Below are 57,671 nucleotides of genomic sequence, written 5' to 3' on the forward strand. Positions count from 1 at the left end.
CATTCATCGCGCCCGGCTGCGAAAAATTCATCCTCTTTCTTCTCAGGCAGCGCCTTCGGCGACGACGGATGCGGAGGCCGATGAAGAGGGCGCGCAGCTTCCTGTTTTCGACGCGGCGCCGGCTCTGCGTGAAGATGCGCACGAGCAGGCGGAGGATCTGTCTGGTGCGCCTGATGACCGTATCCGGCGCTGGTGCAACCGGCTGCTGGATATGTCGAGCCGGAACCGGCTGCTCAATCTGCCGAAATCAGAGAAGCAGATTATTGAAATCGACTGTCCCGATGCGGAGGAACTGGAAAATATTCTTGCCGGAATGCGGGCGGGTGGCAAGGTAAAGCCTCTTCGTCTCTGTGCCTGGCCTGACATGATGAAGAACGGTGATCCGCGTAATGCGGCTCTGCACCACGAGCGTCATCATGATGAAGCGGCGCTGACTTATGCGAAAGGGTCTCTGCAACGCGGCGAACTTCTGATCGATCGTACTGAGCCGGTGGTTCAGACGGCGCTCACTGAAATCTATCGTCGTGCTCAGGCTGCTGAGCAGGAAGGGGGCTCCAACATTCTCTTTCTGACTGTTGGCGCTCTTGCCTGGACGAAGAAAGATGGTGACAGGCCGTGGCTGGCGCCGTTGATTCTTGTTCCGGTTGTACTGGAACGTCCGAGCGTGAAATCCGGGTTTACGCTCCGTGCTCATGGCGATGACAGTCGGGTCAACATCACCCTGCTGGAAATGCTTCGGACGGAGTATGCCCTGCGTATTCCCGAACTTGAGGGTGACAGTCTGCCGGAGGACGAATCCGGTCTCGATGTCGGGAAAATTATTGAAATCTTCCGGTTGCGTCTGAGAAAAGTTCCCGGGTGGGAGGTGCGGGATCATGTTACGCTGACCACGCTCTCTTTCGCTAAATTCCTGATGTGGAAGGATCTCACGGAGCGTCAGGACAGTCTGCGCTGCAATGATGTCGCGCGTCGGCTTCTGGACGGGGTGACTTCGGATGCCGGTGATCTGTCCGGCGGGACTTTCACGGAGACCGATGGCGGGCTTGACGACACGCTGGCAAAAGCCGGGCTGATCTGCCCCATGGAGGCTGATTCTTCCCAGCTTAAAGCGGTTGCCCGTGCGGCGGCCGGTGAAAACTTTGTTCTCATCGGGCCGCCCGGAACCGGGAAAAGTCAGACGATTACGAACATTATTGCCAATACGCTGGCGCAGGGTCGCACGGTTCTTTTTGTCGCTGAAAAACGGGCGGCTCTGGAAGTTGTCCGCAATCGTCTCAGGCAGATCGATCTGTCTGAATTCTGTCTTGATCTGTTTTCGCCCAAAGCCAGCAAAATGGAGGTTCTGGAACAGCTCGGCAGTGCCCGGGATGTTGCTGATCGTTTCGATGAGTCTTTCTGGACTTACAGCCACACCCAGATCGGCCAGCTTCGTGGTGAGCTTAATGCGTATGTCCATGAGCTTCACAAACGCTGGCGCAACGGGTGGACTCCTTATCGCGGCATTGGCGTCTCCCTGCGGGCTTCGGATGCCCGGCTTATGGATCTGTCTTTTTCATGGTCCGGGCCTGATGCTCATAGTGAAGATGATTACCGGCAGCTTGAGGCGGCTGCTGAAGACCTTGCCGATGTGCATAAACGCATCGGGGACGTGGCGGCTTCTCCCGCGCTTGCCGGTCTTGCCCGCACCGGGTGGGGGCCGCAATGGGAGCAGGATTTTCTGGGTGCCGTCCGGACTCTGCGGGCTGGTCTCGAACGTCTTGTGCCTGTGGCGCGGGATACGCGAAAACTTCTTGGCCTCGACACCGCCTGTTTCTCGCTGTCAGCGCTTCTTCGGACGAACGATCTCTGTAGCCAGATGCTGAATCATGAAGCATCGGCATGGGCTTTTTCGGAAAAAGCGCCTGAAATCCGCGATGTTATTCTGGCTGAGCAGCCTTACGTTACCCGTCATCGTAGTCTGACGGGCGAACTGGAGGCCGGCTGGAAGCCGGAAGTGACCACGCTGCCGCTGGAAGAGCTGCTGAAAACATGGCGCGACGCTAAGGAAAAATCCGTCTTTCAGTTTCTTGCCCGTTCGAAGGCTCAGAAATCCGTGCGGGGCCAGCTTGCTTCTCATGTCACGGGTGAGATTCCGGAAGAGTGCGAAGCCGAGCTGGAACGTCTTGTCGAACTTCAGGCGATTGAAAAACGTCTGGGGGACGCGCCTCATGCCGCGACGGTTGGCGCCGGGCTCTGGCGTGGTCTGGACACTGATTTTGACCGGATCGATGCCTGTCAGACATGGGGTAAAATCACGCGCGCGACACTGGCCGCCTGCGCTCCGGATGTCAGCGCGCTTCTCACTGCCCGCACGCAGCTGACAACGCTGTTGCGGGACGGGCAGGATCTTCTTCAGAGCGGCGGGGCGGCCTGCGCCACGTTTGGGAAATTCAGTTCTGAACTGCAAACGGTCACAGACGCGCTCGATGCGCTCAGCGGGCTGAGTGGCGCCGATGCGGTCGGGCTTGTCGATGCCGGGGCGTCTGACTGGCCTGCTCTTCTTATTGCCAGGCTGGACAGCTGGACCAGTGCGGCGCGTGATCTCCGCGACTGGTGCAACTGGAAACTGACCTGTCAGAAAGCGGTGCGTCTCGGTCTTGCTCCTCTTGTGGAGGCTATTGAGAAGGGGCTGCTTCCGCCGGAACGGACTGTTGAAATCTTCAGGGCGAATTATGCCCGCTGGTGGATTGCCGGGGCTGTTGAGCAGTCTCCTCTTCTGCGCGGCTTCATTGCGGCGACTCATGAGAAAAGTATCGAGCGGTTCAGGGAGCTTGACAGGCAGCTGATGGCGATGGCCTCGCGCATGACCCGTGCGCGGCTTGCCGGGCAGATCCCCGATGAACAGGCGCGCCAGGCTGACCCGGAATACAAGGTGCTGACCCGTGAACTTGCCAAGAAGGCACGGCATCTTCCTGTTCGTCAGCTGGCGGAAAAAATGCCTGGCGCTCTTCGCAGTCTGACCCCCTGTCTGATGATGAGCCCGCTCTCCGTCGCGCAATATCTGCCGCATGACGCGGCGCCTTTCGATCTGGTCATCTTCGACGAGGCCTCGCAGATTCCGACATGGGATGCCATTGGCGTCATCGGTCGGGGGAGGCAGGTCATTGTGGTTGGCGATCCGAAGCAGCTGCCGCCGACAAACTTTTTCGGCAACACGGCGGATGATGAAAGTGACGATCCGGAAAGCGTCGATCTGGAATCTATTCTCGATGAATGTCTTGGCGCCGGTATTCCGCCTGTCTGGCTGACCTGGCATTATCGCAGCCGTCACGAAAGCCTGATCGCTTTTTCGAATCATGCTTATTATCACGGGCAGCTTGTTACATTTCCGTCTCCGGCCACGAAAGACAACGCCGTTTCATTCCGCTTTGTGCCGGATGGCGTTTATATGCGCGGCAGCCAGCGCACCAACCCGGTTGAAGCCCATGCCGTTGTTGCCGAGGCGCTTCGTCTGCTCCGGGACGGCAGCAACCGCACGCTGGGGATTGTCACGTTCAACAGCCAGCAGCAGGCTCTTATCATGGACCTGCTGGAAAAGGCCCGGGGCGATCATCCGGATATCGAACGCTTTTTCGGTGAAGAGGCCGCCGAGCCTGTTCTGATCCGCAATCTTGAAAATGTGCAGGGGGAGGAACGCGATGTCATGCTGTTCTCTCTCACCTTCGGTCCGGATCAGGCGGGCCATATCACGCTCAATTTTGGTGCGCTCAACCGGGATGGCGGAGAACGTCGCCTGAATGTGGCCATTACCCGCGCCCGCGAAAAACTTGTCGTTTTTGGCTCTCTGCGCCCTGAGCAGATCGACCTCAACCGGACCAGTGCGCGTGGTGTGCATGATCTTCGCGGCTTTCTGACCTTCGCCGGACACGGGGCCTCTGCCCTGGTCGGTCTGCCCAAAGGGTCCGTCGGCGATTTCGACAGTATTTTTGAGGAAGAAGTCGCTGCTCTTCTGCGGCAGAAAGGCTGGCAGGTTGTCCCGCAGGTGGGCGTTTCTGCTTTCCGCATTGATCTTGGTGTTGTCGATCCTGAAAGTCCGGCCACTTTTCTGGCCGGTGTCGAATGTGATGGCGCGACGTATCATCGCAGCGCCACGGCCCGCGACCGGGATCGTCTGCGGCAGGGGGTGCTGGAAAAGCTCGGCTGGACCATTCTCCGCATCTGGTCAACGGACTGGTGGACCAACGCGCCGCGTGAATGCGATCGTATCGATATTGCTCTGCGCGCCACGCTGGAAATCAGACAGAAGCAGCGCGCGGAGCAGGCTGAAAAAGATCGTCTGGCGGCGGAGGCTGCTGTTGCTGCCGTGCCTGTGTCCGCCCGGCCGGAGGCTCCCCCGACCGGGGCGGATGTGTCGTTGCCGGAGGCCGGGGCGGTTCCGGAACCGCCGGTTCAAACGCCGCCGGAGCCGCTTTTCGCAAAGGCGCCGGTTCGGGACGATGTTGCGTCTTCTCCGGCTCTCCAGGCCGATCACGATCGCTTTTTCGATGAGGATTACGCGCCTGTGCTGGCGGACCTGATCGCCCGGCATATCGAACAGAACGGGCCGGTCCGGGAGGATCTTCTGGTCAGGTATGTCTCGCGGCTTCATGATTTCGGGCGGGCCGGTTCCGACATTCGTGAGCGCATTACAAACGCCATTCCGTCCGGGCTGCGCCGGACTGACGAGGAGCCGGGCATTTTTCTCTGGCCGGAGTCCGTGTCTCCGGAGAGCGGCATGGTTTTTCCCGCGCCGGCAAAAGGGGAGACGCTCGATCCCGCGACGGTGCCTCTTGCGGTTCTGGCGGCGCGTGCCCGGAGCCATCTGGAAGCCGGGCTTAATCCGGAAGCTGGTCTTCTTGCTCTGCGGGCCGATTGCGGTCTGTCACGCATGAGCGGCGGCACACGCACGCGTCTGGAACAGGCTGTCAGTCTGGCGGCGGAGAGCCGGTCCGACAGGGAGGACGTTCTCTGACCTTCTGGCGCAATGTGATGCGTCTTCCCTGTTGCGGCGTGATACGGCGGGCGGGCCACCGGAAAAACACACAGGGGACAAAAAGCGCGCGGCGAACCGCTCTCTGTCCTGTCACAACGCTGGTCCCGCCCCCCCTGGACAGGGTATAGTCTTTCCAACGGCGGTGTCTTCCGGGGCACTGGCCGCCCAACAACACACCGGTTGGTTCCGTGCTTCTCCTGTTCCTGGGCGTTGTCGCCCTTGTCCTTCTTATTGCCATCAGCATCCTGATTTCTCTCTCCGAAATCTCCTTCGCCGCTGCCAGGGACGTGCGTCTTCGCGCGCGCGCCGATACCGGTGACGAGAGGGCCACTGCTTTTCTTGCACTGCGCCGCAACAGCGGCCAGGTGATGACCGTTCTGCAGATTCTGCTGAATGCGGTTGGCATTCTTGGGGGCATGATCAGTTCGGAAATGCTGGCTCCGCCGATTGCGACGATTCTTGCCGGGTGGGGGCTCGATAAGGCCAGCGCGGAGAGTATTGCTTCCGCCACGGGCTTTATTTTCACCACGGGTGTTTTCGTTCTGTTTGCGGATCTTCTGCCCAAGCGCATTGCGATGAACGCGCCGGACCGCATCGCGCTGTCTGTCGGCTGGTTTCCGGCTGCGGCTTTGCGTGTGCTTTATCCCTTTGTCTGGGTCTTTTCTAAAATCTCCGATGCTCTGCTCAGGGTGCTGAAGATTCCCGCTGCGTCCGCGGTTGAGCCGGTTACGCCGGAAGATCTCCGGGCCATTCTTGCTGCCGGCACCGCTTCAGGCGTGTTGCTGGAGCAGGAACATCAGATGATCCAGAATGTTCTGGGTTTGCAGGATCGTTCGGTCACCTCGGCGATGACGCCGCGTGATGAAATCGTTTATCTCGACATTCAGGAGTCGCCGGAAATTCAGCGCGACAAGGTTCGTGTGCGTCCTTATTCGCGGTATCCGCTGTGCAACGGGGGGCTCGACCATGTGATCGGCTCCATTCGTGCGGAGGACGTTCTTGTTGTTGCCGTGGATTCTCCGACCACGCCGATTTCGAAACTGCGCCGCGACGTGCTCTCTGTTCCCGAGACCCTGAATCTCTGGGACACTCTGGCCCAGTTCGATACGCACGGGGCTGGTTTTGCGCTTGTGGTCAGCGAATACGGCATGATCGTGGGGCTCATCACGTTCAAGGATATTATGGGCGCACTGATGGACGGTCTTGCCAATCCGTTCGAGGAGCAGGCCATTGTCCGTCGTGACGAGAATTCCTGGCTGATCGACGGGGCGGCTCCGATTGGCGATGTGATTCGTGAGCTTGGCGTGGCTGATCTGCCTGACAGCGCGTCCTTTGACACTATCGGTGGGTTTGTCATGCATCGTCTTCGTCGCATGGCCCGCAAAGCCGACCGGATCGACGCTGCCGGGTTCCGTTTTGAAGTGGTTGATGTCGAAGGTTTCCGCATCAACCAGCTTCTTGTGACCCGGCTGGAGCGCAAGGATTAACCGGGGGTTTCACGCTTCTTCGCCGGTTTCCTCCAGGTAGGGCAGCAGGGCGGTCCGGACCCGTGCCAGTTCCTCTTCGACGGCCCTTATCCGGTCTGCCGGTCTGGCCGGACTGTCGGGCGCGCCCCAGCGGCGACAGAGCGCCATAAGCCGGTCGGCGCCGACATTCGCGGCGGCGCTTTTCAGGGCATGGGCTGCATCGGGCAGGCCGTCCATATCTTCTGCTTCGCAGGCGGCTTTCATCTGTCCGACTGTTATTCCGGCATCCTGAAGAAATTCGGCGACCACGTCGGCACGAAAGGCCGCGCCGCCCAGCGTGTCGAGATCCTGCATTGCTTTCCGGTTCACACCGGAGCCGGGGAGTGCGACCACGACGGCATCTCTGGCGGGCGGCGCATCCGGTGCGGGGTCTTTCGCGCTCATATCCGGCTCTGTTTTCGCCGATCCATAGAGGTCGAGCAGGTCGAGCAGTTGTCCGGCGTCAACGGGTTTGAGCAGGAAGGCGTCCATTCCGGCCTCGTGGCAACGCTCCCGGATCAGCGGCGAGGCATCCGCGGTCAGGGCGATGATCGGGGTGTGCTGTCCGTCGGCGGCCTCGCGCAGGCGCCACATTCTGGTCGTCTCGATGCCATTTCGTAACGGCATGTTGACATCCATCAGCACCAGGTCGAACGGTTCATGCTCAAGCGCGTCCAGAGCGGCGTCTCCGTTGCTGACGGAGACCCATTCATGACCGGCCTGCTCCAGAATTTTCGCGGCGACCATGAAGCTGACCAGATAATCTTCCGCGATGAGTACCTTGTATTTTCTACCGTCGTTTTTCATGACCGGCTGCCTGAGTTCTGAATGATCGGGCATAATATGGGTGAGCAGGGTTAATGCGGCGCGTATCCGGTCGGGATGGTCTGTCAGGGAGACTTCGCAGAGCGCCATATCACCTGTCTTGCCGGGATGCGTCTCCTCGTTCCGGACGGGCCCGACAAATGTCAGATGAGGCAGAAGAACCGGAACGGTCCTGAGTCTGTCTTTACAAATGTGTACGGCGAGGGCGGAGGAAGACGGGTCTGTCGCCAGAATGGCGCGTCCGTTCAGTTGCCGAAGCTGTGCGCCGGCTTCTTCGACGGTTTGCACGACTTCTACAAACAGGTTCATACCGCGTAGCTGCCGGAACAGCGTCTTCCGCTGCTCATGCGACCGGGTGAGAAAAATGATCGGAGGCCATTTTCTGTTTTCAGGGCCGGTTATTTTTTCGACATCATAGGTGAACTGGAATCTGCTTCCTTCTCCAGGAGTGCTTTCAGCGGTCAGGCGGCCGCCGTGCAGGTCGACCAGCTTGCGGCAAATCGCAAGTCCGAGCCCTGTTCCGCCAAAACGGGCCGGGACAGTGCCATCCGCCTGGGTAAACGAATCAAAGATATGCGCGATTGCAGAAGGGGGTATCCCGATTCCTGTATCCCGCACCGTGACATGTAGTTCCGTTGTTCCGTCTGGTTTTTCTTTTCCGTCGAGTGCGACGGTAACGGAGCCATGGATCGTGAACTTTACGGCGTTGGAAACTATATTTCGTAAAATATCTTCAAGATGATGTTTATCGCCGTTTGCCCAGGGGGGCACGGATGGCGAGACGGCGCATGTCAGAGTCAGTCCCTTGCGGCGTGCTTCCACATGGAGCATGCCGATGACATGTCTTACGGAGGCCATCACGGCAAAAGGCTGCGTCCGGACGGGCATGCGCCCGTCTTCAAGGCGGGAAAACTCCAGTAATCCGTTGATGGTATTCAGGAGAGACAGACCTGCTTCGTGAATGATGCTGACCATATCAAGCTGTTCGCTGTTCAGCGGTCCGGATTTTAAAATCGGGCCAAGCCCGAGAATGGCGTTTAAGGGTATGCGCAGTTCATGACTGACAGTGGCGACGAAAAATGTTTTGGCCCGACTGGATTCTTCCGCTTTTAGCCGCATTGTCGAGACGAAGCGGGTCAGGGACGCGGCATAAAACGGAATGATCAGCAGGCCGATGACAAGGCCGCCCAGGAGGTGATCTGTGCCGTTCCACATGGGAAGGGACTGACTGGCAAACAGAAAACCGGATGCGCTGAGGATCGAACCTGCCACCAGATATCCGGCGCCGAAGCGAAAACCGTATCCCAGGGTTGTCCAGAGGAAGATCGGATAAAGTGGCGTGGCGGGTGCCCCGCAGGTGCACACGACGAATGTCAGGAATCCCAGATCCCACAGGAACTGGGTCATGCGTCTCGGGATGGATGGGCTGGGGGCAAGCCACACCGCGCCGCCAAAAAGAAAAGAGACCGCCAGGGCAACGCCACAGAGTTTCGCCTGAAACAGTGCTTCCTGTGGCGAGGAATTTCCCAGCAGGTAAATCAGGAGAACATAACATGTGGACAGGAGCGTGATCGAAATCCGGTTCAGGACAACCTGATGCTCTCCGTCTTCGCTCCGGGTCAGCCGGGATAAAGAGGGAGTAGCTGCTGACAGCAAACCCGCGTCGATCATGGCGCCAGTTCAGGCCCCCCTTCGGATGCGCTTATATGGCACATCTGCATTTCATCCCTGTGCGCCGCCTTCATGGAGGTGTGAAACATCTCCGCTATTTTGTCCGCGGGCTGCGGGCGACTGAAATAGTAACCCTGTCCTTCATCGCAGCGCTGCCGCGCCAGCCAGCGCGCCTGTTCCGGGCGCTCGATCCCTTCCGTTGTCACTTTGATTTCGAGTTTGCGGCATAGGTCAATCATCGAACGCACAATGGCCTGATCGGAGGGCGAGTTTTCAATCCGGTCGATAAACGATTTGTCGATTTTGATCCGGTCGATCACGAGCCGGCTCAGATAGGTCAGTGATGCGTAACCGGTGCCGAAATCGTCCACCGCCACGGCGGCGCCGAGTTTGCGGAGATCGGCAAGCTGCTGGTTCGCGGTATCGGTGTTGCCGATCAGGACTGATTCTGTCAGCTCCAGTTCAAGATCGACCGGGTTAATACCGGTGCGTTCGATCACGTCCATGACAAGATTGTGAATGTCCGCCCGGCGGAACAGCACGCCGGACATGTTAACGGCCATCCTGACGGTTATGTCTTCCGCGGTCCAGGCGACCTGCTGACGGCAGGCTTCGTTGAGCACCCATTCGGTGATCGGCACAATCAGCCCGGTTTCTTCGGCGACCGGAAGGAAGGTTGCCGGCAGGAGAAGTGTTCCGTCCGGTCGTTGCCAGCGCAGCAGGGCTTCCACGCCGATAATCTTTCCGGATCTGAGGTCGATCTGGGGTTGATAATGCAGAATGAGTTCGCGGCTGGTGACGACCGATTGCAGATCAAGTTCGATCCGCATGGCGGCGGCTTCGGCGTCTTCCATTTCATGGTGAAACAGCTCGAATGTGTTTCCGCCGGCGGTTTTTGCTTTATACATGGCCATATCGGCACGTTTGAGAAGCATGTCGACCGTTTCGGAGGCGTCCTGGTGAACCACGATGCCGATACTCGCCGTTGTAATCACCACGCTGTCATCCATCGCCGCGTCCGGATGAGTGCTGTCGTCCGGGCCGATGGCGAAGGGCGGGATAAAGGCATCCCGGATGGTCACGGCGCGTTCGCGCGCCTCTTCATGCGGATACGTGCCGGTCAGGCGCAGAACGATACCGAATTCATCGCCGCCGAGGCGGCCAACGACGACGGCGTCCGGGAGCACTGTTTCCAGCCGCCCCGCCACGCTCTTCAGAACGCGGTCGCCGATGCTGTGTCCGAGTGTGTCGTTGATGGCTTTGAAACGATCGAGATCCAGCATGAACAGGGCGAAAGACGGGCTTTTCTTTCCATTCCCGGAAAGGAGGGCCTGAATTGTTTTTTCGATCCTGAGGCGGTTCGGGGTGCCTGTCAGCTGATCGCGATAGGCGAGAAAATGGAGCCTTTCCTGTGCGGCTTTCAGATCTGTAATATCAAGCGATGTCCGCAGCCATAGCGGTGCGTCACTGTGGCTGCCCTCAAGCGGTGTTTCCGATGTCAGAAAAACACGCTCGGCTCCGTAAGTATCCCGGACGATCTCTTCATATCGTGCCTCGCAGCACGGTCTTCTTTCGCCGCAGCAGCCGACGGGAGGCGCTTTCAGTTCCCATCGGGCGGACGCGCAGCGCCTGCCTTCCAGGCCGGGCGGGGCCGGTGAGCCGGTCAGGGCTTCCGGCGTGGACCGCATCGATTCAGCCATGCATCTGTTAACGAAAACAAACTTTCCGCTTTCATCGGTTGCGCTGATCATGGCCGGGACGGTGTCGATCACCTGCAGCAGGTGCTGCCTGCTGCGGCGCAGCAGGGTATTCCGGGCGCGGTGGCTGTCCGCCAGTTCCCGCTCCAGTGCCGTGGCGCGCTGTTTCGCGTGTTTCCGGCTTGTCGCCATATGCAGGAGATTTTTTCCGCGCGAAACAAACTCGCCGTGATCGACCGGAGCCAGCAGAAAATCTGTTGCGCCCGCGCGCAGGGCCTCGAGACGATGCGCGCGGTCTTCATACGCGGTGATGACGATGACCGGGACATCGTGAGCCCAGGGGGTCTCGCGCAGGGCGCTGATGAACTCCGCGCCATCCATGCCTGTCATCCGGAAATCCGTGATGACCATGTCCGGATGGTGGCCGGTGTTAAAATAAGCGAGCGCCTCTTCAGCGGACGCAAATGATTCAACCTTCAGAGCCGGCGCTATTTTTTTGGCCAGGCGACCAAAAACAGCCCGGTTCGCGGACTGGTCGTCCACAATAGCGATCAGTTTCATCTAGCCCTCAGGAAACAGGATCGCAGTGGCAGGCGGGGCTTCAGCGTGCCCGGCCAGCGAAAAAACAGTCAGACAAGCGCGACAGAATCAGTGTGCGTAGTCTGAAGGGCTCTATCATAAACCCCGGTAGGTAACGAAACGCTTAACCACACTATGAAACGGAGCGGAAGGGCGTCGGCCCGCAATGATTTCAGTGCGAATCGCGCTGTCCGACGGCGGCTTTCTGTCGGATTGCGGGCCTGGCGCCCGCGCGGGAGGTTTTCTCCGGCGGCTCCCATCCGAATACGCTCCGGCCGCCATAGCTGTGCGAGGCGGCACGTTCTCCGGCGATATAAGTTTCAAGCGACGGTCCTGAGACTTTCGACTCAAGGCGCCGGGCCTGGGCATCCAGCCGCCGGACGGCTTCCAGCCGCTCGGTGTTGCCGAGCTTTGCTGCTGTAACGGCGTTTTTCAGCATTGTAATCGTCTGGTCATAGACCTCTGTCGGGACGGGGAACGGGTGCCGGTCCTTTCCGCCGTGGGCCATTGAAAACCGGGCGGGATCGGCAAAGCGGCAGGGGGTTCCGTGCACGACCTCGGCGACCTGTGCCAGCGCCTGGACGGTCCGCGCGCCCACGCCCGGGACCAGCAGCAGTTCCTGAAAATCTTTCGGTCCGCATTCGGCGGCGGCGGCCAGTGCGCCGTGCAGGCGGCGGATCATGACGTCGCCGGATCGGACGTCATGATGGTCCGGCATGACCAGATGTGGGAGCGTGGCCTGTTCGGGCTCTTCCGTTCCGCGCCGGAGCAGGGCGATTTCCCGCACCACTGAGTCGGGGCCTGCGTCCAGCAGCAGTTCAAGCTGTGCGCTGCGCGATCCGGCGGCCCGGCGGTCTGCCAGGTTGACGATGTTTCCGGCGGGTTTGCCGTCGATCCCGCTATGCGGGTCTTCCACAAAGCTCCGGAGCCCTTCCGACAGCCAGTGATACCGGCGGGCGTATCCGGTTCCGTCGTTCATGCCCTGCTGGACCACGACCCATCGTCCGTCATCCGCCACGACGAAACTGTGCAGGTAGAGGCTGAAGCCGTCCTGGACCGCCGCGCTGTCCACCTTGGCCACCAGCCGGCTGGCGCGACCGAGGGCGGCACCGTCCAGTCCGGTCACATTGCCGACGGCGATCAGTTCGTCCGGTGTGCGGCGCGAATGGCGGCCCCGTCCGCCGCAGACATGCAGCCCCAGCTCAGCCGAAAGGGGTTCCAGGCCGCGCCGGAGGGCGCCCATCACGCTTGTTGTAATGCCCGATGAGTGCCAGTCCATTCCCATCACGGCGCCGAAGGACTGAAACCAGAACGGGTGGGCCAGGCGGCGCAGAAATTCGTCGCGCCCGTAATGATGAATCACGGCCTGGGTGATGACCGCGCCGAGCCGGCTCATGCGCTCGGCCAGCCATGCCGGCACGCGCCCGCCATGCAGTGGCAGATCGGCACTTCCCGCGCGACGTGTCATAATTTCTCCCGCATGCCATCAGGCCGCCGGCTGTCTGTCCGCCGTGACGCTCTGTGAACATAGCATGAACCCGGGTGAATAAGAACCGGGGGATGTGGTTTTCAGGTGAGGCTGACGTGGTTTGCGGTCACGTGGCGGAAAGCGCGCTCGCGGCAGGTCAGGAGGATGACCTGCATGCGTTTCGCGGCGTCGGCGATGATGTCGATGAGGAGTTCGAGCCGGCCGTCGTCGGAATAGGCGAGGGGGTCGTCGAGGATGAGGGAGACGGGGAGGCCCTGTTCGCGGAGCATGTCGGCGAAGGCGATGCGGGTGAGGATGGCGAGCTGTTCCTGGGTGCCCCGGGAGAGGGTGGTGCAGTCTTCGCTCGTGTCGCCACGGATGAGTGTGTCCAGGGCGAGGTCTTCGCTGAAGCTGAGGTCGGAGCCGGGCATGAGGCGGCTGATGGTCTGTTTCATGCGTTCGGCGACGGGGCCGGTGAAGCGGGCGGAGGTTTCCCTGCGGGCGTCTTCGAGGGTGTTGCGAAGGAGTTTGATGGTTTCGGCGTCTTCCGTGACGCGGTGGAGGGCGGCGCGGGCGGCTTCGACGGCTTCGCGGGCGGCGGCTTCCCGCCCGGCGAGGCCTTTTCCGCCTTCGCTTTCGATGGTGCCTTCGAGTTTTGCGATTTCGGTTTCGAGTTTGCGGCAGGTTTCGCGGGCGGTGCGGACGCGGGCGTCGATGGTGTCGATTTTGCGTTTTATGGTGGTCTGATCGTGGACGGTCGCGTTGCGGGTGGCTTCTTCCAGCGCGGCGGCGCTTTCGGCGGCACGTTTGCCGGCCTGGGCGAGGGTTTCGTTCAGGCTGGCGAAGTCGGGATGTTTTTCGAGTTCGCTGATCCGGGCTGTGGCGTTTGACAGGTCGCTCTGCGCGCCGGCTTCGGCGGCGGCGAAGGGGGCATCTTCTGTTTCCAGCCGGCGCAGGGCTTCGATCGCGCTCTGATGGGTGCCGTCGGCCTTGCTGAGTGTGGTGTCCGCGTGTTCGACGGCGCTGGTCAGGGCGGGGAGATCGGGAGTTTCGGCGGGAGGCTGCGGGTCTTCGGCGGGGAGGCCGGCAATGAAAAGTTTCAGGGCCTGCGGGCCGGGTTTCAGGGCGATGGTGTCATCGGCGGGGGTGGCGGCATCGATGCGGGCCTGGAGTGTGCGACATTCGGCGGTGGCGTCGCGGGCTTTGTCGTTGCGGAGGCGGGCATCGGTGAGGTTGCGGAGGCCGAGGTCTTCCAGCGCCTGATCGCGTTTGCGGCGGGCTTCGGAAAGATCCTGTTCCGCACTCGCTGTACTGGCGGGCGGACGCAGGCGGAGTTCGGTGTTGCCGACGCGGATGGTGGTGTCGCGGGTGATACTGTGCTCGCCGGCCGTGGCGGGCTGGCTGTCGAAGGTGACGGCGGCGGTGTCGCCGGAGAGGGTGAGGCGCGTGGCGCCGACCGTGACGCGGGCCTGGGCTTCGGCGACTCTTTTCTCGTGTTTTTCAAGTTCGGAGAGGATTTCGGGCGGGATCAGGGTCGCGCTGAGTGCGGTGGCCTGCTGAAGTTCCTGCTCCAGTCGGGAGAGTTCGGCGTAGCGGGTTCTGGCTGCGGCGATGGCTTTGTGGCGGCGCAGGGCGTCGTGCTGCTTCTGGCCTTCGGCGAGAGCGGCGCGGGTCTGACGTTGCGCGAGGCGGGCCTGTTCGAGCGTTTCTTTGGTCTGGCTGGTTTTTTCACGGACGGCGACGAGGTCGGTGGCGAGCGTTCTGCGTTTGTCGCGGGCTTTTGTCAGGGCGGCTTCGGTGGCAGCGTGGGTTTTCAGCGCGGTCTGGTGGCGGGTCTGGAGGTCGGTGAGGGCTTTTACGGTGCTGGTGGCGGCTTCTTTCTCGGCGCGGCGGGTGGCGAGGATCTGGCCGGCGGCGCGGGCGATTTCGAGTTCTTTTTCGAGATCTTTGCGCGTCTGAATGTCGGTTTCGTCGGCGATGTCGCGGCTGGCGCGTTTCAGGCCGGCGCGGGCCTGTTCGAGGGCGGTGAAGTTTTCTTCCAGAGCCTGGAGGCGGGCTTTCGCGGTTTCGGCTTCGGTCTGCGCGTCTTCGGCGGTTTTGCGCGCTTCGGTGAGTTTGCCTTTTTCCTTGCCGGTGGCGGTCCAGAACTGATCGTACTGGGTTCCGACGCGGTCATGGACCCGGTTCCAGGCCGGACCCCCGAGGACGGCTCCGACTTCGGCTTCCAGAATGGAGCGGACGGTGTCACGGACGAGAGAGCCGGGGGCGGTGAGGGAGAGGGCTTCGGTCTGGCCGATCCAGAGCAGGCCGAGGATGCCCCAGGATGCGATATCGCCTTTGGTGCTGGTGTCTTTTACGGAGCCGAGCAGGGTATGCAGGCGGGATTCGGCCTCCTCGCCCTGGGCGCGCCCTTCCGGGGAGGTGACCTCGACTGAGGGACTTTTGAGGAAGCGTTTGGTGAGGCTCCAGGGGGCGTTGTCGATGGTGAAATCGACCTGGATTTCCGGCCCGACGCTGTCACCGTGCGGGGCGTAGGAGCGGGTGAGCTGATTTTTCGTGCCGTAGCGGACGAAGAAGGCGGCGCGGAGGGCTTCGAGAAGGGTGGATTTTCCGGTTTCGTTGGGTTCGATGAGGATATTGAGGCCGTCGGTGAGACCGTCGATGGTGACGGGAGCGCGGAATTTGCGAAAGTTTTCGACGGTGATGTGAGAGATGCGGAGGGTCATGCCTGGTCCTCGCGGTTGTATTCGACGAGCAGGCGCTCGAGGGCGCGTCGCGCGATGCGGGCTTCGGGGCCGGCGGACTGGCTGAGTGCGTTCAGTTTCTGCGCGGCGATACCGAGGGTTCCTTCGACATCAAGGGCGGCGAGGTCGTTTTCGGTCGGGCGGCCGACGAGGTTCTCGTCGCGGAGATCGAGAAAACGCAGGCGGTGGGCCAGATCGTTTTCGATTTTCGCGAGGATGGCGACGCGGTCGGTGAGATCGGTGATTCCGGCGAGGGTGAGTTGCAGCAGGGTATTGGGCGCGTCGGTTTCGCTGAGCAGGGCGGCGCAGTCGGCGTCGAAATCGGCGGCGCTGCTGACGGTGCGTTCGCGGATGAGCCAGTGGAATCGTCCGGTGCGCAACGGTGTGACGACGGGGTCCGCGCCGGGGCTGAGTTCGACGAGGAGGGCGTGGCCGGAATTGTTGTTCTGGAAGCGGTCGGTTTCCGGTGTTCCGGCGTACCAGGTTCGGGCATCGATTTTCAGGACGCCGTGCCAGTCGCCGAGGGCGAGGTAGTCGAGGCTGGCGCGGCGGGCGCGGTCGGGGGGGATCTGGTTGTTCGTCTCGCCACGGGAGCCGAAATCACGGATGGAGCCGTGGGCGAGGCCGATGCGCAGCCGGGCGCCGGGTGTTTGTGTGGTGTCGAAGGCTTCGGTGGGGTCGTCGAGATTGTGGCGGTGGGTAAGGGGGGCGGGGAGGAGCCAGGCACCGTCTTCGAGTTCCCGGGGTTCGGGGGTTGTGAGGATGGTGATTCTGTCGCCGGCTTTTGCGCGGACGCGGTCCCACAGGCCGCCGTTGCGGGCGAAATCGTGGTTGCCGGGGAGGAGCCACCAGTGGCAGGGGTGGCGTTCCATGCGGGAGACGGCCTGGACGATGGTGCGGTCTTCGGGGCCTTCGGTATCGAAGATGTCGCCGGCGACGAGGATGTGTCGGGCGCTGTGTTCGGTGGCGGCTTTGCCGAGTGTGTCGATGACATCGAAGCGGGCTTCGGTGAGGGCGGCGCGGAGTTCGGGGGTGAAGCGGCCGTAGGGCTTACCGAGTTGCCAGTCGGCGGTGTGGAGAACCTTCATGAGAGGAAGTCTGTCATGAGGGGGCGGGGGTGGCAATATTGGCGCGGGTTGGGGGCGTGGGGAGCAGGGTTACGCGGCGTGTGCGGGCGGTTGTCGTTCGGGTCCGTAACTTATTTGTGGCGTTGATTCAGGGTGTTACGGATGGTGTGCGTGACCCGGAGGATTGGGGTCAGGTTCGTTCCCTGGCGGCGAGGGCACCGGACGTGGCGGGGTCGGACGAGAGCAGGCTGAAGAGGGTTTCAGTGGCCTGATGCGGCAGCGGAGCGGAAAACAGATTTTCCTTTACGCCGAAATATTCGTAGAAGAAGTCTTTGTTGGTCTCGTTGAACGCGGCGTAAAAATGCTTTTGTCTGGGGTCGCTTATGGCGCCTCCCAGACGGAACATTCTGAAGCTGGAGATGACATAGACCGCGCGGTCTCTTATCCACGAATACTTGCCGTTCCTGTTGTAGCGCGGGAAGACTTTGTTGACCTGGCGTGCCAGGAGCGCCTGGAAGCGTGTCAGGCCTTTATTGTCATGAGTGGATGAAAAATCCAGGCTGTCTGATGGTATTTTCAGGCGGCATATATTCAGAAAATCTTTTCTTATATCTTTGTCGGGGAACAGGTTTGTCCGGAAAATTCTGCGGGTGATGCAGGATTTGCCGAAGCAGGCGGACCATTTATCCAGCATCTTTTTGTAATTGTAATAGTGGGTTTCTGTCTGGTCGTCATTCTGGAAGTCCTGGATTCTGCAGGTATCTCCGCCTTTGATTCCTGTGCTGTACAGGCTTTTTCTGACTTCCGACTGTTCTCTGAAATAGCAGACAATCTGTATGGAGGAAAAATTCCGGTATAGAAAATCGCGCAGTTCCGCGATGTTCTGTTCGCTGGTCATCCTGCGGTGAAAATGCTCGGATGTGATGATCATTGTTGTATGCGACAGGTTCAGCCACCGGATTTCGGCTTCGAAATCATCGAGGAAGGTTGCGAAGCGGGCTTTTTTCCCGGCTTCATCCCGGATGCCCATATCCAGGAGATAGTCATCGATTTCGGGCTGGAACCGCGCGCAGAGTGCCCGGTTATTGCCTTCTCCCAGAACGTGGCTGAGGGCGATGCCGTTACGGGAAAGGGTGGCTTTGTTCTGATACAGCCAGCTCTGGATGGATGTTGTTGCTGTTTTTTCGGTGCCTATATGAAGGACGCATCGCATGTTCCGTCGCCCGGCTGATCTGATTGAAACCGGAACGATCATCTATGCTGGTCAGGTCGGATGCCAGACGGAAACAGTTTCGCTTCGTGGCGATTTGTGTCTGTTGGTTTCGGTTGTGACCGGGGCCGGTTGACCTTCCGGTCAGTCCGGCTCTGGTGCTGAGGTGGATTCCCCTCTTTTGGTTTGTTGCTGAACAAAGTGGTCTGCAAAACTTTGCGACCTCTGCCGGGCGGGCGCTGCCCGGCTTCGGGATCTTTCGGGGCTGGTTTTTCAGCGGTTCAGCAGACTGTGGTGCCGGCTGTAGCTGAAATAAATGACGCCGCCGATGACAAGCCAGACGACGAGACGCAGCCAGGTGAGGCTGTCGAGCGAGGCCATGACGGTGAGGCAGGAGACGATGCCGAGCGCCGGGACGACGGGGCCGCCGGGGACGCGGAATTTTCGTTCCATATCGGGGGCGGTGCGGCGGAGGATGAGGACGCCGGCGCAGACGATGGTGAAGGCGAGCAGGGTTCCGATGGAGGTCATGTGGCCGAGTTCGGTGATGGGCAGGAAGGCGGCCATTGCGCCGGTTGCAACCATGAAAAACAGGTTGGAGAGCCAGGGGGTATGGAAGCGCTTGTGTGTTTTGCTGAAGAGGGCCGGGAGCAGGCCATCTTTTGACATGGCGAAGAAGACGCGGCTCTGGCCGAGCAGCAGGACGAGGAGGACGGAGGTGAAGCCTGCGATGATTCCGAGTTTCACGGCCAGTTTGAGCCAGACGAAGTGGGTTCTGTCGATGGCGGTGGCGACGGGGGCGGCGTCTCCGATCATGTCTTTGTAGTTCACGATGCCGGTGAGGACGAAGGAGAAGGTGACGTAGGCGGCGACGCAGACGAGGAGGCTTCCGATGATGCCGACGGGCATATCGCGTTTGGGGTTTTTCGTTTCCTGGGCGGCGGTGGAGAGGGCGTCGAAGCCGATATAGGCGAAGAAGATGGTGCCGGCGGCGCGCATGACGCCGGAGAAGCCGTAATGGCCGAAGGTTCCGGCGTTGGCGGGGATGAAGGGGTGGTAGTTGGCGGTATTGATATAGGGCAGTCCGAAGCCGATGAAGGCGGCGATGACGGACAGTTTGATGGTGACGATGACGGCGTTGACCTTTGCTGATTCCGAGGTGCCGCGGATGAGGAGGAGGGAGACGAGGACGATGATGAAGGCGGCGGGGACGTTGGCGAGTCCTGCTGCTGTGGTGCCGTCGGGGAGGGTGACGGTCTGGAAGGGGGAGGCGGTGAGGCGTGCGGGGAGGGAGAGCCCCCATCCGCCGAGGAGTGAGGTGACGTAGCCTGACCAGCTGACCGAGACGGTTGCGGCGCCGACGGCGTATTCGAGCACGAGATCCCAGCCGATGATCCAGGCGATGAGTTCGCCCATGGCGACATAGGCGTAGGAGTAGGCGCTGCCGGAGACGGGGATCATGCTGGCGAGTTCGCTGTAGCAGAGGCCGGCGAAGCCGCAGGCGATGGCGGCGATGAAGTAGGACAGTACGACGGCGGGGCCTGCGTTATCGCCGGCGGCGATGCCGGTGAGGGAGAACAGTCCGGCGCCGATGGTGGCGCCGACGCCGAGGGCGACGAGGCTGGCGGGGCCGAGCACGCGTTTCAGGCCGCTGTCATCCGTATCTGTCATCGGTTTGAGGCGGAAGAGTGCGCTCAGGGCGGACGGTCTCGTCGGTTGCGGCATGAAGGTGAGGTCTCCGGGATTATGGTTCGGGGAGTTTGTTACGGCGCTGAATAGCGGCTGTTAAACTGTCTGTCGCGGGGGAACGCAGCTTCGGGTGGGTTTTGCCAATGGTTTTGCTGGTGGTTTTCCGGGCGTGATCGGGCTACAAGCGCGCGGATGGCAAGAGGGACCTGGCTGGTTCGGGGGCCTGCTGCGTAGGTGAAGCTCAGGACAGGGATTATGCAAGTGAGCGAAACGGATCTGCATCGTTTTTTTCGGGCTCCTCTTGGTGAGGTCGATGCGGAAGTTGCTTCCGCCATCGGGGATGAGCTGGTTCGTCAGCGTGACGGGATTGAGCTGATTGCCAGTGAGAACATGGTTTCCGAGGCTGTTCTTCAGGCTCAGGGCAGTGTTCTGACCAACAAATATGCCGAGGGGTATCCGGGGCGTCGCTATTATGGTGGCTGCGTGGATGTCGATAAGGTTGAGGTTCTCGCGATCGAGCGCGTGAAGCGGATTTTTGGCGCGGGTTTTGCGAATGTGCAGCCTCATTCCGGGGCGAATGCCAATCAGGCGGCCTTCATGGCGGTTGTGGCGCCGGGTGACACGGTTCTGGGCATGAGTCTGGCGGCGGGCGGGCATCTGACGCATGGCGCGGCGCCGAACTATTCGGGCAAGTGGTTCAATGCGGTTCAGTATGGCGTGCGTCGCGAGGACGGTCTGCTGGATTATGACGAGATGGAGGCTCTTGCGCGGGAGCATAAGCCGAAGCTGATTGTTGCGGGCAGTTCCGCTTATCCGCGGGTGATTGACTTTGTCCGTTTCCGCAAGGTTGCGGATGAGGTTGGCGCGAAGCTGATGGTGGACATGGCGCATTTCGCCGGTCTGGTGGCGGCGGGTCTGTATCCGAGTCCTTTACCGCATGCGGATGTGGTGACGAGCACGACGCACAAGACGCTGCGCGGGCCGCGTGGTGGCCTGATTCTGACGAATGACGAGGCGCTGGCGAAGAAGATCAATTCGGCGGTGTTCCCTGGTCTGCAGGGCGGGCCGCTGATGCATGTGATCGCGGCGAAGGCGGTTGCGTTTGGTGAGGCGCTGCGTCCGGAGTTTGGTGAGTATCAGAAGGCGGTTGCGGCGAACGCGAAGGTGCTGGGTGAGGTTCTGGTGGATCGCGGTTTCGATCTGGTGACGGGCGGTACTGACAGCCATTTGCTGCTGGTGGATCTGCGTCCGAAGAAGGTGACGGGCAAGATTGCCGAGAAGGCGCTGGAGCGGGCGGGGATTACCGCGAACAAGAACGCGGTTCCGTTTGATCCGGAGAAGCCGGCGGTGACGTCCGGCATTCGTCTGGGCAGCCCGGCGGCGACGGCGCGCGGGTTCCGCGAGGCGGAGTTCCGGGCTGTTGGCGAGATGATTGACGAGGTGCTGACGGCGCTGGCGGCTTCGGGTGGCGAGGGTGACGCGGCGGTGGAGAACGCGGTGCATGCGCGGGTGAAGGCGCTTTGTGCGAAATTCCCGATTTATAGGTGAGGAGAGGGCGCCGCCTGTGAGGGTGGGGCGCTTTTGAGGGTGTGCCCGCCGGATCCTTTGCGGGGTCCGGCTGTTTTTATGTGAGGCGTTCCGCCCCTGTAACGCTCAATAACTGTTACGTGTGACGGAGCGCGTATTTCATCGGGTACAGGTGCTGCTGGCCGGATCGGCCGGGTTTATAGTTCGTTTTTTATGTATTGTCGTGAAATCAGTTGCAGTGCGAAAGCGGGGGTCCGCGCGATTGTATCTGAATAACCTGAGAGCAGGACACCGAGAAATTCAGGAGCATTTTCCATGATGGTGGCGCGGTTTCTCAGTGTTCCGGAAAATGTTTTGATGTAGTCCGCATTTATATTGTGAGTGTTTGTAACCCGATACAGCTCCGATAGCAGCTTTTTTTCTGCCTCTTTGTCTTGCTGGGAGGTGAGAGGTCTCGTGTGGAGAAGCGGTGTGTCATCAATGATGAACATCGCATCAAAATCAATTAATTTCGGCCACAGATTGTCCAGCCCCCAGCCACATCCTGTGTGTCCGAGCGAAAACGTATGAAGGAGCTTTTCAAGGATATCGCGTCGGAAGCATGGTACCATGATTTCAACAAAGCTGGTGTTTCTGAAAAGGAAATTTTTATTCTCAATCGTAATGATATGCGTAAAAAAAGATTGCGACATGAGCGCGGGCTGAGCGATTTTTGCGTTCAGGCAGTGACAGTGAGTGAAGAAGTCCGATATATTTTTCTGACAGGACAGAATATCGTCATCCGCCAGCATGATGTAATCGTAGGCTTTCCAGCCGTCCCATGATTCCAGGAGTGTTTTCAGGCCCGACCATTTCTGCCCCGGGATGATGTCGGTCTGTCTGAGCAGGGGAAGTAAAGCTTCAGGAGTTTTCGTTTCTTCATAAGGACAGCACAGCAGATCCCACTGGCGATCGGAATCTGATATAAAGCTGGTGTGCAGGGAGTTCTTTCCGGTTCTGCAGATGACAAGGTCTCTGGACATTATTATCGCTCGCTTTTATCGAAATTATGATCTGAGAATGGTTGATTTGCCGGGCTCATTTTTTGTGATGCAGAGCGGAGGAAAGCTCGTAAAGGCATTCATTTTTCGATAGTGGTCAGCCATGACATGATCGATCGATGTATTCCGCAGTTTTCTGTCAAGGCCGACATGGTAGAACGAGCGATCGGGAAGGGGGAGGGTTTGGCTGATCAGGTTTCGCGCTCCGGCGGGCGAGATGGCGTAGCCGCAGATTCCAAGGGTCTGGAACAGTTTGAACGGCAGGGATCTGACGTTCATGTTCCTGAAAGTATGGGCGCCTTTCCTGAGTGACTCCTGATCGAACTGGCTGATGCAGTGTGAGATTCCAGGCAGAAGTTCGAAGGTCAGGGTTGTATCGTAATTATTGCCCCAGAGAATGATGTCCCAGTTTTTGGGAAGTTGTGAAATAATGGCTTCAGATTCTTCGGCAAAGTTTCCGCACAGCATGGCGTCATCTTCAAAGATGCAGGCGGGTTCGTTGTTTTCAACGACGGCGTTCCACAGCAGAAGGTGGGACATGGCTGAGCCCAGAGCGCCTTTTGTATAATTCAGATATTCTTCAATGATATTGTTCTGTATCAGTTCCCTGCTATCCAGGTGCCTGCCGTCAATAGCGCTGAACTTTCGGATATCACTGATGTGGCTGTTATCTGATGTAAATTCTGAATACCGGTCCTGATCGCAATCTCTGTTGATGACAATATATTTCATGAAAAACTCCGTATATTTAGATATTATAAAATCATTAAAATTATAAAATATAATTAATTAATTGTAGATTTTTTCGCGGACTTCTTCTGTGCTGTCCGGGGCGGCTGAATCTGCTTTTCTGGCGGGATGAGGGAAGGATGCTCAGGCGGGTTGGGAAGCGGCGAAGTTTCGGGGCTGACTGGAAACTGGGCTGTACACTGGCGAGTGTGGCGGGTGCGGTGAACGCGGCAGGCTTTATGGCTGTTGGTTATTATTCCGCGAATATGACGGGTAATCTTTCGACGCTGACGATGGCGCTTCATCAGCATGATGTGGCTGTTATCGGGACGGGGATCGGTCTGATCTTCTGTTTTGTGTGCGGGGCCAGTCTGGCGACGATTCTGGTGAATGCGGGGCGCAGGCGGCGGCTTGTTTCGGTTTATGCCTGGAGCATTCTGCTGGAGGCGGGGTTGCTTGCGGCCCTGGGTCTTGATGACATTTTTCTGCCGGGTGTGCTGCGGGAGGCTGTTCTGGCTTATGGCCTGAGTTTTCTGATGGGATTACAGAATGCGACGGTGACCCGGATTTCGGATGCCCGTGTGCGTACGACGCATATGACCGGCATGCTGACGGATATCGGGATCGGGATTGTGGACTCATTCGGTGGCGATGAGGCGGCGCGGAAAACGCGAAAAAGGCTGCTGCTTCATACATCTGTTGTTATGAGTTTTGCGCTGGGCGGAACTGCCGGCGCGTTTCTTTATGGCTCGATGGGCGGGCGGTGTTTGCTGGCGTTCGCCGTGGTGCTGGCGGTGGTGTCGGTGCAGGGGATTCGGGGGCGGAGACAGACGGCTGATCTGTGAGAAGGGCCGGGCTGAGTGTTCCGGGGCGGGAATGGTCCGGGGCTGTCAGATCCCGGCAGGGGCTGTGGTGCCTGTGCCGGGGAAACGGTGGTTTGCGGAGAAGGCAGGTGCCGGCCTGCGATCCGGGTGTCGCGGGTTTCCGGAGGTCATTTCGTCAGAACAGGCCGGTTCTTAATTGTGGATGACGAAATGGAGGGCGCCGGCGACGAGGCCGAGGGCGCCGACGCCGGCGAGCCAGAGGCCCGCGAACCAGATGAGTTTGACGGGCAGGCTGTTTTTCGTGTCCTGCATGGTGTTTTTCATCAGTGGTAGCTTTCGCTGTGTTCGTTCACGGTGCCGCGGAACACGTGATAGGCGTAGGCGGTGTAGGCAAGGATCAGCGGCAGCAGGAACATGGAGCCGGCGAGCAGGAAGGCCTGGCTGGCGGGTGGGGATGAGGCCTGCCAGATGGTCATGGCGGGTGGCACGATATAGGGCCAGATATTGATGCCGAGGCCGGTGAAGGAGACGAAGAACCAGGCCAGCGCGCAGAAGAACGGGACACGGCGTGAGGTTTTACCGCGCAGGGCGAGGAACATGACGCCTGTGATGGCGATGACGGCGAGGGGGACGGGGGCGACGAGGAGGATCTGGGGCCAAGCGGTCCAGTTCTGCATGTAGGTGGTGTGCAGGGCGGGGGTCCAGACGGAGACGCCGGCGATCATGACGAGCATGGCGACGGAGAGGATACCGGCCCATTTTCTCATGGTGCTTTGCAGATCGCTTTCGGTGCGCCAGATCAGCCAGGTGGCGCCGAGGAGGGAATAGCCGCAGACGACGGCGAGGCCGCAGAAAATCGGGAAGGGGGCGAGCCAGTCGAGGCTGCTGCCGGCGAATTTATTGTCTTCGACATGGATGCCGGAGACGAGGGTGCCGAGGATGATGCCCTGCATCAGCGTGGCGACGAAAGAGCCGCCGCAGAAGCCGATATCCCAGAGGTTCTGCGCTTTTTCCGTGTGCATGCGGGAGCGGAACTCGAAGCCGACGCCCCGGAGGATGAGGGCGAACAGCATGATGAGCACGGGCAGGTAGAGCGCGGGCAGGATGGTGGCGTAGGCATTGGGGAAGACGCCGTAGAGGGCGGCGCCGCCGAAGATCATCCAGGTTTCATTGCCGTCCCAGACCGGGGCGATGGTCTGGATCATGATGTTGCGGTGTCGCTTGTCGCGTTCGGCGAGGAAAAGTATGCCGAGGCCGAGATCGAAGCCGTCCAGCACGACGTAGATGAAGATGGCGGTGGCGACGAGGACGGCCCACACGATGGGGAGCCAGTAAGCGGCGCCTGTGAGGCCCGTGGTTGCGAGATCCATCGGTTATTCTCCTGAACCGGTGTGACCGGCGGCGGCTGTGTCTGAGACGGCGGCTGCCATGGCGGCGGCGCGCTGCGGATGGTGGGCGTCGGGACCGGGTTCACCGCGATGGGGTTCTTCGGCGAAGCCGCGCAGGAGGATGCTGATTCCGGAGGCGAAGACGATGAAGTAGACCACGACGAAGGCGGCGAGCGTGATGCCGATGCTGGCGCCGGGTACCGGCGAGGCGCTGTCGGCGGTGCGGAGCAGGCCGTAGACCGTGAAGGGCTGACGGCCGACTTCCGTTGTGACCCATCCGCAGAGCAGGGCGATGAAGCCGGCGGGTGTCAGGAACAGGGCGGCCCGGAGGAGGAGCGGGTTTGTCCAGAGCGTGCCTTTCCGGCGCAGCCAGAGGGAGAACAGTCCGGTTCCGGCCATGAGGACGCCGAGCAGGATCATGATTCGGAAGCTGAAGAAGACGACGTAGGAGGGCGCGCGCTGGTCTTTCGGGTAATCCTTCAGGCCGGGGACTTTGCCGCTGAGGCTGTGGGTGAGAATCAGCGATCCGGCGTAGGGGATGGCGATTTTGTAGTGGGTGACCTCATTTTTCATGTCGGGGATGCCGAAGAGCAGTTCGGGGGCGTAGCCTTCGGACTCCCAGTCGCCTTCCATGGCGGCGATTTTGGCGGGCTGGTATTTCAGTGTGTTCAGGCCGTGGGCGTCGCCGGCGAGCATCTGGAGCGGGCCGACGAGGGCGGCCATCCACATGGCCATGGAGAACATGACTTTGACGGCTTCTGTCGGCTGGTTGCCTGTGCGTTTTGCGCGGAGCAGGTGCCAGGCACCGACGCCGGCGACGATGAAGGCGACGGAGAGGAAGGCGGCGAGCGCCATGTGGACGAGGCGGAAAGGGAAGGACGGGTTGAAGACGATGGCGAGCCAGTCTTCGGGGATGAATCGTCCGGTTCCGGGTTCGATGCTGTAGCCGCGCGGGGTCTGCATCCATGAGTTGGAGGAGAGAATCCAGCTCATGGAGATGAGGGTGCCGAGGGAGACGACGCAGGTTGCGAAGAAGTGGAGTTTTTTTCCGACTTTATTCATGCCAAACAGCATGATTCCGAGGAAGCCGGCTTCGAGAAAGAAGGCGGTCATGACTTCGTAGCCGAGGAGCGGGCCGAGGATGGGACCGGCTTTTTGTGCGAACTGCGCCCAGTTGGTGCCGAACTCGTAGGACATGACGAGGCCGGAGACGACGCCCATGCCGAAGACGATGGAGAAGGCGCGGAGCCAGTACTGGAACAGGTCGAGATAGACCTGTTTGTCCGTCTTCAGCCACAGGCCTTCGAGGACGGCGAGGAAGGCGGCCAGTCCGATGGAGAAGGCGGGGAAGACGATATGGAAACCGACTGTAAAAGCGAATTGCAGTCGTGCCAGGAAGATGGCGTCTGCTCCGGTCACGGGATTACTCCGATTTTTGAGAACGTGTACGGTATAAGAGGTGTAATGATACGATTTCAGACGTGATGTATTTAAGAATCGCGTCGTTTTCTGTGGCTTTGTATTGTCAGACTATCCGGTATTCGGGCTGTTTTTTTATGTTCATTTGCAGAAGTTGCGAGATGTTAGGCGGGTGACAGAACTATAACAAACTGTTTCTCGTTATCGCATCATAAGCACAATTTATCATGCGACTGTGCTGTGCGCGGACCGGGTGTGTGGAGAAATTCTTACGGGCGCTCAATACGCGGAACGTCTGCAGTCCGGCAGGGGATGCATCACGAAGTGTTTCATGGTGGGGTCGCGGCTTGCATACTATAACTTTCATAATTTAGTTAATTATGTATATTCGTATTGATATAAGTCATTATCATTTTGGCTGTCAAGCGCGTCTCTGAGTGGGTTCCGGGCGAACAAATTGTTTTGAAAGTGTTTTGAGAAAGCGGAATTGTATCGGAATGATACATTTGCTGATTTGGCACGACTTTCTTTTTTCTCTTCTGTGTCCCTGAGGTCACAGTGATGGATGTCAGGCAGAATGAGGGAACGGAGTGTGAAAGACCGGTTTGCGCCGGTGCGGAAGGGACCGTTGTCTCCGGCCGTCTGTCTTATGGTTCCGTTCCTGCTGGCCGGCGGGGCGGCACGGGCTGAGGCCGGGGGGTATTTCATGCCGCCGGGACAGCCGGGAGAGCGCAAAACGCCGGGGGTCGGTTTAACCGGCCAGGGAAGTGCTGTGGATGCGACGAAGTCGGCGGGGCAGGCTGCTGCTGCGGCTAACAGCCGGATCGCGGCGGAGCAGTATTACGTGACAGCGCTGCGACCGGTTCTGAAACCGGATTTCGGGGCGCATGATTTTTCTCAGGCGGGGCCGTTTACTGTCGAATACTCGGATACGGGTCCGTCACTGTCGGAGCATGGTCGGACAGTGACGTTCGCTTATCCGGTGAAGGGGGTGAAGGGGATGGACCTGACGGTGAACACTTTTGCCGGTCATCGCGACACGAATACGGGGAGCAATGTCGGGTCGGCGGCGCTGACGGCCGGGGTGCGGTTTAAGTGGTAGGGAGGGAGAGGCATTTCCCGGTGCTGAGGCCGGGAAATGAAAGGCATGTTTCAGGCCGGGTCGAGGCCGAGATTGTCTCTTAACGTGGTGCCTGTGTACGCGTCTCTGATAATGCCTCTTTCCCGGAGGCGGGGAAGGACTTCGCTGACAAGCCGGCGGAACTGGGAGGGGTGCTCCAGGTAGATATTCACGGCATCAAAAGCACCTTTTTCAAACCATTCGGTGATTTTGTCCGCGACTGTGGCGGCTGAGCCGATGAATGGGGAGCCTTTGCCCACGCCGGCGGATTTATTACCCTGCTGTGTCTGTTCGATCACCTGCCGTAATGTCAGATTTTCAGAAATGGCCTGTTCGGTGATTTTCTTTGCGCTGGTGTACCAGCTTCGCTCGGCGAATTTCAGCACATCATCGGGAAACGGTGCGTCGGGATCGTAGCGGGTGAAGTCATGCCAGCCGAACAGGCGACCGAATTCTCCGAGTGCCTGTTCGAAGCTGTGGTCGGTTGCGTTGTAATGGCGGGCGATGTCCCGGGCGTGTTCATCGGTATCGCCGATAACGAATTTGATTCCGGGTGCGATCAGCACGCTGTCGGGGTTGCGGCCTGCGCGGGAGGCGCGTTCTCTCAGATCTTCCCGAAACCGGCGGGTTTTTTCGAGGGTTGTGGCGTGGGTGAAAATGACATCGGCGTAGTGTGCGCCGAGGTCGCGGCCGGGCACGGAGTCACCGGCCTGAAAGATGACGGGTTCGCCTTGCGGTGAGCGTTCAATATTAAGCGGTCCGGTAACACTGAAGTATTTTCCTTTATGATTCAGCTGGCGCAGTTTGTCCGGGTTGAGGAATTTTTTCTGTTCGCGGTCGCGGGGCAGGCTGCCTTCTTCGTAGGAGCGCCAGAGGCCGCGTATGACGTCGATGCTTTCCGCTGCCCGTGCGTGGCGTGTTTCGTAATCATAGTGTTCTTCGAGGCTGAAATTTCCGGCGGTACCGGCGTCTCCGGTTGTGACGACGTTCCAGCCGGCGCGGCCATGGCTGATGAGATCGAGCGATGCGAGGCGGCGGGCGATACTGAAAGGATCGTTGTAGGAGGTGCTGAGTGTGCCTGCGAGGCCGATGTGGCGTGTCACGACGGCGAGGGCTGACAGGAGTGTCAGCGGTTCGAGGCGGCTGAGGTAGTGGGGCGGAGACTGAGGCGTGATGAACTGGCTGTCGACGATGAAGATCCAGTCGAATTTTGCGTCTTCGGCCTGTCTGGCGACATCGACATACCAGTCGATATTCACACTTGCATCTGCCGGAATCTCCGGATCGAGCCAGCGGTTATAGGCGCCGGGGCCACCGACGCCGCTTGGAACGAGGCCGAGTCTGAGCTGTTTCTTTGTCATGGCTTCGGTTTTCTCCTGAGTTTCCGGATTTCGTTATGCGATGAGAGGGATTGTGCTCATGTCGCTGCCGGGGGCGAGGATTCCGGCGGCGGTGTAACGGGCGGCGATGTCCTGGAGCGCGGCGATGTCGGACTGGTCCGCGGGACGGATGCTGAATGTTCTGCTGCGCAGAACCTGGGACACGATTTCGACCGGCATGTTCTGCCAGTGTTCCGAGAGGGTCTTTGCCGCTTCGTCCCTGTTGGCGGCAATCCAGGCGGCGGCGTCCTTCAGGGCGGTGCGGATGAGGGGGACGGTTTGCGGATTGTCCCGGACGAAGTTGCGGTTTGCCATGTAATAGCGATTGTACTGCATGCCCGCGGCGGCGCCGTCTGTCAGGACGGCGGCTTCGGGGAGCGCGCGTCCGAATGTGAGGAACGGATCGAACGTGGCCCAGGCATCCACCGATCCGGTTCTGAAGGCCTGGAGGCATCCGGGTTCGGGGAGGAAGATTGTGTGGATATCTGAGAGTTTCAGGTCAGCCTGTTGCAGGGATCTGATGAGGAGATCGAGCGCGCTGCCAGATTTTGCGACGCAGACGGACCGGCCGGCGAGGGCGCGGACGGAGGTGATGTTTCTGTCTTTCCGGGTCAGGATGCCGAGGGCGTGGGGGCTGGGACCTTCCGCGGCGTAGAGGGCGAGGTCGGGGAAAACCCGGTGAATGAAGGTGGGGACGGCTTCCGCGACATCGCTGAGAAAATCGACCTGGCCCATTTCGACAGGCGAATGTCCGAGCGTGCTCCAGACTGTTTCGAATCCGGCATTGTGCAGGGCGGGTTCGAGCAGGTTCCTGGAGCGGGCGATCTGAAACAGGATCGAGGACTCCTGGGCGCTGATGCGCAGGGTGCGCGGGGCGGCGGCCCGCGACGGTTTTGCCGCTGCTGCGAGGAGGGCCGTGATGCCGCCGGCCAGCACCTGTCTTCTGCCGGGGCGCCGGAGTGTTTCTGTTTCTGTCATGAAGTGAGATCCTGTCCTGTCTGTCACAGGGAAAATCCGACGCGCGTGTAATAATAGGAACCGGAAATCGGGATGCCTGATGAGGCGGTGTCGTAAATGGAGTTGCCTTCATAGCGGAGAATGAGCGGGAGCTTGCGGGGGCGGATATTGAACAGGTTGTTGATGCCCAGGGTTACATGCAGGCGGTGTGACATGAAGTGACGCGTGACTTCGAGATCGGTCATCCATCGTGGTTTATTTTCGAACTGTGCGAATTTTTCGATGGAGTACTGAAGCGCTGCCGGTGCGGCGATCTGATATGTCATGTTATCGGTGGTCTGCCCGTAGCGGGTCTGTCGCACGTTGACGTCCCATTCGCCGAGGGTCCACCGGGCATTGAGGATGATTTTGCTGCGGGGCATGGACGTTGTCAGCCAGCTGATGGCCTGGGCGTTCAGGAGGGGCTGTCCGTTTGTGTCGTTCGCCAGATGATGCAGGCGGGTTCTGTTGAGATCGATTCCGGCGGACCAGTCCACGCGGCCGAAGCGACCCAGGCGTGTGACATAGTCGATATTGATGTCGGCGCCCTGTGTGCGGGTGCTGGCGCCGTTTGAAAAATAATTGGCGGTGACGTCGCTGGATTCCAGACCGGCGGGCAGGGAGATCCCGGTCAGCGCTATGGCCTGTTCGGCGATGGCGCCGCTGTAGTTTCCGCCGCCGACGATACGGTCCCGGATGTTGATCTGGTAGACGTCGGCTGTGACGTGCAGGCGTGGGAACGGTTCGAAGACGACGCCAGCGCTGACATTGGTTGAGCGTTCCGGTTTGAGGGCGCTGGCGCCGAGGAGGCGGGCGGCGGCTGAATCGACGGCGAGGCTGCCGGAGGCGCCGGTGGGGGTAACGCTGAGACTGCTGAAATGCTGTTCCGCGAGGGTGGGGGCGCGGAAGCCGTTGCTGATGGTGGCGCGGAATGCCAGACGTTTCGAGACTTCGTAGCGGGCTGAGATTTTACCGCTCTCGGAATTTCCGAAATCCGTATAATGCTCGAAGCGGCCGGCGAAATCGAGATCGAGCTTTCTGACCGGCGAGATATCGACATCGACGTAGCCGGCCCAGACATCGCGGCTCCAGCTTCCGGCGGATTGCGGGGTGAGACCGGGGGCGCCCTGCAGGCCGCCCAGTATCCAGGTCGGGGTATTGCCTGATGTGACCGTATAGGTTTCCAGGCGATGTTCCGCGCCGAAGGCGAGTTTAAGGGGATGTGTCAGAACCCTGAAGGATCTTGTGACGTCGAAATTGTTTGTCCACTGCGCGTTTCTGTAAGCTGCGGTGAAGCCTTTTGTCGGCGTGTAGCCATAGGTTGCGTAATAGCTGAGATTTGCTGAGTTGATGGTTGAGAGTTTGCTTTCATCGGCTCCGTATGTCGTGCTCAGATCCCAGTGGAAGCCGCCGAACAGGTTGTCGCCTGTCATGCCCAGTGTGGCGGCATAATCGTTTTCTTCGTTCACGACGGACGGGTTGAAACCGTAGGGGTAGACTTCGGGCAGTATGGAGGCGACACGGTTGGTCATGTAGTTCTGAATATGCCGGTGCATATAGGTAATGTTCATATAGGCTTTGATGTCATCGGTGATGTCGCGTCCGGCTTCGATGGCGAGGGATTCCCGTGTTTCTTCGGGGAGGCTGAAATTGTAGTCCTGTGGGCGGTAGTTTTTTGAACCGGTGACGTAGTGATCGGCGTGATACATCTGGCCGCTGAGATGAAGATAGCCGTTGCCTGCAAAACCGATGCCGCCATCGGCGTTCAGCTGATAATCCCATCCCGGCGAACCGTAGAGATCGCCGAAAGGATGGGCGCCGCTCTGGAAAGAGGTGTTCAGGCCGTTGGGTGTTTTTTTCAGAATGATGTTGACGACGCCGGCGATGGCGTCTGAGCCGTACATGGCTGCGGCGCCGTCCCGCAGGACTTCGATATGATCGATGGCGGAAATCGGGATGGCGTTGAGATCGACCGGGGTGGCGCCGTGTTCGGGGCCGGAATAGGTGGCGACGACGCCGGTTGCGTGCCGTCTTTTGCCGTCGACCAGCACCAGTACTTCGTTGGGGCTGAGGCCGCGCATTCTGAGGCCGGCGACGATGCCGGAGCCGCCGGTGATGCTGCTGTTGATGGACGGGTCCGTGCGGGTGAGTGCATCGCTGACGTTGAGCGCGCCGGTTCTGGCGAGTTCGGCGGCGGTGATGATATCGATCGGGCTGCTGCTGCTGCGGGCCGTGCGGTGGGCGTCGCGCGTGCCGGTGACGATGAGCTGCTCCGTTTCGGCGACGGGGAGCGAATGGCGCGTGTTTTTTGTTGTCTGACTGATTGTCGCAGCCGGGCCTGGCGCCACAGCGGGCTGGCCCGGGGGCTGTCCGGCGCCGGTCCGGACGGTGGACCTGGTTTTTTTTTCAGTCTTTTTGCCGGCTTTGTCGTTCTGGCTGACCGGGGTGGCCGCGGCGGAAGCTGGCAGTATTGTGTGTTGTACGGCAAGAAGAGTTGCGGTTACGTATAACCGGTGCCGAAACGACCGCATAAAATTACCACCGTCAGAGAGTTATATCGGGGTGTTTGAATAGGTACCGTTCAGGACGTGAACAAACGACATATTTTAATTTTTCGGGTGAGTGATATTTATCAGTAGGGGAAAGTTCCTGTGCCGGGCTGACCTGAGGGTGTGGCGTCCGGAGAGTTTTTTTACGGAGTGCGGGTGTGGGGGTGCGGGAGCGACGTCCGGTTACGTCTGTTGATGTTGCGAAGCGGGCGGGCGTTTCGCAGTCGGCGGTGTCGCGGGCCTTTTCGCGGACGGCGAGTATCGCGCCCGGGACGCGGGAGAAGATTCTGAAGGCGGCGGCCGAGCTCGATTACCGGCCGAACCGGATTCCGGCGATTATGCTGTCGGGCCGGTCCGGGATGGTGGGTGTTGTGGTCGGTGGCCTTTCCAATCCGTTTTATGCGGGGGCGCTGGAGCATCTGGTCTGTTCGCTGAGGGAGCGGGGATTGCAGGTTCTTCTCGTGCATGTGGACGATGCGCTGACTCTGGACGATGCGCTGGAGCAGTTGCTGGGGTATCGGATCGATGCGGTGGTGACGGCCCTGGCGATCGGTTCGAAGGCGGTTGCGAAGGCTCTGGATGCGCTGCGGATTCCGGTGATCTGTTTTAATTCACGCCTGACGGGACAATGGATTTCCACGGTGTCGTCGAACAACCGGGCGGCGGGTGTCGTGGCGGCGCGGGTACTGCGGGAGCGGGGGGTTATGCAGCCGGTCTGGCTGGCCGGGGCGCTGCGGAATGCGGCATCGGTGGCGCGGGGCGAGGGGTTTCGCAGGGGGCTGGGGGCGATGGCTGGCGAACTGGTATCTTTGCAGGGGGCTGACACCTATGAGAGCGGCTACGACGCGGTGAGCGCGATGCTGTTGCGGGGTGTGCGGCCGGACGGGATGTTTTGCAGCAATGACATGATGGCGTGCGGGGCGATCGATGCGTTGTGCGAGCGTGCGGGGCTCAGCTGTTCCCGGGATGTGATGCTGCTGGGATATGACAATATTCCGCAGGGTGCCTGGCGGGCTTACGATCTGACGACGTTCGATCAGGGGGTCGGGCAGCTTGTGAAAACGGCGTGCGAGGTTCTGGCGAACGCCCTGGAGGCAGGCGGGGAGCCGGTTTCGCAAAATATTGTGATTGAGGCGCGGCTGGTGGAGCGGGGGAGTACGGCGGGCGGATGAGAGTTTTCGCTTGCATGATGGGTGTGCCGGGTCTTTGATTGCATAGCTATGCAATTTCTTTGACCGGAGCGCGGCGATGAGCAGCCAGAGTTTTCTCAGTATTCTGACGGGATCTTTTTCAACGCCGTGTGCGGACAATCCGACGGTGGCGATGATTGAGGCGGGATATCGGGCGGCGGGGATCGACGCGCGGTATATCAACTGTGACGTTCGGCCGGACAATCTGGCGGATGCGGTTCTCGGGGCCGTGGCGATGGAGTGGGCGGGATTTAACTGCTCGCTGCCGCATAAAGTGGCGGTCATCGATCATCTGGATGAACTGGCTGAGTCGGCAAAGATTATTGGTGCGGTCAACTGCGTTTCGATTCGGGACGGGAAGCTGATCGGCGATAACACGGACGGGAAGGGTTTTCTGGCGTCTCTGAAGGATGTGACGGACCCGGCCGGAAAACGGGTGCTGCTGCTGGGGGCGGGCGGGGCCGCCCGGGCGATTGCGGTGGAGCTGGGTCTGGCCGGGGCGGCGCATATCATGGTGGTCAATCGCGACCCCGAAAAGGCGGAGACGATTGCGGCGCTGGTGCGGGACAACACGGGGTGTGAGGCGAAGGCATCGGGCTGGGAAGGTGAGGTGAAGGTGCCGGGAGATGTCGGGATTGTGATCAACGCGACGTCGATCGGGCTGGGGGATGCGGAGGCGATGCCGTCGGTCGCCCCGGACACACTGCGGAAAGATCTTGTGGTTGCCGACGTTATTCCGAATCCGCCCCGGACGAAGCTGCTGCGGCAGGCGAAAGAGCGGGGCTGCACGGTTCTGGACGGCTTGGGGATGCTGGTGAATCAGGGTGTGATCGGGGTGGAACTGTGGCTGGGGAAGACGCTGGATGCAGGTGTGATGCAGGAGACGCTTCAGGAAATTTTCGGGGCTGATGCATAGGCTTTCAGGTTTTGCTTCAGGATGTGTGAAGTATCGGGAACTGCCCGATCCCTGTCGGCTGGATGAGGCACCGGACTGTGGCGCCCCTGGCGGGGCTCTGTGACGGGCGGTAGCGGAAGAGGACAGTGTGATGGCGACCGTTCTGAATGATGGGGCCGGATCGGGTCTTCGTGACAAGGCGATGTCCTGTGTTCCCGAATTTGAGGTGCTGGGGGACCGTCGGAAGGCGGCAGCGCGGTATGTGCGGATCGCGGCGGCTGTCGCGGCGGCGGGCGGGCTTCTGTTCGGGTATGACACGGGGATTATTGCGTCGGCTCTGATTTTTGTGACGCAGAGTTTTTCGCTGACGACGGGCGGGCAGGAATGGGTCGCGGCGGCGCTGAATATTGGCGCGATTTTCGGGGCTGTGCTGAGCGGGCCGGTATCGGACCGGTTCGGGCGGCGGCCTGCGGTGATGGCGGCGGCGGTTGTGTTTATTCTGGCGTCGTTTGGTTGCGGGCTGGCGCCGGGGATGGGGACGCTGATTTTCGCGCGGCTGTGGCTGGGGGTGGCGATCGGGGCGACGACGCAGATTGTTCCGGTTTACCTGGCGGAACTGGCGCCGCCCGCGAAGCGGGGCGGGCTGGTTTCGTTGTTTCAGTTTGCTTTTTCCATTGGCCTGCTCACGGCTTTTTTCGTAGGTTATGAACTTTCGGGGGCGCGGGATTGCTGGCGTGCGATGTTCATGCTGGGGGCTGTGCCTGCGGCGTGTCTGGGCGTGGGGATGGTGTTTTTGCCGGAGAGTCCGCGCTGGCTGTTGCATAACGGGCAGGAAAAGCGGGCGGTGGCCATTCTGTACCGGCTGCGGGGCCATTGTGACGAGGTCCGGCGGGAACTCGATGAGGTGCTGGCGGTCGATAAGGCGGAAGCGGGCGGGGGATGGCTGGAGCTGACGCAGGGCTGGGTGCGTCCGGCGCTGGTGGTGGCGCTCGGGATTGCGGCGCTGTCGCAGCTTTCAGGGCCGAATGTGATTGTTTATTATGCTCCCATCATTCTTTCGCAGGCGGGGCTTGGGCACTCGACGGCGTTGCTGACATCGGTTTCGGTGGGGGTGACGTCAGCGATCACGACGGCGATGGGGATTGCGCTGATCGACCGGGTGGGGCGGCGGCGGATGATGCTGGTGATGTTGCCGTTCGCGGCGCTGTCGCTGTTTGTGCTCGGGGGTATTTTTCTGAGTCCGGCGCCGGTTGCGGGGTTTCGTCTGGCGCTGATGGTTGCGTCTTTGCTGGGCTACATCTTTTTCAATTTCGGTTCCCTGTCGGTTGCGGTCTGGCTGGTGGGGTCCGAGGTGTTTCCGCTGGCGGTGCGGAGCCGGGCGATGGGGCTGGCGAGTGCGACGGTCTGGCTGGCGGATACGATTGTCTCGCTGGTGACGCTTTCGCTCGTGAACGCGCTGGGCGCGACGGGGACATTCTGGCTGTTCGGGGCGGTCAATGTTCTGTCGTTTCTGTTTGTCTGGCGGTATGTGCCGGAGACGGCGGGGAGCAGTCTGGAGGAGATTGAGACGTCGTTGCGGGATGGCACATTCCGGCCGGGGCGGTGACGTGACGGGGGGGGCTGTGGTCCAGGGGAGCGGGATGTCCGATTTGTAATGCTGTTCTGACCTGAATCATTCTCCTTTTCTGGTGTGTGGCGCATATCGTTTTACATTGTGGCGCGGGCCGGATGTGCGCGTGCGTGAGCAAAGCGGAGTGAGGCGAATGACGCGGACCGGGAATACATCTCCTGAAAATGCCCATATTTATCTGACTGGCAGCGGGATTGCGGCGCTTGCGAGCGCGGTGTTGCTGATCCGCGATGCGGGTGTGCCGGGCGGGAACATTCACATTCTGGAAAAGGCGCGGGTTGCGGGCGGGGCTCTGGACGGGTCCGGCGATGCGGAGAAGGGGTTTGTGACGCGCGGCGGGCGGATGCATGAGCGGCATTATACCTGTTACTGGGATCTGCTTTCGGGGATTCCTTCTCTTGAGAACCCGGATGTTTCCGTCACGGATGAGACGTTCGAGTTCAATGAGCGGCTGATTGCGCATGGTCAGGCGCGGTTGCTGAGAGCGGGGCGGCGGCTGGATGTGTCCTCTTACGGGCTGTCTCTGATGCAGCAGGGACGGCTTCTGAAACTCATTTATGAATCCGAGGCGTCTCTGGGAGATCGCCGGATTGAGGAGTGGTTTGACGGGGCGTTTTTCGAGACGAATTTCTGGCTGATCTGGTCGACGATGTTCGCGTTTCAGCGCTGGAGCAGTCTGGCTGAGATGCGGCGCTATATGCGGCGTTTCATCCACATGGTGGAAGGGCTGCCGCGACTGGGTGGCATATTACGGACGAAATACGAGCAGTATCATTCGGTGGTTGTGCCGTTGCAGCGCTGGCTGGAGAATAAAGGGGTTGAGTTCCGGTTTGGCGTGGAAGTGGTTGATATCGGATTTGAGATCGCGGGCGGCAGAAAGCGGGCGACGGTTCTGGAGCTTGCGGAGGGCGGGAGTCTTCCGCTGGGTGTGAACGATTATGTGTTCACGACTTTGGGGTCGATCACGGAAAGTTCGGATAACGGGGCGTGGGATCGGGTGCCGGTGCTGAAGGGGCTGGCGGAGTCCGGTGCGTGGAAGTTGTGGAAGAAGATTGCGGCGAAAGATCCGGCTTTTGGAAATCCGTCGGTATTTTGCGATCATATTGACGGGTCGAAATGGTATTCGTTTACGGCGACACTGAAAGACCCTGTTTTTCATGATTATATGGAAGAGTTTTCCGGCAATCTTTCCGGGACCGGCGGGCTGGTGACGCTGACGGATTCGAACTGGCTGATGTCATTTGTTATTGCACGGCAGCCGCATTTTCCGAATCAGCCCCGTGATGTGAAGATTTTCTGGGGATATGGGCTTTATCCGGACCGGAAGGGGAATTTTGTCGACAAAACGATGGCGGAGTGCACGGGAAAGGAAATTCTCGATGAACTCTGGGGGCATCTGAAGATTCAGGATCTGATGAAGCCTTTTGTCGATGAGGGGAAAGTGAACTGCATTCCGGTGGCGATGCCGTTTGTCGATGCGCTGTTCATGACGCGGAAGATCGGGGACCGGCCGGATGTGTTGCCGGAGGGGACGGAGAATTTCGCGTTTCTCGGTCAGTTCGTGGAAGCGCCGCATGACTGTGTGTTTACGGTCGAGTATTCGGTGCGGACGGCGCAGATGGCGGTGTACGGGTTGTTCGATACCGGGAAAGCGGTGAGTCCGGTTTATGATTCGATCCATAATCCGAAATATCTGATTGAGGCGGCGCGGGCGATCAGCCGATAGGACTGGATTCTCGCTTTAACCGACCGGGTTGTTTCAGAGACCTGTGATTTTCGTTTCTTTCGGGGCGATGCTTTACGAGGGGGATGCTGTTGTCAGGCGGGCGAGGCGGACGGCGGTGTGGCTCCGGGCGGTTCGGAAATTGGGAATGACGAGCAGGCAGTTGTCGTAGGGGGTTCGGATTTCGTCCGGGCCGTCCTGCGCGATGAGTGTGCCGCGTTTCGGGATGATCTGGCCGCCGCTGATCGTGGGGAGAAAGGTGAAGCTGGCGGTGCGGGCGACGATACGGTCGGTGACGGTGGCCTGTTGTGGCGGGGGAAGCGCTGTCGCGGCGGCGTTTGTGAGGCCGTTGAGGGCGAGGAAGCGGGTGGTGGTTTCGCGGGTTACGGCGAGGGTGTCGCGGCTCCAGTGCTGGCCGGCTTCGAGGAGGCAGGCGCGGGCCTTTGTGCCGGTGAAATGGTGGCTGTCGATGAGGCGGGGGCCGGTGGCGTGGCCGTGGTCGGAAATGACGAGGGGCGGGGTGGCGATGTCTGTGGCGAGGGAGCGTCCGCCTGCGGCGGGCCCTGCGAGGAGCATGGGGGGCGCCGGCCAGAGCATGGAGTGGAGATCGAGCAGGGTATCGACGGTTTCGATATAGGGCAGGAGGGTGGCGACGCGGTCGCGTTCGAGGGAAGGCTCTGTTGTGGTCAGGAGTTTCCGGCACCAGAGGCGGTTCATGTCGTCATCGACGAAGCGTGAGACGGTGGGGGCGTTGCGGGTGAAGCGGCCGAAGGCGTTCAGGTTGAGGAAGATCAGGGAGAGTGTACCGCGTTTCGGGGTGAAGGCGGCGCGCAGAAGGTCGTCCAGCACGATGGCGCCGGCGTATTCGTTGCCGTGCATGAGGGCTGTGATGGCGATGTGGGGGCCAGGTGCGGGGCCGGTGAGGCGGTGGACGCCGGCGAGGCCGGTATTGCCTTCGCGCCAGGGGGCGAGATCGGGCGGGGTGATTTCGATGGCGAAGCCGGGAATTTTCTGTGGCAGGGGCGGGAGTTTGTCGGACAGGCGAGGGGCCGGAACGCGGATGGGGTTGTCCTGTGGCGGACTGGCCTGCTGTGATCCGGGGACGGGGCCGGACGGGGCGGGAGCGTCCGGGATCATGGAGTATTCCGGGCGGGCACGCAGACGCGGCGGACCATATCGCGGAGGAAGGCGTCGCAGCGGGTGAGCTGGTCGCGGTCGATCCATTCGTCGGGGCGATGGGCCTGTTCGATGCTGCCGGGGCCGCAGACGATACTGTTCATGCCCGCGCGCTGATAGATTCCGGCTTCGGTGCCGTAGGAGACGAAGCCCTCGCCATTGTTGCCGGAGGCGAGGCGGACGGTGGTGACGAGCGGGTCGGTGGGGGCGAGGTCGAGCGGGGGGAGTTCGTTGAGGATTTCGAAGGTGAGTCCGCAGCTGGCGTCGGCGGTTTTCATCCACTGGCCGGTGGTCTGGTTCAGGGCGTTTTCCATGCGGGCGAGCAGGGCGTGGGCGTCGTCGCCGGGGACGGTGCGCCATTCGATCTGGGCTTCGGCGTATTCCGGGATGATATTCAGCGCGGTGCCGCCGTGGGCGATTCCGATCTGGATTGTGGTGTGAGGCGGATCGAAGCCGTCGACCTGGCGGCCTTCGAGGGCGAATCGGCGGGCTTCGGCGGCGACCCAGGCCATGGCCTCGCCCAGGGCGTGCAGGGCGTTGACGCCTTCATCGGGGCGGGACGAGTGGCCTGCCTTGCCGTGGACGGTGAGTCTGACGGCGAGGCGGCCTTTATGGGCGATGACGGGGATCATGAGGGTTGGTTCCCCGACGACGCACCATTCGGGGAGGAGATTGCGCTCCGTGGCGTCTTTCATGGCGACGCGGGCGCCGTCGCAGGTGATTTCCTCATCGAAGGTATAGAGCAGGTGGACGGGTCTGCTCAGAGGCATGCGGACGATGTCGGGGATGGCGGCAAGTGTGCAGGCGACGAAGCTTTTCATGTCGGCGGCGCCGCGCGCAATAAAGTGGTTACCATTTTCCCGCAGAGTGAAGGGATCTGATGTCCAGTCCTGGCCTTCGACGGGGACGGTATCGACGTGACCGGCGAAGGCGAGGCCGCCTTTTGTATGAGGGCCGAGGATGGCGTGGAGGTTGGCTTTTGTTCCGTCCGGATTGTGGCTGAGGGTCCATGACACGCCGTGGGCGTCCATCCACTGACCGATCCAGTTTATGAGTGGCAGATCGGTGCGGTCGCTGGTGGTATCGAAGGACACGAGATGCGCGAGCAGGGCGGCGCTGTCGGTGGTGCCGGCGGCCGGAGTGGTGAGGGTATCGGGCTGTTTCGGGGCATCGTCCATAACGGGGAGTATTCACGTCCGGCGGGATTGCTGCAATCCCGCCGGGTGTATTGCTGTCACGCCGCTGTTTCGGGTAGGGCGGAGCGGGCCTGCGGGTTGCGGAGCGCGGGAAACAGGGGGCTGGACGAGGTAGTGAGCAGGGCATTCCATCCGTTGCACGGTCTCTGGCGGCGTCTTCCGGTCGAACAGAGGCGGCGGGGATTTGCGGCTCTGACGGCTCTGGCGGCGCCGAAAGTGTCGTTGCCGGCGCCGGTGTCCGATGGTCGTGTGATTGTCGGGGGCGAGATCGGGCGGGAGTCCGGGCTGGGCGAGGCGGCGCGGATCATGCTCCGGGCTTACGGGGCGTTCGGGGTTCCGGCGACGGCGCTTCGCGCGGGGTTGCTGGAGGGGACGGATCGTCCCGTGCCGGGGCCGGAGGGCGGGGACGGGCGCGCGGCGCTGGTGCTTTTTGTCAATTCTCCTTTTCTTCCGGCGGTTCTGCTGCGTCTGGGGCGCCGGTTTCTGCGGCATCGCCGGATTATCGGTTACTGGCACTGGGAATTGCCGACGTTGCCGCCGTTATGGCGGGTGGGGGCGGGCTGCGTGCATGAGGTATGGACCTCGTCGCGTTTCAGCGCTCAGGCGCTGGAGGGGCTGGCGCCGGGACGGGTGCGGGTTGTGCCGCATGCTCTGGCGGCGAATCCCGTGCGGCCGGCGGTGATGGACCGGGCGGCGTTCGGGCTGCCGGATGATGCGGTGATCGTACTGGTGTCGTTCAGTCTGGCGTCGAGTTTTGAGCGCAAAAATCCTCTGGCGGCGATCCGGGCGTTTCGGGCGGCGTTCGGGGACCGGTCCGACAGGATGTTGCTGCTGAAGGTGGCGCATGGCGGACAGTATCCGGAGGACATGGCGCGGCTGCGGGCGGCGATGGGCGGGGCCGCGAACATTCGTGTTGAGGAGCGGCTTTTTCCGGCTGATGAGTCTTATGCGCTGATTCACTGCGCGGATATTGTTCTGTCTCTGCATCGGAGCGAGGGGTTCGGTCTGGTTCCGGCGGAGGCCATGCTGCTGGGGCGGACGGTGATTGCGACGGACTGGTCGGCGACATCGGAGTTTCTCTCGGCGGATTGCGGGATTCCGTTGCCGTATCGTCTGATTCCGGCGCGGGATCCGCGCGGGGTTTTTGAGGCGGAGGGGGCGGTCTGGGCGGATGTGGATCTGCATGCGGCGGTGAGCGCGCTGCAGCGGGCGGCGGACGATGTTGCGTTGCGGCAGCGGCTTGGGGGGCGGGCGGCGGAGGTGGCGCGGGAGCGATTTTCCGGGGCGGAGCTGCTGGCGGCGACGCGGGCTTTGTCGCGGTTGCCGGGTCATGTGGCCGCGGGTGATGCCGGGGGGGCGCGTCTGGCTGAGGGGGCCGGATGAGCCGGGTTCTGGTCTGGCAGTGGGGGCGTCGGGGCGCGGGGCCGCGTTTTGCGCTGAATCTCGCGGAAGCGATCGACTCATTGCCGGGGCTGGATGTTGTGCTGTCGTTGTCGGCGCGGGCCGAGATTCTGGCGGGGGATAAAAAAGTCCCTGTCCGGATGCTGCCGATGGAGACGTATGGGAGTCTTCCGGGGCTGCTGATGCGGCTGTTGCAGGCGCCTGTTCTTGTGCCGCACATTATGCGGGCCGTGCGTGCCCGGAGGCCGGATTTTGCAATCTGCGCGATGACCGGGCCGCTCGATCTGCTGATGGCGGTGGCATTGCGGTGTTCGGGCGTGCCGTATGCCGTGGTGGTGCATGATGCGGTGATGCATCCGGGGGACGGGTTTCCGTTGCAGTTCATGTTGCAGCGTCTGCTGCTGTGGCGGGCGGACGTGATGGTGGTGCTGAGCCGGCATGTGGCGGCGCAGTTGCGGCAGCAGCGGGTGTTGCGGGGGCGGGAGATCGTGATGTCTTCGCATCCGCCGTTCGATTATTTTTCCGGCGGGGCGGGGGCTGTTGTTCTGTCGGCCGGGCGCGTGGCGGGGCCGGTGCGGTTTCTGATGTTCGGGCGGCTGCTGACGTATAAGGGGCTGGATCTGCTGGCCGCGGCGCTGGCGATGATGCCGGCGGGGCTGGCTTTTGAATGCCGGATTGTGGGGCACGGGCCTGAATCGGCGGCGCTGCGGGCGCTGGCGGGTCTGCCGCATGTGCGGGTTGAGAATCGATGGGTTCCGGAGAGTGAGATTCCGGCGCTGATTGCCTGGGCGGATGTGATGCTTCTGCCGTATCGCGAGGCGAGTCAGAGCGGGGTCGGGGCGATTGCGCTTTCGGCCGGGCGGTGGGTGGTCTCGACGAATGTCGGGGGGCTGCGGGAGCAGTTTCAGGACCGGTCGCGGGCGCTTTTATGTGAGCCGACGGCGGTGGCGTTCTGTGCGCGGCTGGTGGAGCTGGCGGAGAGGCAGCCGTTATTGCCTGAAGTGCCGGCCGATCCGGGAGAGGGGGGCTGGTCGGCGGTGGCGGCGCGGATGGTTGCGGATATTGAAAAGGCTCTGGTCGGCAGGGCGGCGATGGCGATCTGACGTTTTCCGGGGGTGTTCGGAAAGCTCAAAGAACGCGGCCTGGGTCTGGCTGGTTTCTGTCAAATCTGACCGGGAAATTTTCACAGTCACCGGACCGGCTGAGGGGGAACTGGGCATGGGCACAGGAAACGGGAGGTTCGTCCTGTCTTTGCCCGGACGGCATGCGCCGGAAATAAGAGCTCCGGCTTCTGATGTCATTCGGGTCCGTTATACCGTGGTTTTCCGGGAGTTCAGATCGGTCTGGTCCTCGCCGGTATTTGAAAACAGACTTGCGACCAGTTCCTCTTCATTATTCCTGAGTGTGGAGCCGGATGCTGTGTAGAGAGTTGTCGAAGACGACGAAGAGGCAAGAGTTACTTTTTGATCGCCGTTGACCAGTACTGCGCCCGGCAGGTCCTTCGCGGATGTTCCGTCAAAGCTGCTGTCAGCCGCAATGCGCATCACGCCACCATCGACGGCAAGCAGAACAGCCGGCCCGCTTGCATCGTACATATCCGTGGTGGAGGTTTCAGTGGTGGTCATTGATCCCCGGGCCGTGGTTACGGATGCCGAAGTGCTTGTTGAGGTCTCCGTATCCCCTTTTATCCCGCCCTCGTTTGCCAGAAACTGTTGGGCCAGTACGTAGCCCTGATACAGACTTACTGACATGATCCGATCCTCCTGAAAACATGACGACACCGAATTTTTTGTTCTATTTATTTATTAATAGTTAAATTTATATAGTATAACTGATACAGGCAGCTGGTTCAGGTTCCGTGAGGAGACTGACGATGAGTGATCTGTACTGGTTCACGGATGGCGCGTTTGCGACCCTTTTTCCCGGAAAGCCACGGCAGGGTCTCATATGGATGACCGTCGGGTGTTGAGCGGGGTCATCTTTGTCAATCGGAACGGTCTGCGCCGGGGGGAGATTCCGCGCGGGTATGGCCCGGACAGGACGTTCTGCAACCGCCGGAAACCCTGTGGAAAATCCATCGGATACGGCAGGCGACGCTATAAGCGCCGCAATCGTATCGGGATCATGTTCGGCAGGCTCAGGGAGCGACGGGTCGCCTCGGCTCGCGTTATGACAGAGACCTGACTGTCTTCTTCTCTGAGATCTGTCTCACCGCTGCCATCCTGTTCTGGTGATGATTCCTGACTCCGGGTGTGATGTTTGTTGTGGTATCGGAACGGAACGCCGGTGACATGGACGCGATGCGCGGGTTGTTTTACGACGGGAACGAACGGGCCTGTATTTTTGTGGCCTGCTGTCGTTCCGGGGAGACGTGTGCTGACTGAGTTCTCTTCTTCAGACGTGCCGGCTGGTGGGCGACTTTTGCGGTTTTTTTCGGCTGACCGGAGCCGGCCGCCGGTTACGACGATCGGACGCGAAGTTGTGGCGGCTTGTACCACATTCGGGGCCATGGGCTACGTGATGGTGGTTAATCCGCAGATTCTGTCGGTCACGGGTGTGGACCGGCATGCGCTGATCGTCATTACGGCGCTGGCCGCGATGGTGGGCTCGCTGATGATGGGGCTGGTCGGACGTCTGCCGGTGGCGCTGGCTCCGGCGATGGGCACGAACGCGGTTTTTGCCATGGCTGTGGCGCAGGGGCATGGGATTACCTATGGCACGGCGCTGGCCATGGTGCTGAGCGGCGCGCTGGTTTTCACGTTGTTTTCGGCCACGCGGCTGCGCGAGCATGTGGTGATGGCGTTTCCGGAGGCGGTGCGCACGGGGCTGCAATGCGGGCTGGGGCTGTTTATTGCCCGGATCGGGCTGAGGGGCGGGGGGCTGCTGACGTCGGGCGGACAGTTCGGCGATCTGCGGCAGCCGGCGGTGTTGCTGACTTTCGCGGCAGTTTTGCTGACGCCTGTTCTGGTGGTGCTGCGGGTGCCGGCGGCGATTCTGCTTTCGATTGTGGTGGTGACGCTGGCCGGGCTGTTTGTGCCGGGGGCGAACGGGCTGCCGCTGACGCATCTGCCGTCGGCGCTGCTGCGGGTGCCGCCGTGGCCGTCTGACTATGTCATGGGCTTCGATTTTGCCGGTTTCTTCGGGCATCTTGCGCTGTCGCTGCCGCTGGCGGGGTATTTCTTTCTGGGGGATTTCTTTTCGGCGACGGCGACGCTGATCGGGGTGACACGTCGGGCGGGCCTTATGGATGAGGCCGGACGGATTCCGAATGCGCGGGCGGCTTATCTGGCGGACGGGCTGGGGTCGATTGTCGGGTCCTGTCTGGGGAGTCCGACGGTGGCGGCTTATGTGGAGTCCGCGACCGGTGTGGAGAGCGGGGGCCGCACGGGGCTGGTGGCGGTTCTGGTCGGGCTGTTTTTTGCCCTGGCGACGTTTTTCTGGCCGCTGATCGCGGCGGTTCCGGCGCAGGCGACGACGGCGGCGTTGGTGATGGTGGGGGTGATGATGATGGAGGGTATTCGTCATCTTGACTGTTCACGGCTGGAAAATGTTGTGAGCGCCGTGCTGATCATGCTGCTGACGGTGACGACGGGGAATCTGGTTGTCGGGCTGGCGGCGGGGTCGTTCGCCTATACTCTGATGGCGCTGGTTCTGCGTATCCGGACGGGGCCTGTGCTGCTTCTGACGGATGCGTTGCTGGCGCTTTATCTGATCCTGAGTGCCGTGGCGCTCCACTCCTGACTGATTTTTTCTGACTCTGATCCATTTCCGAGGGGACCGGACATGACTTTTCCGATTGCGACATCTGCGGCTGATCCTGATGCTCCGGCGCTGCGCGACAGGGCGGTGCGTGCGGCGGCGGGGAAGCTGCCGTTCGACGTTCTGCTGAGCGGCGGTCTTGTGGCCGATATGGTGACGGGCGAGCTGCGGGAGGCGGATGTCGGTCTGGTTGGCGCGCTGATTGCGAGCGTTCATCCGCGAGGCAGCCGGCAGGACGCGGCGCGGGTTGTGGCGCTGGACGGCGCGGTTGTGGCGCCGGGGCTGATCGACACGCATCTGCATATTGAAAGTTCGATGATTACGCCCCGGAGTTATGCCGAGGTGGTGGTGCCGCAGGGGACGACGACGATCTGCTGGGACCCGCATGAGGTGGGGAATGTCGGCGGGCTGGAGGCTGTGCGCCGGGCTGTGACGGCCTCGCGGGATCTGCCTTTGCGTATTCTTGTTGAGGCGCCGTCCTGTGTGCCGTCGGCGCCGGGGCTGGAACGGTCGGGGGCGGTGTTCGATGTGGCCGCCATGACGGAGATGCTGTCCTGGCCGGAGGTGATCGGTGTGGCGGAAGTCATGGACATGCGCGGGGTGATCGAGCGGTCCGCGAATATGAGCGGCATTGTTCAGGCGGGGCTGGCGAGCGGCAAGACGGTGTTCGGTCATGCGAGGGATCTGAAGGACGCGCCGTTGCAGGCGTTCTGCGCGGCGGGAGTGGCATCCGATCATGAGCTGACGGGCGAGGCGGATGTGCTGTCCAAGCTGCGAGCCGGGCTGACGATTGAGTTGCGCGGGTCGCATCCGGGGATGGCGATCGAGGCGGTGCGGGCCTTTGAGAAGATCGGGCATGTGCCGCAGACGGTGACGCTGTGTACGGATGATATTTTCCCCGATGATCTTGTGACGAAGGGCGGGATTATCGAGCTGATGCGGGTGCTGGCTGGCGCGGGGATGAAGCCGGTTGATGTATTGCGTTGTGCCACGTTGAATGCGGCGCGCTGGCTGAAGCGGAACGATCTGGGTCTTGTCGCGCCGGGGCGGCGGGCCGATCTGGTGGTGTTCGGCGATCTGGACTCCTTTCCGGTAAGGCGTGTTTTTGTATCGGGCTGTGAGGTGGCGGCTGACGGTGCCATGACCGTGCCGGTGCGGCCGGACACGGAGCTGGCTCCAACGCAGACGATGCGGCTGGCGCCGGTGACGGAGGAGGTGTTCCGCATTCCGGCGCCGGGTGTGTCCGATGGGGGCACGGTGCGGATTCATACTGTGAATACGCCGCGTTTTACGCGATGGGCGGAGCGCGAGGCTGAGGTACGTGACGGTGCGGTGGTGGTGCCGGACGACTGCATTCTGATGGTGGTGTTCAACCGGTATGGCGCGTCGGCGAAGCCGGGGATCGGCGTGCTGGAGGGCTGGGGGGAGTGGCGGGGGGCGTTTGCTACCACGATCCTGCATGACAGCCACAATCTGGCGGTGTTCGGGCGTGATCCGGCTGATCTGGCGGCGGCGGCGAATGCGCTGATTGCGTGTGGCGGTGGCATGGCGGCGGTGATGGGTGGCAGGCCGGTGAGTGTGCTGGATCTGCCGGTATACGGACTGCTGTCGGAGGACCCGCCGGAGATGGTGGCGGAGCGTTTCGCGGCGCTGCGGGCGGCCTCGCTGGAGGTGGCGAGCGGGTTGTCCTATCCGCTGGTGAAGCTGGTGATCGGGGCGAGCCTGGCCTGCAATCCGGGGCCGCATGTGACGGATCTCGGGATCACGGACGGCATGAGCGGGAAGATCGTGACGGACAGTGTGATTGCCGGCGGGGAGGCGGAAGGCGTCGGGGTGTGAGTCTGGCAGGGCTCTGCCCGCACCCGGCAGGGGCCACAGGGCTCTGCACCCCGATTTGTGATGACTAAAAGGTTTCCAGAGGCCCCGGCCTTTGGTGGGTTTCAGGGCAAAGCCCTGAGAAAAGCAGCAACACTTAACGCGAACAGAGGCTCTTTTTTCGTTACGCCTGATCCCGACGGAAGATTTTGTGATCCGAAGCGGGCTCTGTTTGAGCGGCGTGTTGCGGGGAAGGCCGGTCTGAACGTTATCCCCGGCTTGTGCGGGCTGAATGTTCGGGGCGGTTTCGTGGGGCGGACGTGGGGGCGGCCTTCAGGACTCTTGTGAGATTGAAAGACGAGTCAGGCAAAACGCACGTGGCCGCGACCGCAGAATTCGTCCTCGACGGCGAGTGTTTTCAGGATGTCGGGGGAGATGTTGATGCGGTTTTCGGTGAAGGCCGTGAGCAGGGCGGTTCCGGCCGGGGCTGATGTGCGGAGGGTGTGCAGGACGTCCGGTCCCCAGGAGCGGATGAGGTCATGGCACCAGGCTGAGGCGCCGGCGAAGATGTCCTCAACGAGGGTGAGTTCCTGTCGGGGGCGGGTGTCCGGGGCGAATATGGGTTGTGGGAGGCTGGTTTCGCGGGTGTAGCCGATGGTCTGGCCGTGGGGGGCGGTCAGGACGGATTCGATGAAAAGCCCATGTCTGCGGCGGAAGGCTTCGGCATCCGGACCTGTGGCGAAGAGGCCGAAGGCGGTGCCGCCGGAGTTTTCGACAGCGGCGCAGGCGGTTTCCGCGGCCATGTAGAATCCGGTGAGGGGCAGGTTGAAGGTGGTCTGGAGGTGGCGCTGGATTGTGGCGCTGTAGCCGACATCGACGATCCCGTATCCGGGGTGTGTTTCGGGTGTGAGGCCGCAGGCGCGGGCGTAGGCGGTGAGGGCGTCGTGGGAAATGCGGGCCTGAGCGAGGATGTCGTCGCGCAGGAGGAGGGTCAGGTTGCGGACGGTGTCGCGATCTTCCGGGAGTACGACAGTGAGGTGGTGAAGGGGGCTGTCGGGCGGGATTTGGACGCCGAGGCGGGCGGTGAGGAGGCTGGCCATGGTGCCGCGAAAGCCGTCGCCGCTGGTGGTGAGGATATCCGGGTCGAACCGGATGGTCTGTGCGGCGCTGATGGCGACGCGGCGGGAGCAGTGGAAGTGCATCGCGTCGGGGATTTGCAGGGCGTATGTCTCGCGCAGGTCTCTGTAGAGGCGCGACAGGAAATAGCCTTCCCGTGACACGAACAGGAGTTTTTCGGTTCTCTCCGTGGCGGGGTGGGTGATGAGCTGCGCCATGAAGGAGAGGAGCAGGGGGCCGAACAGGGTGCGTCCGACTTCCTCCGGGGTTGTGAGTGTGCGCGGGACGGTCAGACGCCGGTCGGGTGTGCAGGCGAAGGGGGAGGCGAAGAGGTCGCTGACCAGGGGGCCGAGCAGGATGTCGCCGGCGAGGCGGCGTTCTTCCAGGGGCTGATCCGGGGGCAGGCTGGCGGGTGTGACGACGGCGGCGACGTCCGGGCCGATCGGGTTGAGGCGCAGCATGTTGAGGCCGGACATGACGTGGAAGTGGCGGATGCCGAGATCGTCGGCGCGCTGGATGTCGGCGTGTTCGTTGTCGCCGATATGGAGCAGGCCTGAGCTGTCTTCGGCGGCCTGGACGAGATCCCACATATCGCCGCGGTCTTTGCGGGCAAGGCGTTCCGACGAGAGGTAGATCTCGTCGATCAGGGGGAGGATACCGGTGCGTTCCAGGACGGGCGCGATGTCGTCGCGGCTGAGGAAGGTGTCGCTGATGAGAAGGGTGCGCCGGCCCTGTTCGCGGGCGTAGCGCAGGGCGTCGATGATCTCGGGTCGGGGGCGGAGCACGGCGCGGTCGGTTTCGACTTCGAGCTGGCGGGCGATGGTGAGGATGTTCTCGTTCCAGGCGGTGAGGGCGGCCAGGGCGCTGTAGATGTCGTCGAGGCCGACATCGTCGGTCCAGGCGAGGGCTTCGCGGGCGTTGTGTTCGGCCTGTTTGCGCAGGGCGACGAAGGCGGCGGGCGCGGGGGTGAGGTCCGGGAAGCGTCGGGCGAGGCGGGCGGCGACGTAATAATGGATGGTGTCGGGGGTGAGGGCGATGCGGGTGAGCAGAGTGTCGAACAGGTCGAAGGAGACGGTGCCGGCCTGACGGATGGCGGTGCGCAGATCGTCTTCCGAGCGGCGTTCGTACTGATCGAGGTCCATGCGTGAGTGACCGATGCGGATCAGCCCGGCTTCCGGGTCGTATTCATCGGTATGGCAGTCCTGGGAGCGGATGACGGGTTCCAGGATTCGGGTGATGGCGTCAGCGATGTTGCCGTTTTCCGGGATCTCGCGGGGGGTGTCCTCGGCGGGGAAGTCGGCTTCGCTCCAGGGCGTGTTGAGCAGGGGAGCGATGGCGTGGGTGCGCGCCCAGAACTGGCCTTCGGGCGGGTGGCTGAAATAGCCGGACGGCGCGCTGATGTTCATGCGGGCGAGCAGGGGGCGGGCGAGGTGATGGTTGCCGAGCCAGGTGCAGCGCCACCAGGGGGTTCTGGCTGACGGGGTGGTCTGGAGGAGGCCGAGGCGGGGTTCTTCCCGGAAGCGGTTGAGGATGGCGGCGATGGCGTCGGACCGGGACGGGAGGAGGCGGGCCAGGGTTTCGGGGTTTGTGTCTGTATGCAGGTGCAGCATCAGTTCATGGCCGCGCAGCGGGGTGGCGAAGGTGGTGAGGAACGGGCCGAAATGGCTGCCGTGGCGCCTTGCGACCCGGACGAGGACGGGAGCGGCTTTGAGTTCCGCGCGGGCGATACGGGCTTCGATCTCGTGTCGCTTTTCGGTGGTGTCCGTGGTGATGAGCAGGGTGAAGGTTTCGGGGAAGTGGCGGAGTCTGTCGAAGATGGCGTCGAGGATTTCGGGACGAGGGGCGTGGATGGTGACGGCGGCTTTTGGAGCGTCGGGGCGCAGGGGGCGGAGCTCGGTCGGGGCGACGGGGCCGGTGTCGTCGCGGAGCCGTGTGTCGCAGACGCCGTCCACCTGCTGGTTTTCGGCGATGCCGCACCGGAGGTAGTGCAGGAGGCCGTTGAGAGTGCCCGGTTCGAGATTCCAGTAGCGGTCGAAATAGCGTTGCGTGTCGAAGAGGGGGCCGGGGGAGAGGCGGCGGACGGTACCTTCGGTCAGAAAATGGCCGATCAGGTCTTCGGTGTTCCGCTCGTGTTCGGGCAGGCGGGCGCGGTACCAGTCCGGATCGAAGAGGCCTGAGGTCTGAATAAGGGTGTGGGGCGCGTCTGCCTTCCGGGCTGACAGGGCGGCGCGTCTGATGATCTGCATGGAACTTCCCTGGCGGCGTGGTCCGTTGGGGGTGGGATAGCATGCGCGGGCGGGGGTGTCGTCCCGGGGTGGAGGGTGTGGCGGGGGTCAGCGTCGCCTGACGGTGCAGAGCAGGGCGGCGAGCAGGGCTTCCAGGCTGAACAGGCCGATCCATTCGACGAGGGCGGCGCCTGTGTTGTCGCTGCGGGCGATCAGGAGGGCGCACTGGACGGCGAGGCAGAGAAAGCCGGTGAGGCGGAGGGCGCGTCGTTGCGGAAGGGAGAAGCGCGGGGCGGCCTCGCGATATGTTGAGCAGGCGAGGAGCAGGGTGGCGATGAGACCGGTCGGCAGGGCGAGCAGCATGTCAGGCGTGGCGCTGTTTCAGGAGGGATTGCCGGGCGGCCGTGGCGAAGGCTGCGGCGAGAGTGAGGGCGACGAGGGCTATGGCGATATCGACCGGGCGATGCCATGGGGCGCTGAGCAGCGACACGGTGGCGCAGCTCAGGGCGGCGAGGATCAGGAGCGCGGGCCAGGTTTTCGCGGCGGGCCGGAGTGCGGCGATGAGGAGCAGGGCTGCCCAGGTGATGAAGACGGCGCGGATTTCCAGCGTGGCGCGGCTGGCGAGGTCTGAAGGGATAAGGTGGCCGGCGATAAAATAGCTGGCGAAGGCGGTGGGGGTTCCGGCGAGGAAGCCTGCGTTCAGGCGTTCGACGAGCCGGGTGCTGAAGCGGGGAGTCCCGCGGGCGCGGCTGATGGTCCACAGGCGGAGGCCGGTTCCGATAAGGGCTGTCAGCATCAGGCCGGAGATGAAATAGAGCCAGCGAGTGACGGACGGGGCGAAGCGGGCGACGTGCAGGCCGTAGAGGACGTTCCAGGTTGTGATGGCGGGGCGGTGTTCGGTGTGTTCGGCGAGAATGGCGCCGGTGGGACCATCGAAGCTGATGGTGTGGCTGGTGATGCCGATGGTGTCGACGTTGCCGGCGGTGACGGTGATGACGGCGGCCCGGTCGCCGGGGTTTGCGACGACGATCTGTTCGATGCCGGTTTTGCCGAAATGCTGTTCGGCGGTTTGGAGGATGGGGATGACCGGCGCGAGCGGGGCGTGTTTGCCGGAGGCGGGGCGTTCGATGGCGCCCGGATTGAGGTCGTGCTGCGCGGCGGCGGGGTCGGTTCTGTAGACCGCATCGTTACCCCAGGGCATCAGCAGGCTGCCGAGGGTCATGGCACCGGTGAAGACGATCATCAGGTGGAAGGGCAGGGCGATGACGCCGAGGAGATTATGGGCATCGAGCCAGCTTCTCTGGCCTTTGCCGGGCCGGAAGGTGAAGAAATCGGCGAAGAAGCGGCGGTGGGCGACGATGCCGGTGATGAGGGTGAGGAGCAGGGCCATGGCGGCGAGGGCGGCGATGAGGCGGCCCCAGGGGTAGGGGAGCTGGAGTTCGAAATGGAAGCGGTAGAAGAACTCGCCGCCATGGGTGTCGCGGAGTGTGTCGGGACTGCCGGTGACAGGGTCGAGCGGGCGGAGGACGTAGCCGGTTTTGTCGGACCAGAAGGCGAGTGTGAACGGCGCGCGGGGTGTGGGGGCGGAGAGATACCAGGCGGGGGAATGGGGCGCGTGTGTGGTCAGCCAGGCGATGGCGGCGGCTGAGGCGGGCACGGGACTGACGGTTTCGTGTGTGAGTTCGGGGTGCATCCAGACGGTGATTTCCGGTCTGAAGACACTGAGGGTTCCCGAGAGGGCGATGGTGAACGCCAGCCATCCGGTGAGGATGCCGGACCAGTCGTGCAGCCAGGTCATGGCGGGGCGAAAGTTGCGTTTCATGCGGGCGGGGTCATCGGGGGCCGGGGCGGGTCATGCGTGTCTGTTTATCTTCGCCGCTTCAGCCGGGCCAGCAGGCGAGGGAGGCGAGCAGGGCCGCGACCAGGGCAAGGCCGGTGCAGAGGTATTTCAGGCTGTGGACGGCGAAGGCGGTCATCACGACCGGGGGCCAGACGAGCAGGGCGAGGATCATGCCGGTGGTGACGGCGTCGATGCGGGGCATGGGAAACCAGCGGGCGGCGGCGACGGAGATGAGGGCCGCGAGAATGTAGCCGCCGCCGGTGCCGGCCAGAGCGCGGGCGGCGATGTCGAGGCGGTAGCGGGCGGTGGTCATGAGGCTGGTCCTTGCGCGCCGGGGTGTCTGATGAGTGGCTGTGGCCGGCGCTTGTCCGGGCGGGGTTCTGTGTTTGCCGTACCGGCGTCTTTTGTCACGGGGTTTAACCGTAGCGGCGGGTGTTTGCGTTGCGTTTCCAGGGGATCGGGGCCGGGTTCTGTCGTGCTGGCCGGATCGTGGCGGCGCTGGCTCTGACCGGGGTTCAGCACGTTGCGGATATTCATTTCGTGCCGGTTGAGGGGGCGGGCTGTGCTGTTCCGCGTGTGATGTGGCCGCGGTGGGGACGGGTTTTCCGTCACGGTCAAATGAGGGCGGCTTGCTTTCAAGGTCTGTGTCTCACGGGGGCTGATTACTGCCACAAAATGAGAATGGGTCGCAATAGCAAAAAGAGATTTCGGGCAGGGAATGAGCGCCGGGGTGAATTTTTGCGGGGCTGCCTGACGGAGGTTTCGGGTTTCGGGTCCGGATCTGAAAACATGCTGATATGCGGGGGATGGATTACAATCCTGTTTTGTTGTTCGTATCGGGTCTGAATTGTCTTGCGGTGGTCGGTTCGCTTTGGATAACTGGCAGGAGCGCAGAGTGCGGGTTTCCGGTCGGGGTGACCCTGCCGGTGTCGGGAGACGGGGCATGAGCGACAGATCTGAAAGCGTTCTGAGGCAGATGGCCCCTGGCGGGGTGATACGAACGGCCATCAATCTGGGGAATCCGGTTCTGGCGCAGAAAGACGCGGCCACGGGGACGCTTCAGGGTGTGTCGGTGGCGCTGGCCCGTGAAGCTGGGCGCAGGCTGGGTGCGGAGGTAGCGTTTCGGACGTTTGATTCGGCCGGGAAGGTATTTGAGGCTGTGCCGGGCGGGGAGCTGGATCTGATGTTTCTGGCGATCGATCCGGTCCGGGCGACGGAGATTCTGTTTACGTCGCCCTATGTGGTGATTGAAGGGACGTATCTGGTCCGGAAGGCCTCGCCTTTGCGGGATGTGGCGGAGTTTGACCGGGAGGGGGTACGGATCGCGGTTGGCCGGGGGGCGGCTTACGATCTGTATCTGAGTCGGGCACTGCGGCATGCGACGCTGGAGCGGGCGGCGACGTCGGCGGCGGCGATCGATCTGTTTGCGGAGGTGGGGCTGGACGCGGCGGCGGGGGTCAGGCAGCCGTTGCAGGCCTATGCGGCGCGACATCCGGGGTTTCGTGTGATTGACGGTCGGTTTACGGCGATTGAGCAGGCGGCCGGGGTGCCTGTCGGGCGTGAGGCGGCGCGGGCGTGGTTGCAGGCGTTTATCGAGGATGTGAAGGCGTCGGGGTTTGTGGCGGAGGCGCTGGCGGCGAGCGGGCAGGGGTCGGCGAGTGTGGCGCCGGCGTGCGCGGGGTGAGTGTCGTGCTCTGATGGGACGTTTGTTTCGGTGCGGCGGGCTAAAGCCGTTTATTTGTCTCCGGACCGTCTTTGCGGCATGACGGGGCACGATTATCAGACGCTCCACCTTACTTAATCAGCGGGTTTTTTTATGTCAGAACGCCTTCCTCCTGATCCTGGCGAGAGAGCCGTGCCGGTCAGAGCCCTTACACATTCGGGAAATTTTCATCTCGATGAGACGATGGGGTATGTGATTCTTCACTACGCCTTTGCGCCGGAAGGGGATCTGCGCGGTCGGGTTCTCGGTGAAAAATCTCCTGGCGACCGGCTGGAATTCGTACGGACGAGGTCTCCCGAGCGCATTCAGGAGGCTGACATCGTGTTCGATGTGGGCGGTGTGTACGATCCGGCGCGGGGGCGTTTCGATCATCACATGAAGGACAAGCCGCTTCGTGATGACGGTTCTCCTTACAGTGCGGCTGGGTTGCTGTGGAAGGAGTACGGGCTTGCGGCGCTCCGTAATCTTGTCACGACGTCGCTGGACGAGGAGGCGCTGGCGACGCTCTGGCAGAGTCTTGATAAATCGCTGATTCTGCCGATTGATCTGGATGATAACGGTGTGGCGAAGATGGGCAGGCTGTCGCTGGCGGATATTGTCTCGGCCTGTGGTCCGGCCTGGGATACCGCGGAAGTGTATGGTATCGGGGAGGCCCGGAAGAGGGAATCTCTGGGATTTGCGAATGCCGCGACGACGGTGGCGGGGCATCTGGTGAATGTTGTCGACCGGATGAGGGCGGGTCTGAAGGCGACCAGCCGGATTCTGGCGGCTTATGAGGCGGCGGAGGATAAGCGGATTCTCGTTATGGACACGGGGATGCCGACGGAGAAGGTGATTTTCGAACGCGATCTGCCGGTTGTTTATGTCGTGTCGCCGGCGGGGCCTGACCGGTGGAATGTGAAGGCGATTCCGCCGGTTCGCGGAGATTTCGGGCAGCGGGTTTCGCTTCCGGAGGCGTGGCGGGGGCTGGACGGGCAGGCGCTGGCGGAGGTGTCCGGGGTTCCGGACGCGGTGTTTGCGCATCCGGCCCGGTTTATCTGCGGGGCTGCCAGCCGGGAGGGTGCGGTCAGGATGGCGTGTCTGGCGCTGGAAATCGATGCCGCGCTGAAGCCTGCGGGGTGAGGTTTTCAGCCAGGCGTTCCGACTGACGCAACCGGAGGGCTGCCCGGGAGTTTAATGAGCTCCATGGGATGGATGCCTCGTTTTATGTGCGATCAGTTCAGTCGGTCTTTGCTGGTTGTTGCCATTCCTGTTCGTGATGAGGCGGAGAAGATCGGGGTCTGTCTGCTGGCGCTTGCCGGGCAGATGGGGGCGGCTGTCGATCATGTGGTTCTTCTGCTGAATAACTGCACGGACCGGACGCGGAGTGTTGTTGCCGGACTTGCGTCGTCCCTGCCATTTGGTCTGACGGTTGTGGAGCGGACTTATCCGCCGGAACTGGCTCATGCCGGGTCCGCGCGGCGGGAGGCTCTGGCTGTTGCGGCGGAGATAGCCGGGCCGGCGGGATTTTTGTTCACCACGGATGCGGATGGTTGTGTGGCGCCGGACTGGCTGGCGCGCAATCTTGAGGCGTTTGCGGCCGGGGCGGCTGCGGTGTGCGGGCGGGCGGTGATCGATCCGGTGGAGGCGCGCGCGATTCCGGCCTGTCTGCATGAGGATGACGCGGCGGAGGTGGCTTACGGGACGTTGCTCGATCAGATCCATGATCTGGTCGATCCTGACCCTGCTGATCCCTGGCCACGGCATACGGAGCATTCGGGTGCGAGTATTGCGGTGAGTGTTGCGGCGTGGAAGCGGGCGGGCGGGGTTCCGGCTTTGCCGCTTGGCGAGGATCGCGGGTTTATCGCGGCATTGCGGCAGGTGGATCTGCCGCTTCGGCATGCGCCGGATGTTCTGGTGACGGTGTCCGGGCGGACGACCGGGCGGGCGCGGGGCGGGATGGCGGAGACGATTGCCCGCAGAATACGATGTCAGGATGAGATGCTGGATGATGCTCTGGAGCCTGCGGTGGTGTGTCTGCGACGGGCTCAGGCGCGGGTCTGGCTGAAGTCGCTCATGGGGGCGGCCGGGTGGACGGAGGAAACGACGGACAGTTTGCGCGGTCTGGCGGCATTTCTGGTTTTGCCGTTTGAGGATGTCATGGTGCAGACGGAGGCGCATTTTTGCGGGCGGGCCTGGTCGGTGCTGGAGCGGATGAGTCCGGTGTTGCGGCGACAGATGGTCCGGCGTTGCGATCTGGGATGGCAGCGCGCGCAGGCCGAGGCGATCGTGAGAGATCTGATTGTGCGGGAGAGGGTGTTGCCGCTGGTGACGCATTGTCCGCCGGAGGCGGGGAACCGGGTCTCCGTGGGTGAGATGGTCAGGTAAGGCGGTCGAAGCGACAGGTTTCGCGACGGTCGGCGGGGTGAGTGGTCAGACCCTGCGTGCGGCAGAATTCGATGAAGAGATCGGCGGCGGTGTCTCCGGTGCAGGGGGTGTTGGTGGGGCCGGTCCAGTTGACGAGAATGATCGGGGTGTGGGGGCGTCGGATGGCGAGGCAATGCTGTGCGAGATGCAGGATGTCGGCCGGGGCGAGGAAGTAGAGCAGTTCCGAGATCAGAATCAGATCGCAGCTTTCCCGAGGGAGAGTGGGGAACTCATCCGGAAGTCTGGCGCGGCGGAACGTGACATTCGGGAATGTGGCGCAGCGCCGGCGGGCGTGGGTGAGGGCGGTTTCCGCGATATCGACGGCGAGCAGGTGTTTGCAGCGGGGCGTCAGGGAGGCGGTCAGGACGCCGATGGAGCAGCCGAGTTCGAGGGCCTGATCGAACGGGCCGGGGCCGGTGAGGGCAAGCGTGGTTGCGTATTTGTCCTGTTCATACGGGCTGGTTTCGAACCCCCAGGGGTCGGGGTTCTGTTTGTAGAGCTGTTCGAAGACGTTGCGGGGCCAGGTTTTTGCGGTCATGGATGAAGAAAGACCTCGTAAGGGGCATCGAAGATGCTGAGGAGTGTCTCGGGGAGCCGGAAAGCCTGCGGGTCGTCGGTGATGAGGTTGCCGTACTGGCTTTCGTGCAGGTGGATGGCGCGGGTTTTGATGGTCTGGAATGGCGTGATGTCGAGGCGGAAGCCTTTGGGGGGTGGTTCGTCGATGTTTGTTTCGGGCGGGATCAGCCAGCCCCAGACGGGGTAGGCGAAGAGAGCGATGTTAAGGGTGTTGCTGATGGTGACAGCCATTTTCCATGCGGATTCATGATCGCAATGGGGATCGTGTCGCCAGGGCGCGAGGAGTGTGGTGCTGTTCGTGGTGCGGGCAAGTTTTGTGAGGTGGTGAACGGCGTGATCGAAATCCGGGCCGTCATGCGGGGCCTGGGTATCGTGAAGGCGGAGAAAAACAAGGTGGTGATCGGGCAGGCCGAGGCAGGCGGTGGCATTGCGGGCTTCCTGTTCGCGCTGCGCGCGGAGACGGGAAGCGGGCCAGGTGAGGGAGTTGGGATGTGAGCCGGTGCCGTCTGTCAGGATGACGATAACGGGGGGGCGTCCGGCGGCGCAGAGGGTTGCGATAAGGC

41 protein-coding genes and 1 pseudogene (2 of these 42 running past the window's edge) are annotated in these 57,671 nt (G+C 61.7%); 18 read left to right on the forward strand and 24 right to left on the reverse strand.

All coding sequences use genetic code 11. The features are described 5' to 3' along the window. Positions 1–4,990, forward strand: partial view of a DUF3320 domain-containing protein gene (locus GOB90_RS05760; protein ID WP_146885694.1) — the 3' portion only. 1,043 nt of this gene lie to the left of the window's left edge; the window shows 4,990 of its 6,033 coding nt (coding positions 1,044–6,033); its start codon lies off the left edge, out of view; it ends in the stop codon at positions 4,988–4,990. Between the two features lie 209 nt (positions 4,991–5,199). Then, complete coding sequence (locus tag GOB90_RS05765; protein WP_146885692.1) at positions 5,200–6,498, forward strand: hemolysin family protein; 1,299 nt, start codon at positions 5,200–5,202, stop codon at positions 6,496–6,498. A 9-nt stretch (positions 6,499–6,507) separates the two neighbouring features. Here the strand turns inward: GOB90_RS05765 and GOB90_RS05770 are convergent, their stop codons facing one another. The 6 genes from GOB90_RS05770 to GOB90_RS05795 all read right to left on the reverse strand — a co-directional run bounded on the left by GOB90_RS05770 (position 6,508) and on the right by GOB90_RS05795 (position 17,780). Next, positions 6,508–9,012 carry an ATP-binding protein gene (locus GOB90_RS05770; RefSeq protein ID WP_146885689.1) on the reverse strand — a complete coding sequence of 835 codons (2,505 nt, stop codon included), beginning with the start codon at positions 9,010–9,012 and terminating at the stop codon, positions 6,508–6,510. Next, positions 9,009–11,270, reverse strand: coding sequence for an EAL domain-containing response regulator (locus tag GOB90_RS05775; protein WP_146885687.1), 2,262 nt, complete (start codon positions 11,268–11,270; stop codon positions 9,009–9,011). The genes GOB90_RS05770 and GOB90_RS05775 overlap by 4 nt, the downstream gene beginning before the upstream one ends. 190 nt (positions 11,271–11,460) lie before the next feature. Further along, positions 11,461–12,756, reverse strand: coding sequence for a DUF763 domain-containing protein (locus GOB90_RS05780; RefSeq protein WP_146885685.1), 1,296 nt, complete (start codon positions 12,754–12,756; stop codon positions 11,461–11,463). Between the two features lie 101 nt (positions 12,757–12,857). After that, positions 12,858–15,482, reverse strand: a complete 2,625-nt coding sequence (locus GOB90_RS05785; RefSeq protein ID WP_146885683.1) for an AAA family ATPase — start codon at positions 15,480–15,482, stop codon at positions 12,858–12,860. Next, positions 15,479–16,624, reverse strand: a complete 1,146-nt coding sequence (locus GOB90_RS05790; protein ID WP_242011827.1) for a metallophosphoesterase family protein — start codon at positions 16,622–16,624, stop codon at positions 15,479–15,481. The genes GOB90_RS05785 and GOB90_RS05790 overlap by 4 nt, the downstream gene beginning before the upstream one ends. 133 nt (positions 16,625–16,757) lie before the next feature. Further along, complete coding sequence (locus tag GOB90_RS05795; protein ID WP_146885681.1) at positions 16,758–17,780, reverse strand: hypothetical protein; 1,023 nt, start codon at positions 17,778–17,780, stop codon at positions 16,758–16,760. Between GOB90_RS05795 and GOB90_RS19470 the strand changes: the two genes are divergently transcribed. Further along, positions 17,779–17,913, forward strand: a complete 135-nt coding sequence (locus GOB90_RS19470) for a hypothetical protein (RefSeq protein ID WP_260175935.1) — start codon at positions 17,779–17,781, stop codon at positions 17,911–17,913. The genes GOB90_RS05795 and GOB90_RS19470 overlap by 2 nt on opposite strands. Before the next feature lie 137 nt (positions 17,914–18,050). On the opposite strand, the gene GOB90_RS05800 is transcribed toward GOB90_RS19470, so the two are convergent. Continuing rightward, the gene (locus GOB90_RS05800) at positions 18,051–19,502 is read right to left on the reverse strand and encodes an APC family permease (protein WP_146885678.1); all 1,452 of its coding nucleotides are present in this window, start codon (positions 19,500–19,502) and stop codon (positions 18,051–18,053) included. Between the two features lie 225 nt (positions 19,503–19,727). Here GOB90_RS05800 and glyA point away from each other — a divergent pair, with 225 nt between their 5' ends. Then, positions 19,728–21,014 carry a serine hydroxymethyltransferase gene (glyA, locus tag GOB90_RS05805; protein ID WP_276528596.1) on the forward strand — a complete coding sequence of 429 codons (1,287 nt, stop codon included), beginning with the start codon at positions 19,728–19,730 and terminating at the stop codon, positions 21,012–21,014. A gap of 176 nt (positions 21,015–21,190) precedes the next feature. Here glyA and GOB90_RS05810 read toward each other — a convergent pair whose 3' ends face one another. After that, positions 21,191–21,784 (reverse strand): hypothetical protein, encoded by a 594-nt coding sequence (locus GOB90_RS05810; protein WP_146885674.1) that lies wholly within the window; start codon positions 21,782–21,784, stop codon positions 21,191–21,193. 255 nt (positions 21,785–22,039) lie between these two features. After that, complete coding sequence (locus tag GOB90_RS05815; RefSeq protein WP_146885672.1) at positions 22,040–22,765, reverse strand: glycosyltransferase family 25 protein; 726 nt, start codon at positions 22,763–22,765, stop codon at positions 22,040–22,042. Between the two features lie 137 nt (positions 22,766–22,902). On the opposite strand from GOB90_RS05815, the gene GOB90_RS05820 reads away from it, so the two are divergent. After that, positions 22,903–23,607 carry a YoaK family protein gene (locus tag GOB90_RS05820; protein ID WP_146885669.1) on the forward strand — a complete coding sequence of 235 codons (705 nt, stop codon included), beginning with the start codon at positions 22,903–22,905 and terminating at the stop codon, positions 23,605–23,607. A 171-nt stretch (positions 23,608–23,778) separates the two neighbouring features. On the opposite strand, the gene GOB90_RS19475 is transcribed toward GOB90_RS05820, so the two are convergent. From GOB90_RS19475 to GOB90_RS05830, 3 genes are read right to left on the reverse strand one after another with little or no spacing between them, the layout of a single operon-like run. Next, on the reverse strand, positions 23,779–23,910 hold the full coding sequence (locus GOB90_RS19475) for a hypothetical protein (RefSeq protein ID WP_276510654.1): 132 nt from the start codon (positions 23,908–23,910) through the stop codon (positions 23,779–23,781). Then, on the reverse strand, positions 23,910–24,956 hold the full coding sequence (cydB, locus tag GOB90_RS05825; protein WP_146885667.1) for a cytochrome d ubiquinol oxidase subunit II: 1,047 nt from the start codon (positions 24,954–24,956) through the stop codon (positions 23,910–23,912). The genes GOB90_RS19475 and cydB overlap by 1 nt, the downstream gene beginning before the upstream one ends. Before the next feature lie 3 nt (positions 24,957–24,959). After that, positions 24,960–26,393 carry a cytochrome ubiquinol oxidase subunit I gene (locus GOB90_RS05830; protein ID WP_146885665.1) on the reverse strand — a complete coding sequence of 478 codons (1,434 nt, stop codon included), beginning with the start codon at positions 26,391–26,393 and terminating at the stop codon, positions 24,960–24,962. A gap of 577 nt (positions 26,394–26,970) precedes the next feature. Between GOB90_RS05830 and GOB90_RS19125 the strand changes: the two genes are divergently transcribed. After that, positions 26,971–27,495 carry a hypothetical protein gene (locus tag GOB90_RS19125; protein ID WP_146885663.1) on the forward strand — a complete coding sequence of 175 codons (525 nt, stop codon included), beginning with the start codon at positions 26,971–26,973 and terminating at the stop codon, positions 27,493–27,495. 50 nt (positions 27,496–27,545) lie between these two features. Here GOB90_RS19125 and GOB90_RS05840 read toward each other — a convergent pair whose 3' ends face one another. The 3 genes from GOB90_RS05840 to GOB90_RS05850 are packed head-to-tail and all read right to left on the reverse strand — an operon-like array spanning position 27,546 to position 32,236. Continuing rightward, a complete protein-coding gene (locus GOB90_RS05840; protein ID WP_146885661.1) occupies positions 27,546–28,874 on the reverse strand; it encodes an NtaA/DmoA family FMN-dependent monooxygenase in 1,329 nt (442 codons plus the stop codon). Positions 28,875–28,907: 33 nt separating this feature from the next. After that, positions 28,908–29,870, reverse strand: coding sequence for an ABC transporter substrate-binding protein (locus GOB90_RS05845; protein WP_146885659.1), 963 nt, complete (start codon positions 29,868–29,870; stop codon positions 28,908–28,910). Positions 29,871–29,893: 23 nt separating this feature from the next. Further along, positions 29,894–32,236, reverse strand: coding sequence for a TonB-dependent receptor plug domain-containing protein (locus tag GOB90_RS05850; RefSeq protein WP_261765910.1), 2,343 nt, complete (start codon positions 32,234–32,236; stop codon positions 29,894–29,896). 365 nt (positions 32,237–32,601) lie between these two features. Here GOB90_RS05850 and GOB90_RS05855 point away from each other — a divergent pair, with 365 nt between their 5' ends. The 4 genes from GOB90_RS05855 to GOB90_RS05870 all read left to right on the forward strand — a co-directional run bounded on the left by GOB90_RS05855 (position 32,602) and on the right by GOB90_RS05870 (position 37,878). After that, the gene (locus tag GOB90_RS05855) at positions 32,602–33,609 is read left to right on the forward strand and encodes a LacI family DNA-binding transcriptional regulator (protein ID WP_264813237.1); all 1,008 of its coding nucleotides are present in this window, start codon (positions 32,602–32,604) and stop codon (positions 33,607–33,609) included. 76 nt (positions 33,610–33,685) lie between these two features. Then, entirely contained in the window at positions 33,686–34,543 is an 858-nt protein-coding gene (gene aroE, locus GOB90_RS05860) for a shikimate dehydrogenase (RefSeq protein WP_146885652.1), read from the forward strand. 181 nt (positions 34,544–34,724) lie between these two features. Further along, on the forward strand, positions 34,725–36,128 hold the full coding sequence (locus GOB90_RS05865; protein ID WP_242011837.1) for a sugar porter family MFS transporter: 1,404 nt from the start codon (positions 34,725–34,727) through the stop codon (positions 36,126–36,128). A 157-nt stretch (positions 36,129–36,285) separates the two neighbouring features. After that, positions 36,286–37,878, forward strand: a complete 1,593-nt coding sequence (locus tag GOB90_RS05870; protein WP_146885647.1) for an oleate hydratase — start codon at positions 36,286–36,288, stop codon at positions 37,876–37,878. 72 nt (positions 37,879–37,950) lie between these two features. On the opposite strand, the gene GOB90_RS05875 is transcribed toward GOB90_RS05870, so the two are convergent. Both GOB90_RS05875 and argE read right to left on the reverse strand, forming a co-directional pair. Next, positions 37,951–39,012, reverse strand: coding sequence for a M14 family metallopeptidase (locus tag GOB90_RS05875; RefSeq protein WP_146885645.1), 1,062 nt, complete (start codon positions 39,010–39,012; stop codon positions 37,951–37,953). Continuing rightward, the gene (argE, locus tag GOB90_RS05880) at positions 39,009–40,229 is read right to left on the reverse strand and encodes an acetylornithine deacetylase (RefSeq protein WP_146885643.1); all 1,221 of its coding nucleotides are present in this window, start codon (positions 40,227–40,229) and stop codon (positions 39,009–39,011) included. The genes GOB90_RS05875 and argE overlap by 4 nt, the downstream gene beginning before the upstream one ends. A 132-nt stretch (positions 40,230–40,361) precedes the next feature. On the opposite strand from argE, the gene GOB90_RS05885 reads away from it, so the two are divergent. Both GOB90_RS05885 and GOB90_RS05890 read left to right on the forward strand, forming a co-directional pair. Further along, the gene (locus GOB90_RS05885) at positions 40,362–41,630 is read left to right on the forward strand and encodes a glycosyltransferase (RefSeq protein ID WP_373322131.1); all 1,269 of its coding nucleotides are present in this window, start codon (positions 40,362–40,364) and stop codon (positions 41,628–41,630) included. Then, positions 41,627–42,751, forward strand: coding sequence for a glycosyltransferase (locus tag GOB90_RS05890; protein ID WP_146885612.1), 1,125 nt, complete (start codon positions 41,627–41,629; stop codon positions 42,749–42,751). The genes GOB90_RS05885 and GOB90_RS05890 overlap by 4 nt, the downstream gene beginning before the upstream one ends. 207 nt (positions 42,752–42,958) lie before the next feature. Here GOB90_RS05890 and GOB90_RS05895 read toward each other — a convergent pair whose 3' ends face one another. Further along, on the reverse strand, positions 42,959–43,399 hold the full coding sequence (locus tag GOB90_RS05895) for a hypothetical protein (RefSeq protein WP_146885610.1): 441 nt from the start codon (positions 43,397–43,399) through the stop codon (positions 42,959–42,961). Between the two features lie 122 nt (positions 43,400–43,521). Here GOB90_RS05895 and GOB90_RS19770 point away from each other — a divergent pair. The 3 genes and pseudogenes from GOB90_RS19770 to GOB90_RS05910 all read left to right on the forward strand — a co-directional run. Then, positions 43,522–43,703 (forward strand): annotated as a pseudogene (locus GOB90_RS19770) (transposase); the annotation flags it as partial. Between the two features lie 318 nt (positions 43,704–44,021). After that, the gene (locus GOB90_RS05905; protein WP_146885608.1) at positions 44,022–45,389 is read left to right on the forward strand and encodes an NCS2 family permease; all 1,368 of its coding nucleotides are present in this window, start codon (positions 44,022–44,024) and stop codon (positions 45,387–45,389) included. Between the two features lie 42 nt (positions 45,390–45,431). After that, positions 45,432–47,246, forward strand: coding sequence for an adenine deaminase (locus tag GOB90_RS05910; protein WP_146885605.1), 1,815 nt, complete (start codon positions 45,432–45,434; stop codon positions 47,244–47,246). Positions 47,247–47,584: 338 nt separating this feature from the next. On the opposite strand, the gene GOB90_RS05915 is transcribed toward GOB90_RS05910, so the two are convergent. From GOB90_RS05915 to GOB90_RS05930, 4 genes are all read right to left on the reverse strand, one after another. Next, positions 47,585–50,584, reverse strand: coding sequence for a rhamnan synthesis F family protein (locus tag GOB90_RS05915; RefSeq protein WP_146885603.1), 3,000 nt, complete (start codon positions 50,582–50,584; stop codon positions 47,585–47,587). A gap of 87 nt (positions 50,585–50,671) precedes the next feature. After that, positions 50,672–50,926 carry a hypothetical protein gene (locus tag GOB90_RS05920; RefSeq protein ID WP_146885601.1) on the reverse strand — a complete coding sequence of 85 codons (255 nt, stop codon included), beginning with the start codon at positions 50,924–50,926 and terminating at the stop codon, positions 50,672–50,674. Between the two features lies 1 nt (position 50,927). Then, the gene (locus GOB90_RS05925) at positions 50,928–52,385 is read right to left on the reverse strand and encodes a PepSY-associated TM helix domain-containing protein (RefSeq protein WP_173571949.1); all 1,458 of its coding nucleotides are present in this window, start codon (positions 52,383–52,385) and stop codon (positions 50,928–50,930) included. Between the two features lie 58 nt (positions 52,386–52,443). After that, positions 52,444–52,716 (reverse strand): iron transporter, encoded by a 273-nt coding sequence (locus GOB90_RS05930; protein WP_146885599.1) that lies wholly within the window; start codon positions 52,714–52,716, stop codon positions 52,444–52,446. 630 nt (positions 52,717–53,346) lie between these two features. Here GOB90_RS05930 and GOB90_RS05935 point away from each other — a divergent pair. The 3 genes from GOB90_RS05935 to GOB90_RS05945 all read left to right on the forward strand — a co-directional run bounded on the left by GOB90_RS05935 (position 53,347) and on the right by GOB90_RS05945 (position 56,493). Beyond that, entirely contained in the window at positions 53,347–54,087 is a 741-nt protein-coding gene (locus GOB90_RS05935; protein ID WP_146885597.1) for a transporter substrate-binding domain-containing protein, read from the forward strand. 132 nt (positions 54,088–54,219) lie between these two features. After that, on the forward strand, positions 54,220–55,248 hold the full coding sequence (locus GOB90_RS05940) for an MYG1 family protein (protein WP_146885595.1): 1,029 nt from the start codon (positions 54,220–54,222) through the stop codon (positions 55,246–55,248). 63 nt (positions 55,249–55,311) lie between these two features. After that, positions 55,312–56,493 carry a glycosyltransferase gene (locus tag GOB90_RS05945; protein WP_242011828.1) on the forward strand — a complete coding sequence of 394 codons (1,182 nt, stop codon included), beginning with the start codon at positions 55,312–55,314 and terminating at the stop codon, positions 56,491–56,493. Here GOB90_RS05945 and GOB90_RS05950 read toward each other — a convergent pair. Then, positions 56,486–57,070, reverse strand: a complete 585-nt coding sequence (locus tag GOB90_RS05950) for a class I SAM-dependent DNA methyltransferase (protein ID WP_146885591.1) — start codon at positions 57,068–57,070, stop codon at positions 56,486–56,488. The genes GOB90_RS05945 and GOB90_RS05950 overlap by 8 nt on opposite strands. Then, a protein-coding gene (locus tag GOB90_RS05955; RefSeq protein ID WP_146885589.1) for a PIG-L deacetylase family protein crosses the window boundary here: on the reverse strand, positions 57,067–57,671 show its 3' portion. The gene runs 124 nt beyond the window's last position; 605 of the gene's 729 nt are visible here — the last part of the coding sequence; its start codon lies beyond the right edge, outside the window — the gene reads right to left on this strand; its stop codon occupies positions 57,067–57,069. Before GOB90_RS05955 ends, GOB90_RS05950 begins: the two co-directional genes overlap by 4 nt.

This window comes from Acetobacter oeni, assembly GCF_011516825.1.
GTDB lineage: Bacteria > Pseudomonadota > Alphaproteobacteria > Acetobacterales > Acetobacteraceae > Acetobacter > Acetobacter oeni.

Bases quoted from the DNA above. Each gene is read 5' to 3' on its own strand.
- GOB90_RS05910 (WP_146885605.1), top strand. From the start codon at position 45,432: ATGACTTTTCCGATTGCGACATCTGCGGCTGATCCTGATGCTCCGGCG.
- cydB (WP_146885667.1), bottom strand. From the start codon at position 24,956: ATGGATCTCGCAACCACGGGCCTCACAGGCGCCGCTTACTGGCTCCCC.
- GOB90_RS05890 (WP_146885612.1), top strand. From the start codon at position 41,627: ATGAGCCGGGTTCTGGTCTGGCAGTGGGGGCGTCGGGGCGCGGGGCCG.
- GOB90_RS05785 (WP_146885683.1), bottom strand. From the start codon at position 15,482: ATGACCCTCCGCATCTCTCACATCACCGTCGAAAACTTTCGCAAATTC.
- GOB90_RS05930 (WP_146885599.1), bottom strand. From the start codon at position 52,716: ATGACCACCGCCCGCTACCGCCTCGACATCGCCGCCCGCGCTCTGGCC.
- GOB90_RS05925 (WP_173571949.1), bottom strand. From the start codon at position 52,385: ATGAAACGCAACTTTCGCCCCGCCATGACCTGGCTGCACGACTGGTCC.
- GOB90_RS05795 (WP_146885681.1), bottom strand. From the start codon at position 17,780: ATGCGATGCGTCCTTCATATAGGCACCGAAAAAACAGCAACAACATCC.
- GOB90_RS05920 (WP_146885601.1), bottom strand. From the start codon at position 50,926: ATGCTGCTCGCCCTGCCGACCGGTCTCATCGCCACCCTGCTCCTCGCC.
- GOB90_RS05940 (WP_146885595.1), top strand. From the start codon at position 54,220: ATGTCAGAACGCCTTCCTCCTGATCCTGGCGAGAGAGCCGTGCCGGTC.
- GOB90_RS05870 (WP_146885647.1), top strand. From the start codon at position 36,286: ATGACGCGGACCGGGAATACATCTCCTGAAAATGCCCATATTTATCTG.
- GOB90_RS05950 (WP_146885591.1), bottom strand. From the start codon at position 57,070: ATGACCGCAAAAACCTGGCCCCGCAACGTCTTCGAACAGCTCTACAAA.
- GOB90_RS05865 (WP_242011837.1), top strand. From the start codon at position 34,725: ATGTCCTGTGTTCCCGAATTTGAGGTGCTGGGGGACCGTCGGAAGGCG.
- GOB90_RS19470 (WP_260175935.1), top strand. From the start codon at position 17,779: ATGTTCCGTCGCCCGGCTGATCTGATTGAAACCGGAACGATCATCTAT.
- GOB90_RS05840 (WP_146885661.1), bottom strand. From the start codon at position 28,874: ATGACAAAGAAACAGCTCAGACTCGGCCTCGTTCCAAGCGGCGTCGGT.
- GOB90_RS19475 (WP_276510654.1), bottom strand. From the start codon at position 23,910: ATGAAAAACACCATGCAGGACACGAAAAACAGCCTGCCCGTCAAACTC.
- GOB90_RS05800 (WP_146885678.1), bottom strand. From the start codon at position 19,502: ATGCCGCAACCGACGAGACCGTCCGCCCTGAGCGCACTCTTCCGCCTC.
- GOB90_RS05775 (WP_146885687.1), bottom strand. From the start codon at position 11,270: ATGAAACTGATCGCTATTGTGGACGACCAGTCCGCGAACCGGGCTGTT.
- GOB90_RS05810 (WP_146885674.1), bottom strand. From the start codon at position 21,784: ATGCTGGCGGATGACGATATTCTGTCCTGTCAGAAAAATATATCGGAC.
- aroE (WP_146885652.1), top strand. From the start codon at position 33,686: ATGAGCAGCCAGAGTTTTCTCAGTATTCTGACGGGATCTTTTTCAACG.
- GOB90_RS05895 (WP_146885610.1), bottom strand. From the start codon at position 43,399: ATGTCAGTAAGTCTGTATCAGGGCTACGTACTGGCCCAACAGTTTCTG.
- GOB90_RS05815 (WP_146885672.1), bottom strand. From the start codon at position 22,765: ATGAAATATATTGTCATCAACAGAGATTGCGATCAGGACCGGTATTCA.
- GOB90_RS05845 (WP_146885659.1), bottom strand. From the start codon at position 29,870: ATGACAGAAACAGAAACACTCCGGCGCCCCGGCAGAAGACAGGTGCTG.
- argE (WP_146885643.1), bottom strand. From the start codon at position 40,229: ATGGACGATGCCCCGAAACAGCCCGATACCCTCACCACTCCGGCCGCC.
- GOB90_RS05820 (WP_146885669.1), top strand. From the start codon at position 22,903: ATGCTCAGGCGGGTTGGGAAGCGGCGAAGTTTCGGGGCTGACTGGAAA.
- GOB90_RS05915 (WP_146885603.1), bottom strand. From the start codon at position 50,584: ATGCAGATCATCAGACGCGCCGCCCTGTCAGCCCGGAAGGCAGACGCG.
- GOB90_RS19125 (WP_146885663.1), top strand. From the start codon at position 26,971: ATGAGGGAACGGAGTGTGAAAGACCGGTTTGCGCCGGTGCGGAAGGGA.
- GOB90_RS05770 (WP_146885689.1), bottom strand. From the start codon at position 9,012: ATGATCGACGCGGGTTTGCTGTCAGCAGCTACTCCCTCTTTATCCCGG.
- GOB90_RS05935 (WP_146885597.1), top strand. From the start codon at position 53,347: ATGAGCGACAGATCTGAAAGCGTTCTGAGGCAGATGGCCCCTGGCGGG.
- GOB90_RS05780 (WP_146885685.1), bottom strand. From the start codon at position 12,756: ATGACACGTCGCGCGGGAAGTGCCGATCTGCCACTGCATGGCGGGCGC.
- GOB90_RS05875 (WP_146885645.1), bottom strand. From the start codon at position 39,012: ATGATCCCGGACGCTCCCGCCCCGTCCGGCCCCGTCCCCGGATCACAG.
- GOB90_RS05945 (WP_242011828.1), top strand. From the start codon at position 55,312: ATGGGATGGATGCCTCGTTTTATGTGCGATCAGTTCAGTCGGTCTTTG.